Source organism: Sphingobium sp. WCS2017Hpa-17, assembly GCF_031843765.1.
In the GTDB taxonomy this organism is placed as follows: Bacteria; Pseudomonadota; Alphaproteobacteria; order Sphingomonadales; family Sphingomonadaceae; genus Sphingobium.
On the sequence record NZ_JAVTIV010000007.1, the window covers coordinates 1 to 57,098 of the forward strand.

Annotated in this window: 56 protein-coding genes and 1 other RNA gene (1 of these 57 running past the window's edge); 29 read left to right on the plus strand and 28 right to left on the minus strand. The window is 61.6% G+C overall.

All coding sequences use genetic code 11. The features are described 5' to 3' along the window. Together RQH62_RS12000 and RQH62_RS12005 are read right to left on the minus strand one after the other, a co-directional pair. Window positions 1–251, minus strand: a 251-nt coding sequence (locus tag RQH62_RS12000) for a 3-hydroxyacyl-CoA dehydrogenase NAD-binding domain-containing protein (protein ID WP_311268994.1), incomplete at its 3' end; no start/stop codon positions are given. Then, window positions 248–484, minus strand: a complete 237-nt coding sequence (locus tag RQH62_RS12005) for a hypothetical protein (RefSeq protein WP_311268995.1) — start codon at window positions 482–484, stop codon at window positions 248–250. The genes RQH62_RS12005 and RQH62_RS12000, both read right to left, overlap by 4 nt. On the opposite strand from RQH62_RS12005, the gene RQH62_RS12010 reads away from it, so the two are divergent. The 4 genes from RQH62_RS12010 to RQH62_RS12025 are packed head-to-tail and all read left to right on the plus strand — an operon-like array spanning window position 468 to window position 4,226. Beyond that, window positions 468–1,541, plus strand: coding sequence for a hypothetical protein (locus tag RQH62_RS12010; RefSeq protein WP_311268996.1), 1,074 nt, complete (start codon window positions 468–470; stop codon window positions 1,539–1,541). The genes RQH62_RS12005 and RQH62_RS12010 overlap by 17 nt on opposite strands. Then, window positions 1,541–2,350, plus strand: coding sequence for an ABC transporter permease (locus tag RQH62_RS12015; protein ID WP_311268997.1), 810 nt, complete (start codon window positions 1,541–1,543; stop codon window positions 2,348–2,350). The genes RQH62_RS12010 and RQH62_RS12015 overlap by 1 nt, the downstream gene beginning before the upstream one ends. Beyond that, window positions 2,347–3,003 carry an ATP-binding cassette domain-containing protein gene (locus tag RQH62_RS12020; protein ID WP_311268998.1) on the plus strand — a complete coding sequence of 219 codons (657 nt, stop codon included), beginning with the start codon at window positions 2,347–2,349 and terminating at the stop codon, window positions 3,001–3,003. Before RQH62_RS12015 ends, RQH62_RS12020 begins: the two co-directional genes overlap by 4 nt. Before the next feature lie 14 nt (window positions 3,004–3,017). After that, window positions 3,018–4,226: a glycosyltransferase family 1 protein gene (locus tag RQH62_RS12025; RefSeq protein WP_311268999.1), complete on the plus strand. Its 1,209-nt coding sequence runs from the start codon at window positions 3,018–3,020 to the stop codon at window positions 4,224–4,226. 14 nt (window positions 4,227–4,240) lie between these two features. Here the strand turns inward: RQH62_RS12025 and rfbD are convergent, their stop codons facing one another. From rfbD to rfbA, 3 genes are read right to left on the minus strand one after another with little or no spacing between them, the layout of a single operon-like run. Then, the gene (gene rfbD, locus RQH62_RS12030; RefSeq protein WP_311269000.1) at window positions 4,241–5,098 is read right to left on the minus strand and encodes a dTDP-4-dehydrorhamnose reductase; all 858 of its coding nucleotides are present in this window, start codon (window positions 5,096–5,098) and stop codon (window positions 4,241–4,243) included. After that, window positions 5,095–5,640, minus strand: a complete 546-nt coding sequence (rfbC, locus tag RQH62_RS12035) for a dTDP-4-dehydrorhamnose 3,5-epimerase (RefSeq protein WP_311269001.1) — start codon at window positions 5,638–5,640, stop codon at window positions 5,095–5,097. Before rfbC ends, rfbD begins: the two co-directional genes overlap by 4 nt. Next, window positions 5,637–6,521, minus strand: a complete 885-nt coding sequence (gene rfbA / locus RQH62_RS12040) for a glucose-1-phosphate thymidylyltransferase RfbA (RefSeq protein WP_311269002.1) — start codon at window positions 6,519–6,521, stop codon at window positions 5,637–5,639. The genes rfbC and rfbA overlap by 4 nt, the downstream gene beginning before the upstream one ends. Before the next feature lie 245 nt (window positions 6,522–6,766). Here rfbA and RQH62_RS12045 point away from each other — a divergent pair, with 245 nt between their 5' ends. Further along, window positions 6,767–7,987, plus strand: coding sequence for a hypothetical protein (locus RQH62_RS12045; RefSeq protein WP_311269003.1), 1,221 nt, complete (start codon window positions 6,767–6,769; stop codon window positions 7,985–7,987). Between the two features lie 51 nt (window positions 7,988–8,038). On the opposite strand, the gene RQH62_RS12050 is transcribed toward RQH62_RS12045, so the two are convergent. The 4 genes from RQH62_RS12050 to RQH62_RS12065 form a co-directional block, all read right to left on the minus strand. Further along, window positions 8,039–9,412 (minus strand): glycosyltransferase, encoded by a 1,374-nt coding sequence (locus tag RQH62_RS12050; RefSeq protein WP_311269004.1) that lies wholly within the window; start codon window positions 9,410–9,412, stop codon window positions 8,039–8,041. Window positions 9,413–9,416: 4 nt separating this feature from the next. After that, window positions 9,417–12,278: a glycosyltransferase gene (locus RQH62_RS12055; RefSeq protein WP_311269005.1), complete on the minus strand. Its 2,862-nt coding sequence runs from the start codon at window positions 12,276–12,278 to the stop codon at window positions 9,417–9,419. 235 nt (window positions 12,279–12,513) lie between these two features. Then, window positions 12,514–13,977 (minus strand): BNR repeat-containing protein, encoded by a 1,464-nt coding sequence (locus RQH62_RS12060; RefSeq protein WP_311269006.1) that lies wholly within the window; start codon window positions 13,975–13,977, stop codon window positions 12,514–12,516. Window positions 13,978–14,145: 168 nt separating this feature from the next. Continuing rightward, complete coding sequence (locus RQH62_RS12065; RefSeq protein WP_311269159.1) at window positions 14,146–14,325, minus strand: hypothetical protein; 180 nt, start codon at window positions 14,323–14,325, stop codon at window positions 14,146–14,148. On the opposite strand from RQH62_RS12065, the gene RQH62_RS12070 reads away from it, so the two are divergent. From RQH62_RS12070 to RQH62_RS12090, 5 genes are all read left to right on the plus strand, one after another. Beyond that, a complete protein-coding gene (locus tag RQH62_RS12070; RefSeq protein ID WP_311269152.1) occupies window positions 14,314–14,853 on the plus strand; it encodes a hypothetical protein in 540 nt (179 codons plus the stop codon). The genes RQH62_RS12065 and RQH62_RS12070 overlap by 12 nt on opposite strands. A gap of 105 nt (window positions 14,854–14,958) precedes the next feature. Beyond that, the gene (locus RQH62_RS12075; RefSeq protein WP_311269007.1) at window positions 14,959–15,927 is read left to right on the plus strand and encodes a hypothetical protein; all 969 of its coding nucleotides are present in this window, start codon (window positions 14,959–14,961) and stop codon (window positions 15,925–15,927) included. An 87-nt stretch (window positions 15,928–16,014) separates the two neighbouring features. Continuing rightward, window positions 16,015–16,734 (plus strand): inositol monophosphatase family protein, encoded by a 720-nt coding sequence (locus RQH62_RS12080; RefSeq protein WP_311269008.1) that lies wholly within the window; start codon window positions 16,015–16,017, stop codon window positions 16,732–16,734. Further along, window positions 16,646–18,172 (plus strand): N-acetylneuraminate synthase family protein, encoded by a 1,527-nt coding sequence (locus tag RQH62_RS12085; protein ID WP_311269009.1) that lies wholly within the window; start codon window positions 16,646–16,648, stop codon window positions 18,170–18,172. Before RQH62_RS12080 ends, RQH62_RS12085 begins: the two co-directional genes overlap by 89 nt. Before the next feature lie 100 nt (window positions 18,173–18,272). Beyond that, window positions 18,273–19,010: a cytidylyltransferase domain-containing protein gene (locus RQH62_RS12090; RefSeq protein WP_311269010.1), complete on the plus strand. Its 738-nt coding sequence runs from the start codon at window positions 18,273–18,275 to the stop codon at window positions 19,008–19,010. Between the two features lie 152 nt (window positions 19,011–19,162). Here the strand turns inward: RQH62_RS12090 and RQH62_RS12095 are convergent, their stop codons facing one another. Next, entirely contained in the window at window positions 19,163–19,345 is a 183-nt protein-coding gene (locus RQH62_RS12095; RefSeq protein WP_311269011.1) for a hypothetical protein, read from the minus strand. Between RQH62_RS12095 and RQH62_RS12100 the strand changes: the two genes are divergently transcribed. Next, a complete protein-coding gene (locus RQH62_RS12100; RefSeq protein WP_311269012.1) occupies window positions 19,338–22,499 on the plus strand; it encodes a hypothetical protein in 3,162 nt (1,053 codons plus the stop codon). The genes RQH62_RS12095 and RQH62_RS12100 overlap by 8 nt on opposite strands. An 89-nt stretch (window positions 22,500–22,588) precedes the next feature. Continuing rightward, a complete protein-coding gene (locus RQH62_RS12105; protein ID WP_311269013.1) occupies window positions 22,589–26,878 on the plus strand; it encodes a glycoside hydrolase family 99-like domain-containing protein in 4,290 nt (1,429 codons plus the stop codon). Between the two features lie 57 nt (window positions 26,879–26,935). Here the strand turns inward: RQH62_RS12105 and RQH62_RS12110 are convergent, their stop codons facing one another. The 6 genes from RQH62_RS12110 to modB all read right to left on the minus strand — a co-directional run bounded on the left by RQH62_RS12110 (window position 26,936) and on the right by modB (window position 34,982). After that, window positions 26,936–28,255 carry a BNR repeat-containing protein gene (locus RQH62_RS12110; RefSeq protein WP_311269014.1) on the minus strand — a complete coding sequence of 440 codons (1,320 nt, stop codon included), beginning with the start codon at window positions 28,253–28,255 and terminating at the stop codon, window positions 26,936–26,938. A gap of 263 nt (window positions 28,256–28,518) precedes the next feature. Continuing rightward, window positions 28,519–31,536, minus strand: coding sequence for a DUF4214 domain-containing protein (locus tag RQH62_RS12115; protein WP_311269015.1), 3,018 nt, complete (start codon window positions 31,534–31,536; stop codon window positions 28,519–28,521). Window positions 31,537–31,591: 55 nt separating this feature from the next. Continuing rightward, on the minus strand, window positions 31,592–32,662 hold the full coding sequence (gene rfbB / locus RQH62_RS12120; RefSeq protein WP_311269016.1) for a dTDP-glucose 4,6-dehydratase: 1,071 nt from the start codon (window positions 32,660–32,662) through the stop codon (window positions 31,592–31,594). A 273-nt stretch (window positions 32,663–32,935) separates the two neighbouring features. Then, window positions 32,936–33,499, minus strand: coding sequence for a hypothetical protein (locus RQH62_RS12125; RefSeq protein WP_311269017.1), 564 nt, complete (start codon window positions 33,497–33,499; stop codon window positions 32,936–32,938). A gap of 171 nt (window positions 33,500–33,670) precedes the next feature. Beyond that, complete coding sequence (locus RQH62_RS12130; RefSeq protein WP_311269018.1) at window positions 33,671–34,291, minus strand: ATP-binding cassette domain-containing protein; 621 nt, start codon at window positions 34,289–34,291, stop codon at window positions 33,671–33,673. Further along, the gene (modB, locus tag RQH62_RS12135; protein ID WP_311269153.1) at window positions 34,275–34,982 is read right to left on the minus strand and encodes a molybdate ABC transporter permease subunit; all 708 of its coding nucleotides are present in this window, start codon (window positions 34,980–34,982) and stop codon (window positions 34,275–34,277) included. Before modB ends, RQH62_RS12130 begins: the two co-directional genes overlap by 17 nt. Before the next feature lie 225 nt (window positions 34,983–35,207). Between modB and RQH62_RS12140 the strand changes: the two genes are divergently transcribed. Next, window positions 35,208–35,954: an HAD-IIB family hydrolase gene (locus RQH62_RS12140; RefSeq protein ID WP_311269019.1), complete on the plus strand. Its 747-nt coding sequence runs from the start codon at window positions 35,208–35,210 to the stop codon at window positions 35,952–35,954. A 4-nt stretch (window positions 35,955–35,958) separates the two neighbouring features. Here RQH62_RS12140 and modA read toward each other — a convergent pair whose 3' ends face one another. After that, window positions 35,959–36,729: a molybdate ABC transporter substrate-binding protein gene (gene modA / locus RQH62_RS12145; protein WP_311269154.1), complete on the minus strand. Its 771-nt coding sequence runs from the start codon at window positions 36,727–36,729 to the stop codon at window positions 35,959–35,961. Between the two features lie 135 nt (window positions 36,730–36,864). Here modA and RQH62_RS12150 point away from each other — a divergent pair, with 135 nt between their 5' ends. Beyond that, complete coding sequence (locus RQH62_RS12150; protein ID WP_311269020.1) at window positions 36,865–38,508, plus strand: molybdopterin-dependent oxidoreductase; 1,644 nt, start codon at window positions 36,865–36,867, stop codon at window positions 38,506–38,508. Here RQH62_RS12150 and RQH62_RS12155 read toward each other — a convergent pair. Beyond that, window positions 38,484–39,656, minus strand: a complete 1,173-nt coding sequence (locus RQH62_RS12155) for a glycosyltransferase (RefSeq protein WP_311269021.1) — start codon at window positions 39,654–39,656, stop codon at window positions 38,484–38,486. The two genes, RQH62_RS12150 and RQH62_RS12155, sit on opposite strands and share 25 nt — an antisense overlap. A 60-nt stretch (window positions 39,657–39,716) precedes the next feature. Next, a complete protein-coding gene (locus RQH62_RS12160; RefSeq protein ID WP_311269022.1) occupies window positions 39,717–40,280 on the minus strand; it encodes a helix-turn-helix transcriptional regulator in 564 nt (187 codons plus the stop codon). Between the two features lie 98 nt (window positions 40,281–40,378). Between RQH62_RS12160 and RQH62_RS12165 the strand changes: the two genes are divergently transcribed. Further along, on the plus strand, window positions 40,379–40,831 hold the full coding sequence (locus tag RQH62_RS12165) for a DUF6456 domain-containing protein (RefSeq protein WP_311269023.1): 453 nt from the start codon (window positions 40,379–40,381) through the stop codon (window positions 40,829–40,831). On the opposite strand, the gene RQH62_RS12170 is transcribed toward RQH62_RS12165, so the two are convergent. The 5 genes from RQH62_RS12170 to RQH62_RS12190 are packed head-to-tail and all read right to left on the minus strand — an operon-like array spanning window position 40,832 to window position 43,986. After that, window positions 40,832–41,374, minus strand: coding sequence for an NUDIX hydrolase (locus RQH62_RS12170; RefSeq protein WP_311269024.1), 543 nt, complete (start codon window positions 41,372–41,374; stop codon window positions 40,832–40,834). It lies immediately after the preceding gene. Further along, on the minus strand, window positions 41,371–42,048 hold the full coding sequence (locus tag RQH62_RS12175) for a hypothetical protein (protein WP_311269025.1): 678 nt from the start codon (window positions 42,046–42,048) through the stop codon (window positions 41,371–41,373). The genes RQH62_RS12170 and RQH62_RS12175 overlap by 4 nt, the downstream gene beginning before the upstream one ends. Further along, the gene (locus tag RQH62_RS12180) at window positions 42,048–42,857 is read right to left on the minus strand and encodes a TPM domain-containing protein (RefSeq protein WP_405053546.1); all 810 of its coding nucleotides are present in this window, start codon (window positions 42,855–42,857) and stop codon (window positions 42,048–42,050) included. Before RQH62_RS12180 ends, RQH62_RS12175 begins: the two co-directional genes overlap by 1 nt. 2 nt (window positions 42,858–42,859) lie before the next feature. Continuing rightward, window positions 42,860–43,348 carry a TPM domain-containing protein gene (locus tag RQH62_RS12185; protein WP_311269027.1) on the minus strand — a complete coding sequence of 163 codons (489 nt, stop codon included), beginning with the start codon at window positions 43,346–43,348 and terminating at the stop codon, window positions 42,860–42,862. A gap of 35 nt (window positions 43,349–43,383) precedes the next feature. Beyond that, window positions 43,384–43,986, minus strand: coding sequence for a LemA family protein (locus tag RQH62_RS12190; protein ID WP_311269028.1), 603 nt, complete (start codon window positions 43,984–43,986; stop codon window positions 43,384–43,386). Between the two features lie 106 nt (window positions 43,987–44,092). Here RQH62_RS12190 and mscL point away from each other — a divergent pair, with 106 nt between their 5' ends. The 13 genes from mscL (at window position 44,093) to RQH62_RS12255 (ending at window position 54,465) form a co-directional block, all read left to right on the plus strand. Then, window positions 44,093–44,530, plus strand: a complete 438-nt coding sequence (gene mscL / locus RQH62_RS12195; protein WP_184270139.1) for a large conductance mechanosensitive channel protein MscL — start codon at window positions 44,093–44,095, stop codon at window positions 44,528–44,530. A 147-nt stretch (window positions 44,531–44,677) separates the two neighbouring features. Continuing rightward, complete coding sequence (locus RQH62_RS12200; protein WP_311269029.1) at window positions 44,678–44,947, plus strand: hypothetical protein; 270 nt, start codon at window positions 44,678–44,680, stop codon at window positions 44,945–44,947. A 150-nt stretch (window positions 44,948–45,097) separates the two neighbouring features. Continuing rightward, a complete protein-coding gene (locus RQH62_RS12205) occupies window positions 45,098–47,464 on the plus strand; it encodes a chemotaxis protein CheW (protein WP_311269030.1) in 2,367 nt (788 codons plus the stop codon). Window positions 47,465–47,475: 11 nt separating this feature from the next. Further along, window positions 47,476–47,913 (plus strand): chemotaxis protein CheW, encoded by a 438-nt coding sequence (locus RQH62_RS12210; protein WP_311269031.1) that lies wholly within the window; start codon window positions 47,476–47,478, stop codon window positions 47,911–47,913. 82 nt (window positions 47,914–47,995) lie between these two features. Continuing rightward, window positions 47,996–48,361, plus strand: coding sequence for a response regulator (locus tag RQH62_RS12215; protein ID WP_056683968.1), 366 nt, complete (start codon window positions 47,996–47,998; stop codon window positions 48,359–48,361). A gap of 71 nt (window positions 48,362–48,432) precedes the next feature. After that, window positions 48,433–49,515 (plus strand): chemotaxis protein CheB, encoded by a 1,083-nt coding sequence (locus RQH62_RS12220; protein ID WP_311269032.1) that lies wholly within the window; start codon window positions 48,433–48,435, stop codon window positions 49,513–49,515. Then, entirely contained in the window at window positions 49,515–50,393 is an 879-nt protein-coding gene (locus RQH62_RS12225; RefSeq protein ID WP_311269033.1) for a protein-glutamate O-methyltransferase CheR, read from the plus strand. Before RQH62_RS12220 ends, RQH62_RS12225 begins: the two co-directional genes overlap by 1 nt. A gap of 129 nt (window positions 50,394–50,522) precedes the next feature. Next, window positions 50,523–51,221, plus strand: a complete 699-nt coding sequence (locus RQH62_RS12230; protein WP_311269034.1) for an N-acetylmuramoyl-L-alanine amidase — start codon at window positions 50,523–50,525, stop codon at window positions 51,219–51,221. Window positions 51,222–51,263: 42 nt separating this feature from the next. Continuing rightward, window positions 51,264–51,666, plus strand: an RNA gene (gene rnpB / locus RQH62_RS12235) — RNase P RNA component class A. Between the two features lie 61 nt (window positions 51,667–51,727). Next, a complete protein-coding gene (locus RQH62_RS12240; protein WP_311269035.1) occupies window positions 51,728–52,276 on the plus strand; it encodes a J domain-containing protein in 549 nt (182 codons plus the stop codon). Then, window positions 52,249–52,587, plus strand: coding sequence for a (2Fe-2S) ferredoxin domain-containing protein (locus RQH62_RS12245; protein ID WP_311269155.1), 339 nt, complete (start codon window positions 52,249–52,251; stop codon window positions 52,585–52,587). Before RQH62_RS12240 ends, RQH62_RS12245 begins: the two co-directional genes overlap by 28 nt. A gap of 88 nt (window positions 52,588–52,675) precedes the next feature. Then, window positions 52,676–52,933 carry a hypothetical protein gene (locus RQH62_RS12250; RefSeq protein WP_311269036.1) on the plus strand — a complete coding sequence of 86 codons (258 nt, stop codon included), beginning with the start codon at window positions 52,676–52,678 and terminating at the stop codon, window positions 52,931–52,933. Beyond that, window positions 52,933–54,465, plus strand: coding sequence for a methyl-accepting chemotaxis protein (locus RQH62_RS12255; RefSeq protein WP_311269037.1), 1,533 nt, complete (start codon window positions 52,933–52,935; stop codon window positions 54,463–54,465). The genes RQH62_RS12250 and RQH62_RS12255 overlap by 1 nt, the downstream gene beginning before the upstream one ends. A gap of 63 nt (window positions 54,466–54,528) precedes the next feature. Here RQH62_RS12255 and RQH62_RS12260 read toward each other — a convergent pair whose 3' ends face one another. Then, entirely contained in the window at window positions 54,529–55,143 is a 615-nt protein-coding gene (locus RQH62_RS12260; RefSeq protein WP_311269038.1) for a superoxide dismutase, read from the minus strand. A 139-nt stretch (window positions 55,144–55,282) separates the two neighbouring features. Next, a complete protein-coding gene (locus RQH62_RS12265) occupies window positions 55,283–55,492 on the minus strand; it encodes a hypothetical protein (protein ID WP_311269039.1) in 210 nt (69 codons plus the stop codon). A 59-nt stretch (window positions 55,493–55,551) separates the two neighbouring features. On the opposite strand from RQH62_RS12265, the gene rnk reads away from it, so the two are divergent. Next, complete coding sequence (gene rnk, locus RQH62_RS12270; RefSeq protein ID WP_311269040.1) at window positions 55,552–55,965, plus strand: nucleoside diphosphate kinase regulator; 414 nt, start codon at window positions 55,552–55,554, stop codon at window positions 55,963–55,965. Window positions 55,966–56,269: 304 nt separating this feature from the next. On the opposite strand, the gene ispZ is transcribed toward rnk, so the two are convergent. Then, entirely contained in the window at window positions 56,270–56,932 is a 663-nt protein-coding gene (gene ispZ / locus RQH62_RS12275; RefSeq protein ID WP_311269041.1) for a septation protein IspZ, read from the minus strand. Next, window positions 56,922–57,098, minus strand: partial view of a signal recognition particle-docking protein FtsY gene (gene ftsY / locus RQH62_RS12280; protein WP_311269042.1) — the end only. It continues 762 nt past the right edge of the window; 177 of the gene's 939 nt are visible here — the last part of the coding sequence; the start codon falls outside the window, past its right edge — the gene reads right to left on this strand; the stop codon is at window positions 56,922–56,924. Before ftsY ends, ispZ begins: the two co-directional genes overlap by 11 nt.

Below are 57,098 nucleotides of genomic sequence, written 5' to 3' on the forward strand. Positions count from 1 at the left end.
ACCGCGATGAAGATGGCGTCAGCGCCCTTGACCCCGGCGGCCAGATCGGTGGTGAAGGTCAGCCGGCCGGCCGCGGCATTGTCGCCCACCAGCTTGTCCAGGCCCGGCTCGAAAATCGGCATCCGACGGGCCTCGATCGCCGCGATCTTCCCCGCGTCCTTGTCAACGCACACCACGTCATGACCAAAATCCGCAAAACAGGCCCCTGACACAAGGCCTACATAACCCGTGCCGATCATCGTGATTTTCATGGAATGCGTCCGCCTCCGCGCTGGTCTTTCATCCCGCATGTGCGTGATACTTTGCAGATACAAAGGCGGTGGCCGATATGGCAAGCCTTCACCAGTCCTTTTTTGTCGGCAGGGCGAGAAGCAATGCGCTGGACATTGATTTGTGCAGCGCGTAACAAACTCGCGAACCGAGAGACTTGCTTTTCAATGACAAAAATTCCCGAAAAAATCGGTGGATTGCCTTCGCTTTTCATCGCTACGGTGCTTGTCCCTACCGCTATCGCGACCGTCTATTTCGTGCTGAGTTCCAATGTCTTCACATCGGAATCGCGCTTTGTCGTGAAGAGTTCTGAGAAGCGGTCGAGTGGGGGGCTGGGGGCTCTGCTGAAAAGCGGGGGGTTCACCAACGCCTCTGAAGATGCCTTCGTTGCCAACGACTATATGATCTCACGGGATGCGCTAAACGCGCTCAATCGCGACGGGCTGGTCAGCCGTGCCTATGGCAACAAGAACGTGTCTTTCCTCAACAGGTTCAACGGCCTGGGCACGAACGGCAGCAATGAAAAGCTCTATGCCTTCTACCAGGACCAGGTTGAGGTCAAATATGACGCCGCGTCGGGCATCGCGACCTTGAAGGTCAAGGCGTTCGATCCCGTGGAAGCCCAGACGATCAATCGGCGATTGCTCGATCAGGCAGAGGCGCTCGTCAATCGCCTGAACCGGCGCGGGCGTGAGGATCTGGTCAATTATAGCGGCGCGGAAGTCGCCGATGCCAAGGAAAAGGCGCGGGCCGCAGCGCTCGCCCTGTCGGACTATCGTAATCGCGAAGGCGTGGTCGATCCCGAAAAGCAGGCGACCGTCCAGTTGCAGATGATCTCGAAGCTGCAAGACGACATGATCTCCACCAAGACCCAGTTGGTGCAGTTGCAGATGCTGACGCCGCAAAACCCGCAGGTGCCGGTGTTGCGCGCGCGTATCGCCGAACTGAACCGGGAGATCGCAGCGCAGACGGGGCTTGTTGCCGGTAACCAGAAATCGCTTGCCGCCAGTGCTGCGCAGTTCCAGCGGCTGCAACTGGAAAGCCAGCTGGCCGACCGTGACCTGGCCGCCTCCATGACGTCCTTGCAGGAAGCCCGCAACGAGGCGCGGCGCAAGCAGACCTATGTCGAGCGGATCGTGCAGCCCAGTCTGCCTGACAATGCGGCAGCACCCAAGCGCCTGCGCGGCATCATCAGCACCTTCATCGTCGGCCTTGTCATGTGGGCGATCTCCTCGATGCTGCTGGCTGGTGTGCGCGAGCATACCGACTGATGTCGGACATCGAAAATCCGGGGCGGATACCCAGCCTGCGCCATAGCTGGGCGATCCAGCGAAGGGTGATCGGTGCGCTCATCCTGCGCGAGGTCATCACTCGCTACGGGCGGCACAATATAGGCTTTCTGTGGTTGTTTGTCGAACCGGCGATCTTTACGACTGGTGTCACCCTGTTATGGACGGCGCTCAGGGCCGTGCATGGGGCGGACCTGCCGATCGCGGCCTTCGCATTGACTGGTTATTCCAGCGTCTTGGTCTGGCGCAACATGCCCAACCGGTTGGTTGGCTCCATTGAACCCAATCTGTCGCTCATGTATCACCGCAATGTGAAGGTGATCGACATTTTTATCGCGCGCGTGTTGCTGGAATGTGTTGGCGTCGGCACGTCTTTCTTCGTACTGACGCTGTTCTTCTCGTCGATCGGCTGGATGGAACTGCCGGAAGACCCGGCCAAGGCCATTCTCGGCTGGCTCATGCTGGCCTGGTTTGGCATATCGCTGGCCATGTTTGTGGGCGCCTTGTCCAACCGGACAGAATTGGTCGACAAATTCTGGCATCCCTGCACCTATCTGATGTTCCCGCTTTCCGGGGCGGCCTGGCTGGTGGAAGCCGCACCGCCGAAAGTGCGTGAGATCGTCATGTATGTGCCGATGGTGAATGGTGTTGAATGGGTACGTGATGGATTTTTCGGATCACATTTCACGCCGCATTATGATCCCGCCTATCTGATTTCGTGGAATGTTATCCTGATGTTCTTGGCACTGATCGAAATCCGTTATGCCAGCCGGAATCTCGTGCCCGAATGATCCGCCTCATCGACATCAACAAATCCTACCCGACCCGTCGCGGCCGGAACCATGTTTTGCGCAATATCAATCTGACGCTCGAAAAGGGTCAGAAGATCGGTATATTGGGGCGTAATGGTGCGGGCAAGACGACCCTGATCCGAATCCTGGGCGGCGTGGAAAAGCCGTCGAGCGGTCGGGTGGAGCGGGATATGACCATATCCTGGCCGCTTGCCTTCTCCGGCGCGTTCCAGCAATCCCTGACCGGCTATGACAATCTGAAGTTCATCTGCCGTATCTATGGCAAGGATCCTGAAGCGGCACTGCCGGCGGTCGAGGATTTTGCCGAACTGGGCCGCTATATGAAGGAGCCGCTGAAAACCTACTCGGCCGGCATGCGGGCGCGACTGGGTTTTGCGATATCGCTGGTGGTCGAGTTTGACTGCTTCCTGATAGATGAAGTGGTTGCGGTCGGTGACCAGCGTTTCCAGGATCGTTGCCGCGAGGAACTGCTGGTGAAGCGGGCCGACCGCTCCATGTTCTTCGTGTCGCACAATCCCAATTTCATCCGAGAAAATTGTGACCGGGCCGCGGTTCTGGCCAATGGCTCGCTCGTCTGTTTCGACAATGTCGATGAAGCCTATCATCATTATCAGACGCATAGTCAGGAATGACGGCGTGGAGCTGGTTGTCTCGCGCCTTGGGGTGGGAGATCGGTGCGCGGTCGGAAGTCAGGTCACCGGATAGTCCGCGTCGGCTGGTGGTCGATCTGTCGACCATAGCCCAGCATGATGCCGGCACCGGCATCCAGCGGGTCGTGCGCGCTCTTTGGGAGCAACTGCGCCGGGCGTCGCTCACTGATATCGAACTTATAGCCGTCGCTGCCACGGTGGATGGTGGCTATCGTCGGGCCGACCTGCCGGACGGGCGGATCGTCTTGCCGGGCAAGAATGTGCCGCTGGTGCGATTGCAGCGTGGCGATATCTTCCTGGGTCTGGATCTGGCGGCGCATCGGCTGTGGCGTCATCGGCGGCAGGTGGCGTGGTGGAAGCGGTGCGGCGCGACGATCGCGCTGGTGGTCTATGATGTGCTGCCTTTGCGCCAGCCGGACTGGTTCCCACCCAGTACGGCGCGTCATTTCAGCCGCTGGATACGGGTATTGGAGCGATATGGCGATGTGGCGCTGTGCATATCGGAGTTCGTGTCGGAGGATCTGGACGGACTGTTGCGCACGCGCGGACGGATGAAGGGGCATCCGCTTCGGTATGCATTGCTGCCCCTGAGCGGCGATATCGGTGCCAGCCGCCCCAGCCGCGGCGTCGACGATGCGGGGCACGCCGTGCTGGCGCGGATGCGGGAGCATGCGACGGTGCTGATGGTGGCGACGGTGGAACCACGCAAGGGCCATGCGTTGCTGCTCGATGCCTTCGAACGGCTGCGTGGTACGCTGGGTGGGCGTGCGCCCGATCTGGTGATGGTAGGGCGACCGGGTTGGCGGACGGAGGTTGTCCAGCAACGGATGACCGATCTGGCGCAATCCTGTTCCGCCTTTCATTGGTTGAGCGATGTGTCGGATGAATTGCTCACGGCGCTTTATAATAATGCTGCGCTGGTGGCGGTGCCATCGTTAGGCGAGGGCTATGGCCTGCCGATCGTGGAGGCATTACGCCATGGTCGTCCGGTGCTGGCGCGCGACCTGCCGGTCTTTCGCGAATTGCAGCAACCCGGCCTCTATTATTTCCAGTCCGATACGCCCGACGCCTTGGCCAGCAGCATCATGGCGACGATAGCTGCTGATGGGCCTGTTGCCATAGGCGATGGGGTGGGCTGGGATGTCAGTCTGATGCGTTTGCTGGAGGCATTGGATGTTGATCAGGCGCCAGCCCCAACCGGCTGACGCCTGCATCTTTTTCAGCCCTGGGCTTTGATCGCCGCGATCATGGTGCGCAGATGGACGCGCCAGTGCGGCGCAGGGCCACCGATCGCCGCGAACGTCGCACTTTTGTCCAGCACCGAATAGCTGGGGCGGCGTGCCGGCGTGGGGTAGTCGCTGGTTGCGATGGGTATGATCGTGGCTTCCTGCGTCAACAAGCCAGCGGCCAGAGCTTCCTCCTGGATCGCGACCGCAAAGTCGTACCAGCTGGCCGCGCCACTGTCGGTATAATGGTGCATGCCGCTGGCATAAGCCGCCAGCAGGCGCCAGATGGCGTCGGCCAGGGCGGGGGCGTAGGTAGGTGTGCCGATCTGATCGGCAACCACCCGAACCTCGGGGCGCTCGCCCATAAGGCGCAACATGGTCCGAACGAAATTGCCGCCTTCAGGCGCATAGACCCAGGCGGTGCGGACGATCAGTGCATCCTGGCCAGCCGCCTTCTCTCCCGCCAGCTTCGATCGCCCATAGACACCCATGGGATTGGTGGGGGCATCGGGGCGATAGGGCGTGCCGGCCGCGCCATCGAACACGAAGTCGGTAGAGACGTGCACGAAACGAGCGCCTTGCCGACGCGCTGCCTTGGCCAGGAAACCCGTACCCGCGCCGTTGATGGCCTGTGCCCGTTCCTCGTCCTGCTCGGCGCGGTCGACGGCGGTGTAGGCGGCCGCGTTGATGACAACATCGGGCGCATGCTGGGCGACCAACCGATCGACCGCATTGCCCTGGCTGATGTCGAGATCGGCGGAGCCCAGGCAGACCAACGTCGCCTTTGCCGGAGCGGTGGCCTGAAGGCTGTGGCCCAATTGGCCGTTGCAACCGGTGATGAGGACTTTCACGCGAATGCCTCGATCTCGGCCAGTGTCTTGGCCTGCCGGTCTTTGCCGGAAAGCTGGGGCTCCAGTCCTTCCAAGGGCCACTCGATGCCGATGGCGGGATCGTTCCACAACAGGCTATGATCCGATGCGGGTTCATAGAGCGCCGTGCATTTGTAGAGGAAGTCGGTGCCATCCTCCAGGCTGACGAAGCCATGGGCAAAGCCTTCGGGCACCCAGAACATCCGCTTGTTGGCGGCCGACAGTTCGACGCCGACCCATTGGCCGAAATGCGGGCTGGACCGACGGATATCGACCGCGACATCCCAGACGCGACCGGCGGCTACGCGCACCAGCTTGCCCTGCGGATTGGGATTCTGGAAATGCAGGCCGCGCAGCACGCCGCGCGCTGAGCGGCTATGATTGTCCTGCACGAAATTCAGGTCGAGGCCAGCCTCGCGAAAGGCGGCGGCGTTCCAGCTTTCCATGAAGAAGCCGCGATCGTCGCCAAAGACCCGCGGCTCGATGATCAGCGGGCCGGGAATGGCGGTTTCGATGATCTTCATGCGATGGCTCCCTTGCCCGTCAGCAGGCCCATCAGATAATTACCATAGCCGCTCTTGCGCAGTGGGGTGGCGACCTTTTCGAGCTGTGCGTCATCGATGAAGCCCTGCCGCCAGGCGATTTCTTCCGGGCAGCATATTTTAAGGCCCTGCCGATCCTCGGTCACGCGCACATAGAGCGCAGCGTCGAGCAGCGACCCGTGCGTTCCGGTGTCGAGCCAGGCATAGCCGCGCCCCATGATTTCGACCGAAAGCGATCCTTCCTCCAGATAGAGGCGGTTCAAATCGGTGATCTCCAGTTCGCCGCGCGGGGAAGGGGCGAGGTCGCGGGCGAAGTCCACCGCCCGGCCGTCATAGAAATAGAGGCCGGTGACGGCATAGTTGGACTTGGGTGCGACCGGCTTTTCCTCGATCGTTTCCGCACGGCCGTCCGGACCGAAGGACACGACGCCATAGGCCGTCGGATCGCTGACATAATAGCCGAACACAGTGGCGCCATGATCGCGCGCGCTGGCATTGGACAGCAGTTCGACCAGGCCATGACCATAGAAGATATTGTCGCCCAGAACCAGGGTCGAGGGGTTGGAGCCCACAAAGTCCGCGCCGATATGATAGGCTTGGGCGAGGCCGCCCGGCTCCGGCTGCACCGCATAGGAAAGCGACAGGCCCAGTTCTTCGCCGCTGCCCAGCAATGCCTGAAAAGCTGCCGCGTCGTGCGGGGTCGTGATGATAAGTATTTCACGAATACCGGAAAGCATCAAAGCCGAAAGCGGATAATAAATCATCGGCTTATCATAAACCGGCATCAATTGTTTTGAGACGCCCTTCGTCAGCGGATACAGACGGGTACCAGAACCGCCGGCCAATATTATGCCTTTGCGCACAAGTGTCTCCGATAGATGTTGCGCCAGAGGTCTAATAGAGGGTCGTCGATAAAGCAAGTCGAGTCGAGCGGTTCGCGCTAGGCAAATCCTTCAAAAATGCGCCATTACTGTATCTCGACGTTGGTTTAGGGCAGGTTATCGAAATCACATCGCGATGATGATGGTTGGGTGGATCGGACTTTGAAAAAGCCTGTAGCTGGAACAAGCGCTTTGGACCGTCCGTATGTTCATGCCATGTGCGACATGTGGCGCAGGGAGCCAGACCGGCAGGATATGTGGAGGGTTATGTTTTGACGACAAGACGTCAGGCAGTGGCGGCGCCAATTCTGGGTATTCATCGTTCAGGCACATCGGCGCTTGCCGCCATCGTGCAGTCTTTCGGTATTCCCATCGGGGACATCAGCGACCGGGCATCGGAAGAGAATCCCAGGGGTTTTTTTGAAAGCCAGATGCTGCGTCAGGTCAACGACGACCTTTTCACCTTTCTTGAAGCCAGTTGGGACAATTGGGCGTTCGATGCTGGTCGTTATGATTTTCGGGAAGAGCGTTTCGCACCCTTTCGGGAGCGTGCGCTGGCGGCGATCGACCAATTGTTCGGCAAGGTGGCATTATGGTCGGTCAAGGATCCCCGCATGGCGCAGCTATGGCCGTTCTGGCAGTTGGTGCTGGCGGACTTTATCGTTCGTCCCATCGTCATCATTCGTCCGCCGCACGAGGTGGCCATGTCGCAGATCGCGCGTGCGTCGCGCAATCTGCGGGTGCATCGGGAACTGACCGATGAAGAGGATGTCGCGGCGCTTTGGGCCCTGACCATGCTCAACATTCTGGAACATGTCGGGGCGGAAGGCGCCCTTGTGATTGTGCATGGAGACCTGATCTATCGAACCACAGACACGCTCGACCGGATCAGGGCCTATCTTCGCGTGCGCAAGATCAAGGCGGCCAAGGATTTCGCCGCCGGATTTATCGAACCGGACTATCATCGTGCCAAGGGCGAGGTGTCCGGCGGTCCGTGGATGGCAATGGCCGGGCAATTATTCGCGGATATCCAGGGAGCGGCAGTAGATGGGATCGTGACCCAGGCCGCCGCCGCCAACCTTATAGCGAAGCAGGATGATTTGCATATCATCCGCCCTACGATGGATGGTGCGCGACGGGCCTTGTGGCGCGCGCGCGAGAATAGCGAGGACGCGTGGCGATATCAGCAGATATTGCCGACAACAGAAAAGCTGGCTGACGACGCATTCAAAATGAAGACCGATCAGGGCTATGCCATGGCCAGAAGCGCCTACACGCAGATGTTGCGGGTAGAGGGGCCGCAACTGCTGACGCTGTGGCGTAGCTATCGCCTGGCGAAAGCGGCGGGTAATCGGGAAGAGGCAAGAAAATTGTTGCGGCAGGTGGGAGATCTATATCCCGAATTTCAGCCTGCGCAGGCGGTTCTGGCACGTTACAGGGCGAAGTAGCGCTGATCAATATTGCGGCGGGAAGGTGTGGTGGCACCCTCCCGTCCCGATTCAGGCTTTGGCGCCCTTTGGCTGTAAAAGCGCGAAAGGCGTCTCCTTATCGGTCTTGATGCCTTCCCATCCGGCAAACAATGCCTTCGCATGCTCGGATGGGGCGACCACGACACCATCCTTGTTCAGCTTCGATGCCAGCCGCTTGGCGAAACCAACCTGATCCTGGCCCACCAGATCGGCCAGATTGTCTGTGGGTTCGATCACGATCATGTCGAAATGCTTGTTGGCAAGGCCGCCCATCTCGCAATCCATCAGCACATGCCATGGCCCTCGCCCGAAGCCGCCGGACAAATAGCTGATCTCCTTGTTGGCGAAGAGGGAGGAGGTGCCCCAGGGTGACGGGCAGAGGTGCAGCGTCTGGACTTCGCGGGTCACGCCCGCCTTGCGTAGTAGGTCAACGGCCTGGCCGATCACCGACGTCAGAGGTTCGGCCGACGCGGCACGGGCACCATCGGCATCGTAGCAGAGCGAATTGCGCAGCGAATGGGTGGTGGTCGCCCAGTCCCAGATTTGCGCGGCGCGCGCATCGAAGCTGTAATTGGCACCGATCCGCTGCCACAATTGCTGCGCTCGGCCGAGAACCGAGGGATAATCGAGCAGATATTCCTCAATCGCCGCACCGAAACTATTCATATCGGACGCATAGAGGATCCCGTCGCCGCACACCGTCCTCAATTCCGAAAATTCGTCGGTCAGGATCGGCGTACCGCAGGCCAGACAATCGAAGATGCGATTGTTGATATAGCCGAAATGGGCCATGTCGCTCCAATGGTCGTTGAGCGTCAGGCGGGTGCGGCGATAGAAGTCGGGCAGGGCATCATTGTCGATATATTGCGACTTGACGAGATGGCCGAGCCCCAGATTGCCCCAATGACGGCCGACCACATGGACCGGCGTGCCGGCACCTACGGCCCAGCTAAGGACTTCGCGGCGCACGCCCCTGCTATTAGCGACGAAGGACACATCGCGCCGCAATTTGTCCTGTCCGTCGGCGAAGAAGACGCTGGTGTCGGTACATTGCCGCGCAACATCGACGGTCAGGCCCGATAGTGACCGGATCGCCTTATAATGGGTTTCCGATGCGACATAGACCATGTCGAACTTGGAAATTTCGTCATATTTGATCGTGCCAGGATGGCTGATAATCCATATGAGCGACAATTTGGACGGCGGCGGGGTGTAACTGCGCTTGCCGCGCAGCAGGATGACCATGTCTTCCCCGTCGTCATTGTCCCAGTTCGGCCAGAAATGCTGGACGACGGTCGCACCCAGCTTTTCCAGTGACTTGGCGAGCGCCAGGCCGAAATGATAGTCGCCCCATTTTTCCAGGTTCGGGCCAATAGGGGCCGGATTCTTGATCGCGATCTTCATGGCCTTATTTCTCCGCAAGCGTACGGCGGCGATATTCGGCGAAGAATTCGGCAAAACGTTCCGACACTGGATAGACCTTGTTCTTCTCCAGCTTGGATACGCCCAGCGCAAAAGCCGGGAAGACCGCCGGATAGGAAAATTCGCGTTCGAAGAATTTGCGCGCGCGTTGCTGCCGCTTCGCCGTTTCCTCCGGCTGGTCGAAGACGCGGCGGATGGTCGTCACCAGCTTCTTCTGGTTGCCGAAGGGCACGTTGAGCATCAGCCCGCGCGTTGCCAGATCGGCCAGATCGCTGGTGGGCGACGCGATGATGGTCGGTCCCATCGCCAGCGCATCGGACATCTTGTACGGGCTCTGATACTGGCCAGCCGGGACGTTGGGGTCCAGCCACAGCACGATCAGGTCCGATGCCAGGTTGATCGCGGCCATCTGCTCGGGTGGCTGGGGCGGCAACACGGTGATGTTGTCGCGATGCTCCTTGCTCAGCTTCATGAGGTCGGGCGTGTCGCGGCTACCGACCACCAGCAGCTTGTAGCGCGGATCGCCCAGCGCGTTGAGCAGGTCGACCAGTTCGAAGATGCCCTTGTGCTTGCGCACCAGGCCGCCGAACAGGATGATGCGGTCGTCCGGCTTGAACCCCAGTTCCTTGCGGATCGCGTCGCGATCCATATCCTGCGGGCGATACAGCGAATCATCCTTGATGTTGCGCATGTACAGGCAGCGCCGGTCATAGTGCAGGTTCAGGTTGATATTGTGCGTGAAGACGGTCGGGATCTCCGCGACCAGCGGATCGAGGATTTCCGACCAGATGAGTTCATACGGAACCTTGGCCTTGTCGGCAGCGGCGAACAGGTCGGTCAGTTGCTTTTCGGCATGGGTGTCAGTGGACTTGGCGTTGTTGACCACCGTTTCCAGATCGTTGCATTCCAGCATGACCGGCTTACCGGTGTGGTAATTGGCCATCAGACCCAGACCGAAGGATGTCAGGCGCGGCTTGACCGCATAGATGACATCGCCGGTGATCGCTTCCATGCCTTTGGCGAAATTGCCGAAGAAGTCCGGGAAAGTACCGCCCTCGAAATATTTGCATTCGAATGGCGGCTTCTTGTCTGCCAGCGGCTGGAAGATTTCCTCGTCGAAGAAGCGATAGGAGATCATCTCGACCTCCACATGCTTGCTCAGCGCCTCTGCCACGCAATAAGCCTTGGCGAAATGGTTGCGGCTCATGTCCCACGACACGACCGACACTTTCTTCACCCAGGACGGAAGCTGGGCCGGCAGGCCGTCCTTATAATAGCCTTCGATCTTGTCTGCGATGATCTGAGGAGACTTAGTGTCTTCCTTCTGCACTTTGGTGATCTGTTGCGCGTTGGCGATGCGCTGGTACAGGTTCAGCACATGCGGCACGACACGCGGTTCACGCAGCCAGCAATAGCGCGCGATCATGTCATAATCCTGTCGGCGTGCCAGCCGTTCGTCGAAGCCGCCCAGAACGTCATAGAGTTGCCGGCGATGGATGAAGCTGTTGAGGTCGACGAAGGGCACGGCAAGTTGGTCTTCCAGATGGAAGCCTTTGATTTCCGCCTTCTTGATGCGGATCGTGTCTTCGCCGATGTCGATGTCGAAATAGCCGGCATAGGCGGACATGTTGCCCGGCCAGTTGGCCAGTTCTTCCAGCATGATCTCCAGATAGCGGGGATGCCAGACATTGTCGGAATCGAGATAGGCGATGATGTCGCCTCGCGCGAGCTTCAGGCTGCTGTTGCGCGCGGCAGCGGCGCCCCTCTGCTCGGCATGTTTGGTCAGGACGATCCGCGGATCCTTGAACGACTTGATCGCAGCGACTGTATTGTCCTTGCTGAAATCGTCGCAGATGATGAGTTCGAACCGCTTGTAGCTTTGCGCCAGGACCGAACGGATGGCGTCGTCGATCAGATCCTCGCGATTATGCGCCGGCATGATGATCGACACCAGCGGCCCGACCTTGGGCAATTGCCCTTCGCGCGCCTGGTCGACGCGGCTGAGCGTATTGCTGATCTGGACGAAGCAATCGAGCCGGGTTGTGCCGCGCGCGGCCAGCCGCAGCCGCTCATAATAGGGATTGTCCGCGTAGAGATTGCAGAATTTGTTCAGCGTACCGATCGCGCCGTTGAAGATCGAGCTTTCCGAAACCGATCGCTGGATCGTGTTGAACGCGGCCGATTTGGCGTCGATCTTCGGAATGAGCGCGGCCTTGCCCTTGCCGGGGACGAAGGGCTTGACTTCCTTGGTCGCGGCGGGGGCCTTGCTCTCTTTGGCGGGGGTCTTGGCTGGCTCGGCTGGCGTGCCGCTCACCGGCTTTGCGGTCTTGGCCGGCGTTGCCGTTGCCGGCTTGCTCTCCGTTACTGGCTGGGCTTTGGGGGGCGATTGAACGTCGGCGGCAGGCTTGCTTTCCGGAGACGGCTTAGCTTCCGGCGGCGCCTTGGCCGCTACCTTGTCATCGCTTGCCTTTGTCAGGGCGCTGGCAGGTATAGCCTGGGGCTCGGGAGCAGCGGTCTTGGCCGCTGCGGGCGGCACTGGGGCAGCGTCCGGCGACTGGAAGGTGAGGGCCGGGCCGAGGCGGCGCTGGCCGCCTTCAAGCCATAATTCCACTTTATGCGTGCCGCCTTCCAGAAATTGTTCCGGGATGGCGATGCGAAAACCGCACAGGCCGTTGTTAAAGCCGGCGCGCTCCAGGTCGGGGCGATAGTTATTGGCTTCTGCGAAGGCGACAAATTCGCCATCGATCATCGCCATCACTTCGGCAGGATGATTGTCGGGGTCAAATACCCATCCGATCAGGTTATTTTCCTTAACACCGTCGAAATTGCCGCGAATACTAGTGCTCATTCTTCCCCGCCCTTATGCGCAACGACCTGTTGCCCACGCTTCATGTCATGCCGATGTCACGCACGCCTATTGGCGCGCGCTGTTTTGCGATCTGAATGCCCTCACCCAAATTTGGTTGTCTTTTCTTGCTGATGTTGCAGCGCGGCGCAATAGCGGATGGCGTCGGTCCGACGCTTCACATCCTCGTTTCGGCACCGGATTGAAACAGATGTTGCCGGCAAGGACGGCGAAAGGCTCAGTTCGGCAGGACGAGATAGACAGGCGATGCCGGCGGTTTGCATGCCAACGGCGCCTTGGCATCGCATGCAGGGGCGACGTCACGATTCGAATCTTGTGCGAAATATTGAACTACGCCTGTCGTTGGCTTGCCGCTGTCCGCATCGATGACCGCCACTTTGCGCAGGGTCGGACGCAGTAGGCCGCGCGGCGGGGTCAATATGCCTGCCACCCTGACGGGCGGTTCGGCAGCGCCCTGAGCCTGTCGCATCGCGCCTGAAGGCGCAGCAAAGCGCACGGTTTGCGCTTTGGACCTGGGGAAGGTGACACGCATCGTGCCGGTCGCTGGGTCGAGGCTGGCGATGCTCGTCACGTCGGCCCGCTGTCGGGTGCCGCGTCCCTGGACGGCAACGCGCGTCTTGCCGCTGGCCACTCGCTCGATGCGCCAGCCCTGTGCGGTCGGGCGCGCGACATAGGCCGCGTTCGCACCTGTCTCGTCATATTTGGTATAGGCGATCACCGGTGCGCCACGGCCATCCAGCGACAGTGATGCGCTTGTGCCCAGACCGTTGTCGACGCCGACATCGTCCACCAGATCCGCATTGTCGGCGGTGATCGGGCCGCGCACCGCTTTGCCCGATGCCAGGCGCCAAGTCTGGAAATCGGTGGTGGAAATATAGCTGACGCGGAAATTGGTCGCGGTGTCGGGGGAGCGGCGCCAGACGATCGCCATGTGGAAGCGCCCGTCGACATCCTGTACGGGATTGGTGGGATAGGCGCTTACTGGCCCCTGCCGGTCCCGTGCGGCGAACAGGCCGCCGTCGTTCAACCTTTTCCAGCGGCCGTTGTCGAGCCGATTGGCGATCCATGTGCCATTGCCGCTGCCACCGCTGCGATAAATGAACATGAGCTGGCCGTTGTCGTCGGTCTGGAAGCGTGGGTAGGTTACGCGGGCTTCGTCACTGCCCACCATCGGTGCCAGCGCGATGCCCTGGGCAGAATCGGGGCGTGGTCCGCGGGCATAGACCATGGGTGAGGCGTGCATGTTGGCGGCCACGTGCAGATAGCCTTGCGGGTCGAAGGCCATGAAGATGCTGTTATGGCTGTCCCATCCGCCAAAGCGGGAAGCGATGCGATTGAGGCAGAGCTTGTTCTGGGCAGCGGCATATTCAGCGATCGTGAGTTGCCGGTTGGCATCATAATAGCCGAAATAATATTTGCCGTTGCGTTCCAGGGCGGGGTAGCGGACGCGGACACCGGACCAGGCATCGCCCATGCGAACGGTACGCACTCCCGGATGGTCGCGCGCCTGCTGTGCCACGCTGCATGACTGGGCGCCGGTCCCGGTTGCGCCGGCAGCGGCGATGCTGGCGGGGGGTGCGGCGCTTGCGACGGCAAGATTTGGGGCGGGCGTGTCCACAAGGACGGCGAGGGCCAGAGGGAGCGAAAGCAGCATACCCGCCATAACTGTCAGAGCCTCCATCTTGTTTCCTGGATCATGTCGCAAATCCTGAAGGAAGTCCGAAGTTTTTCAGCCCGGTGGCGGACTTTTGCTTTGTGCTTGCAGCGTCTCTCTCTTCCTGATCCCGAGCCATGTCGATGATTCTTCGCTGGAAAGCAGGTTGTGACCGTGCCACATGGGACGTCAGGTTCAAGGATTGGCTGCATCGCGGCCCAGGAAAAATGGAAGATGAAGATGCCGGATCAGGAGGCGGGTAATTTCTTTTTTGACGCCGTCATGCGGAGGAATTCCAAGCCCGCGTCGATCGCCGTCATCGGCAATTCGCCGCGTCTGGGTCAGGAGCGCAATGGTGAGCGAATTGATGCGCATGACGTGGTTATTCGTATCAATGACGGGCGTACCACGGGATTCGAGGCCTTTGGCGGGGTGAAGACGGATATCCGCTTCGTGGGTGTGCCGATCAAGGAACGCTATTGGACCTTCTTTCGGGAACTGGATGAACCCTCGACCATTGTGACCAGGGTCGAAAATGAGCCCATTCTCAAGGATTTGGGCTATCAGGGCGATCCGATCTATTATCATGGGAAGGATGTGCATACCCATGCTGCGCTGCCGATTCTGTCGCGCTTCGTCGAAACGGGGGAATATCCGCGAAAGCCACCGCGGTCGGGCATTGTCATCCTGTCCTGGCTTTCGCCGTTTTTCGAACGGAATGTGCCGATTTCCCTGTTCGGTTTCGAAATTGAGCCGCGGAAGGCGGGCGAAGAACATTATTACAAGGATGGTCGGGATTTCGGCCGGGCGTTGCAGCATTGGGACGACGCGCATTGTCCGATGGAAGTAGAGTTTGCAGTTCTTGGCCGGCTCAGGGACAAGGGGTGCATCCATTTCTACTAAGTGCGGTTCGATCGACCGTTCTTAAATGTTGATTTACGCTGTTTACCGATCATGGATGACAACATCTGATCGGACGTGATTTCAGTGACTGATAAAGGGTGACAGGTGGGCGATATAGAGATCAAGAACGGGGTAATTATTGGTAAGAAGGGTGAGCTTTTTCTGGCGGACGGCCAGCATCGCCCCTTGGACTTCATCACCGGCAAGGTCGATGTTTCCGAAGCCTCGATCATGAATTTTCAGGCGAATCTGGTTGCGCGCGCGGAGCATGCCGCGGGCTGCGGCGCGCGCCACGTTCATCTCGTCGCCCCGGACAAGCATACCGTCCTCAAAGATTCTTTTCCGATCGACGATCCGATCATTCTGGGCGACATTTATCGGCAGCGCGTCCGCGCGCCCTTCCTTTTTCCTACGGAAAAGCTGCGTGAACTGGAGCATGGTGGCTATGGTTTTGCCGATACGCACTGGAACTGGCGCGGCCGTCTGGCGGCTGTCGAGGACGTGGTGCTCGGGCTTGGTCTCGACGAAACCATGGTGCGCGAGCAGGTGGAGGCGCTGACTAAGCTGATCCGGCCGCGCGCCGAAGATGTCGCGGGTGATCTGGGCAAGCGGTTCAAGCCGCCGATCACGCAGGCCAATGAAACCCTCGCCGTAAACTGGAAGGTGCACAAGTTCGACAATCAGGTGACCAGCGGCAATGATGGTCGCATGAACCTGCTGATCAGCGAGCACCCCAATGCGCAGGGCCGCATCGTGATCTTCGGCGATTCCTTCATCGCCCAGGCACTGTCGCTGTTCACGGCCTTCTTCAGGGACATATTGTTCTGCCGGACGCAATATTATCATAAGGAAATCATGGTGGGCGCCCGGCCCAACTATGTGCTTACGGAAAATGTCGAGCGCTATCTGAGTAATGTCCGTCCGGACGAGGAGGCGCCGCCACTATTGTTGATGGCGATGCTGCGCGGCAATCCGGTCAATTATGAGAAGAAAGACCTGGAAGCTTTTTCTGCGGTGCTGTCCGGCCACGGATCGCGCTACAAAGGACTGGTGGAAAAGCTCAAAGCCGAATAATGGAGTGGGCGCTGCCGTTGCGGTGGCAGAAACGGGCGCGTCGACCGCGCCCGGCCAAGATCATGCGAATCAAGGATCGGGGGCTAAGTGTCGATTTCACCTTTATTGGAAGATAGTTGGGCGCTAGTTCGCGCCAATCTCGACCATACCTTGTCATTGCGTCGCGATATCACCTGGAAGCCGGATGGCAGTCCGGTTACCCAGGCCGACCTGTTTCAGGAAAAGTTGATCGCAGATTTCCTGCGGGCAAATCTGCCCGACGTCACGTTGGTGGCGGAGGAGAGCTATGAGGCGGGACAGGATATACGGTCCGGTTGGGTCGCCGTGCTCGACCCGATCGATGGCACCGAGAATTTCTGTTCCGGCCTCAAGGAATGGGGTGTCGCCCTGTCGATCTGGCGCGACGGTGTTCATCAGGGCAGTGCGCTGATGCTGCCGGAAATGGGCGATATCCTGATGTCGGGCATGACTATCCCGACCTACCAGTCGCGGATCGTGGGTCTGTCCTCTTCCTATAATGCAGAGATCGGCGCCATTCTGGCCGGCAATCCTGAAGGCCGGGTGATGGGCTGCGCCGTTTACAACATGTATAATGTCATACGCGGGGCCTATGCGCGGTTCGTCAATCCCAAGGGAGCCTATTCCTGGGATCTTCTGGCGGGTGTAGCGCTGGCACATGAAGCCGGTTGCGCGGTATTTCTTGAAGGGGAATCTTATCATGGACAATTTCTCGACCCCGATAAGCGCCATCGCGTCGACATATGGCACCGACACGATCTTCATCCTGGGCAAGGGCCCGTCGGCTGACAGCGTTCCGGCGGAAGTTTATGCCGGATCACTGGTGATCGGCATCAACGACGCCGAGCGCATCTACCCGGCCGATATTTCGATTTTCCATGCGGATTGGGTCAAGCAGTCGCTGGCCGAAAGCGGTGCGCGGGCACGGTTGTACCTGACCTCTACGGATTTCCAGACGGCCGGCGCCGAAGTGGTTCGGGCGGAGCATGTTCCGCTCAGCCAGGAAAGTGGCGACCTGATGATGCAGCGCCTGCTCGGCGGTGATTTCGTCATCGAGGATGTGCTGCTGATCTCGGCATTGCAGGTCGCCCGCAAGGTGGCCGAGGCGCGCGGGCGGCCGCAGACCGTCTATCTGGTCGGCTTCGATTTTCGCGCCGACATGGGCAGTGCCCATGCGCTGGGACGGTCTTACGAAAATGATACCGCGGACCAGCGGCGCCTGCGCATCGACATGCAGGAAAATTTCCTGCTGAACGCGCTTTACATGTTGCGCGGGACCGATCTCGACGTCGTCCATGTCGGCGATCGTTCCTATTCGCGGATGACCACCACGGACTTGCGCCACCATTTCCTGCCTGGCGGCGGGGAAGCGGAGCGGCCCTGGGCGGTATCCGTGATCGCGGAACTGACTACCAACCATTTCGGCGATCGCGGTCGGCTGGAGCGGATGGTCCGGGCCGCCAAGGCGGCAGGCGCGAATTTCGTCAAGATCCAGAAGCGCGATGTGGAAAGCTTCTACAGCCGTGAGCAACTGGCGGCGCCCTACAAGTCGCCGTTCGGGACGACCTTCGCCGATTATCGCCATCAACTGGAATTGAGCGACGATGATTTCGGCTATCTGGACGGGCTGTGCAAGCAACTGGGTATCCAGTGGTTCGCATCGGCGCTTGACGTTAAATCCTATCGCGAGCTGATGGATCTGGGGTCGGCGATGATCAAGCTGCCTTCGACCATTTCGGAGCATACCGATTATCTGTCGATGGTAGCACGGACCTGCGATCGCCCGATCGTGCTGTCGACCGGCATGACCGACAAGGCGTTCGAGAATTGGGTGCTCGAAACTTTCAAGGCCAGCCCGCAGCTTTATCTGTTGCAGTGCAATTCGGCCTATCCGACCCCGGCGGAGGACTGCAATGTCGGCGTCGTGCGCCACTATGACAGGCTGTCGCGCGAGCAGCCGCAGATCGTGGCCGGCTATTCCAGCCATGATGCGGGTTGGTTCGGATCGGCGCTGGCCGTGGCCGCCGGTGCGCGCATGGTCGAAAAGCATGTGAAGCTGGGCAATACCGAATGGGCGCATTTCGACGCCGTCGCGCTCGACCTGACCAAGTCTGAATTCAAGGACTATGTCGCCAAGGTCCGCGAGGCGGAGATCGTGGTGGGGTCCGAAGAAAAGGACATTCGTCCAAGCGAGCATCATAAATATCGGGTCGCCGCCGCCGAATAAGGGCCTGAGACAGCCGCTGCATGGGCAGCGGCTGTCCTGCCGTTGACCCACCACAGGCGCCGCCGTTCGGGCTGCGCGACAGAATGAAGGCATAGTCTGCATGTCGAAGTCCAGCCGGATAGTGGCGCTGATGATCGGGCGGGGTGGCAGTTCGCTCAAGGGCAAGAATGTCCTGCCTATCCATGGCGTCCCGTTGATGGTGTGGGCGGCCTCCGCCGCTTTGCGCAGCGCCCATATCGGCCGCTATTATGTCAGCAGCGACGATGATGAGATTTTGGAGACGGGGCGCAAGACGGGGTACACGCCCATCCGCCGTCCCGACGAACTGGCGAGCGCCACCGCGCAAAGCTCCGACGCGGTACGGCATGCGATGGCGCTGATCGAGGCCGAAGGGGATGTCGACATCGTGGTGGTTCAGCATGCCAATGTCGGCACTATCACTGAACGGATGGTGGACGATTGCATTGAGGGCCTGCTTCAGGATCCGACACTGTCTTCCGTCGTGCCGTGTCATGATATGTCCGAATATCATCCCTATCGTGGCAAGACAGTGTTGGCAGATGGTACGCTGGCGCCGTTCGTGCCGGGATCAGGCAATGCATCCGCCAATCGCCAGGAATTGCCGACCTGCTTGTTCTTCGATCATTCCATCTGGGCGCTGCGTGCATCCGCGGTGTGGGACAAGGAAGGGCAGGGGCCGTGGCCGGTGATGGGCCAGCGCATCAAACCCTATCTGACCGAGGGCTGTTTTGACATCCATACGCTGGAAGATGTCGCCAAGACCGAAGAGTGGATCACCGCCAATGGCGTGGTGAAGCCAGTCTATCCGCTGGCCTGACAGCCGGTTGTTCACATCCGCACGTCGGGGTCGGTGTTGCCGCTCCGTTCGGGTGATTTTCGATGCGGCTGGGCGCGGCGCGACTGGCCGGACATTCCGGGTTTTGCAATTGACACGGCCTGACGGGCCGGTGCAAGTTTCGGCAACCTAAGCTAAAATGGGGCAAGATTAGTGTCGAGTGGTCCTAAGTCGATAACCACATCCGGGCCGCAGAACGCGAAAAGCGTCAAAACAGACAGTAAATCACCGGGAAAGCCAACAACTGCGCCGGTGAAGACACCCACCATCCTGATTTCCGGCGCCCCGATGTCGGGTGGCGGGGTGTTGGTGCGCATGTTGTCGTTGCTGGGCTGCGCTGCGCCGGCAACCCGTGCGCCAGCGAAGGCCGAACAGGGTGCCGAACCCTGGGAGTCCCAGCCGCTGGGTGAAATCAATGCACGGCTGCTGGTCGCGGCGAAGGTGGAATGGTCGGACTGGCGCGGTGCCAATCTGGCCGCCATCCCGCCGGCCGACATTGCCCACTTGCAAGAGGCTGCGCGCAAGGCGTGGACGGCCGAATTCGTCGATGACCAGCCGCGCCTGTTCAAGGATCCGCGCAACAGTCTGCTACAATCCTTCTGGATTGACCTGCTCGGCGATGCATCCGCGCAACGGGCGATCGTCATGACGCGCAACCCGATTGAAGTGTCTGCATCGCTGTCGCAGCAGTTCGGTCTCGATCCGTTACAGGCGACCTTACTCTGGCTGCGCTACACGCTGGATGCTGAACATGGCAGCCGGTCGCTGCGGCGGATGTTCGTGCGATATGACGACCTGCTGCAATCGCACCGGGTCCAGATCGAACGCCTGGAATCCGGCCTGGACCTGACCTTGCCCAACCAGTCGGAAGGGGCTTTCGTCGACGTTGCCAATTATCTGTCCGGTTCGCTCCGCCATCATCGCGATACCAATGATATCTTCCGGCCGCTGCCCCATGCCGCGGAATGGGTGGCAGAAGTGCATCGCGTTATGCGATCCTGGGTGCTGCATGGCGAAAATGCTGCGGACCAAGGCGTACTGGACGAAATCCGCGCCGACCTCGATCGCGCAAGCGCTACCTTTGCACCGGTCGTGAAGGATCACGCCGCTCTGACTCGCAAGCTGGGCAGCGTCACCGGCAAGCTGGCGAAGGAAGAGGCTGGCCGCGCGAGCGAGCGCAAGAAGCTCGACCAGACCATCGCCGATCTACAGCAGAAGCTGGCGGTTGGCGGCGACAAGGACAAGGCGGCCGAATGGGACAAGCAGCTGGCCGAGAAGGCCAAGGCCATCAAGACCTTGCAGGAGGCGGTCGCCAGCAGTGACGCGAGCATAGCGGAGCTGAAGGCGACGCTGGAGGAGCGGCAGGCAAAAATTTCGTCTTTCCGCCGCGAATTGCAGAAACGCGAAACCAGTCTGGCCGAAACGCAAGCCGCCCGCGACGCTCTTAAGGCGAAATTGTCGAAATCGCTGTCCGAACAGGAAGTCGCTGCCAGCCAGCGCGCTGACCTGGAGAAAAAGGTAGGCGCCGTGCAGGCGCAAGCCACTGCGCTAGAGGGGCAACTGACCGAAGCCAGCAGCAAGACGGCACAGCAGAATTTGGAATTGGCGGGCCTGCGCGCGGCGGCTGACCTGCATGACAAGGCGCTGGCGGAACGTGACAGCCTGATGAAGGGGGCCATGGACGCACGCGAAGGGGCGGATGTGCGGCTGGCCCAGTTGACCGAGAAATTTACCGAGCAACTGTCGTCCTATCAGACGCTGATGCTGGAAAAGTCAGCGGTGGAGGTCGAACTGGTTCGGTCCGCTGCCGCGCTGGATAAGGCCGGGCATGACCTGGCATGGGTTGAAGGCGAAAAGCAGGGTTTACGCCGGGATGTTGCCGACCGGGACGTGCAGCTGGGCCGCTTGCAGGCGGAACTGGAGACTGCGAAGCAACAGAAGGTTACGGGCGATCAACGGGTCGCGACGCTTACCAGCGAACTGGCGCAGCGTGGCGAGGAACTGAGCGTCGCGAAAAATGCCGGGGCTGCGTTACAGAAGCTATCCGACGAACAGGCGGCAGCGCTGGCCCGATCGCAAGAAGGGCTGGAGAAGGCGCGGGCCGAACTCGATATCGGTGAGCGTCACGCGGCTGAGAGCAAGGATGCCATTGCGGCGCTGGAAGCATCGCTGGTCGAACGCGACGCGCGTATCGAAGAAGCAGAAGGCCGGGCCAGCACACTGGGCGCCGATATCGTGCAGTTGCAAGGCGAGCATGAAGCCTTGTTGCAGCAACGGGATGTCGATGCGGAAGAGCGCAAGTCTCTCGAAGCGGCTCTTGCCGAAACGCAGGCGACGGCTTCGGAGCGTGAAACGCTGTTGGCTAGGCTCCAGAGCGCCCATGAAGGGCTTCAGCGCGATAATGAGAACAAGGCTGAAAAACTGTCGATGCAGACGGCTCAACTGGTCGCTTCGCGTGCCAAGCAAGCGCAGTCGCAGCAGGAGCGGCTGGCGATCGGCGATCAGCTCAAGCAGGCGCATGAGGAACTGGAGCAGGTACGTAGCGATCTGACCATCCGGGACAATGAGGCTGAAAGCCTCAATGGCGACCTCGACATGGCGCGCGAACAGATGGTCAAGGATCAGGAGGCTCTGCAAAAGGCGCGGGTGGATGTGCAGGGACTGAGTCAGCATCTTCAACATGCCCGTGCCGATGCGCAGGGCCTGAAGGACGCCAAGGCCGAACTGGAGAAGGTCGTCAAGCTTCGCCTGGATGAGGTCACGGCATTGAAGCGTGATGTCGAAACGCGGGACAAGGCGTTGACGGACCGCGATACCCGTTTGGCAGATGTCGAGAGCAAGCTGGCGCAAACCCAGAGCGCCTTGCTGCAACGCCAGTTGGAAACCGAGGAATCGGCGGAAGAACTCCGCTTCCTGCGCAGCCAGTTGAAGGATGAGCAGGACGTCCGGTCGGCCAAGGAAGAGCAGTTGCGGCTGACGGACGAAAAGCTGGAAAAGGCGCAGGCGGAATTGCTGGCTGAAAAGGACCATGCTGCCAAGGCCGAACTGGACCATGAAAAGGCCATTCAAGCGCGTTTCCAGGAAATTGCCCTGCTAATGACGGCGCTCAAGGACGCGCAGGAGAAGGAAACGGACCTCGCCCATTTGCGCGTCGTGCGGCATGAATTGTCGCGTCGGACCGACTCACTCTATCTGCTGTTTGTTCGGGTAATGGACGCACTGATTGCACAGGTTGCATCGCCGCTGCTGCCTAAGAAGGTGAATCTGCGCCGCCAACAGGCGGTGCTGGAACGCTATGGTCTGTTCGACGCGGGATGGTATCTGGAAAATAATCCCGATGTTTATGAGGCTGGCATGGATGCCACCGCGCATTTTGTGGCCTTTGGATTGCAGGAGGGTCGGACCCCCAACCGGGCTGTGGACGAACTGCGACGGAGTGCCGCAGCTATGGCGGATAACAAGGGGCGATAGGGGCCGATCGCCCGCCTCGACAGGATGGCTGGCCGACCTCGACGATAGAGAGAGGGCGCCGTGGCGCCTGATCGCAACAAGGGCTGACGATGTTGAATTTTAAAGAGCTGGCCAAGGAAATCGATCAGTCAGGCCTGTTCGATCAGAAATGGTATGTAGAGAATTTCCCCGACGCCGGCCTGCTGGATATCGAGCCACTGGAGCATTTCGTCCGCTTCGGCCTTTTGCTGAAGCGCGATCCGGGGCCGGGATTCGATACGCGCCATTATATGGATACCTATCCCGACGTTCCGGCGGCGGGCATGCACGCGCTTGTCCATTATGTACGCTTCGGCAAGAGTGAAGGGCGCCAGCCCCTACCGCCCATGGCGAAGCTGGCGGCCGTTGCGCCGACGGCCACTGCTCCGGAAGGCGTGACGTGGGTGTTGCGTCACGCGACCGACGCCTTTGGCCTGCGTGGTCTTGAACCTCATGCGCCGCTGGCAGTGATCGTCAATATCGTCACGTCCCAGGATGGGGCGGCTATGTCTGCCCTGCTGGGCCGGATTCCGGCGGAATTCGATCTGTTCCTGCTGGGCGGGACGCACAATCTGAACGTCGATGACCTGCCATCCTCCGTCCGTTCTCTGACCCTGTTGGGGGATGCGGATGAAGCGGGCAATGCACGGGGTTTCACCCGGCTGGCCGGGTCGGGCGCGCTGGACGGCTATGTCGGTGCGCTATGGCTTTCACCGCAGGATGCGGCCGGACCGCTGACGGATGACGATATTGCCAGGCTGATCGGCCTGCATGGGGCCTTTTGTGCCGATCCCCAATGGGGCGTCGCCGGCGATCGTTTCATAAGGCTGGATCGAGCCGATCCTGCGCACGCGCCGCTGGTGGCCGCGCTCAACACCGTCTTGCCGCGGCTTGGCCTCCTGCTAGGTCAGGCGCCGCTCGATGTTCCGGCGGGATGGGGCCTATGGTTCAAGCCGTTTCTGTCGCGCGTGCTGGGTGTGACGATGCGGCTGCATGAGATGACTGCGAATGGGGCGGGTGGCAAGTTCCCCGGTCGCGCCAGCGTGTTGGCGATGCTTTCTGCCGGTGCGCGGGAAGCGGCCCTGGACGTTCGCCCCGCAGCCCGGACATTGCCCGCCGCGCCGGCAGACCGCGTGGTCAAGGCGGTGGCCTTCTACTTGCCGCAATTCCATCCGATCCCGGAAAACAACACCTGGTGGGGCAAGGGTTTCACCGAATGGTCAAATGTGGCGCGGGGGCGCCCGCTGTTCCGCCACCATTATCAGCCGCGCCTGCCTGCGGATCTGGGCTATTATGACCTGCGCTTGGAAGATACTCAGGTCGCGCAAGCCGATCTGGCCCGCCAGTTCGGTATTCACGGCTTCTGCTTCTATTATTACTGGTTCAACGGCAAAAAACTGTTGAACCATCCAATCGAGCAGATGGCGAAATCCTCCCGGATCGACACGGGTTTCTGCGTCTGCTGGGCCAATGAGAACTGGTCGCGCAACTGGGACGGACAGAACCGCCATGTGTTGATGGAGCAGCAATATTCGCTGGAAAGCAATATTGCCTTCATCCACGAAATGATCCCGATGATGAAGGATCCACGCTGGATCCGCTATTGTGGCAAGCCCGTGCTGGTCGTCTATCGTATTTCGATCATTCCCAACTGGATGGAAACGGCCCGCATCTGGCGCGAGGAATGTCGCAAGGCGGGGCTGGGTGAAATCCATCTGTGCGCGGTGCGCTTCGGGCTGGAAACGCTGGGCGGACAGCCGCAGGACCATGGCATCGACAGCTATGTCCTGTTCCCGCCGCATGAAGGCGTGCGCGTCGATTTGCGCGATAAGGTCCATGATCGCCACAAGGATTTCGGTGGCGAGATTTTCGATTACAACGCCGTGGCGGATGGCGATGTCGAAAAATATGTCGACGGTTATGAATGGCCGGTCCATCGCGGCGCGATGCTGGGCTGGGACAATACTGCCCGTCGCCTGACCGATGCGCGCATTTTTACCGGCGCGACGCCCTATGGCTTCCGCCGATGGATGAAGGGCATATTGGACCAGGACAATCGCCATAACCCGGCGCCTGAAACGATGATGTTCATTAACGCCTGGAACGAGTGGGCCGAAGGCACCTATCTCGAACCGGACCAGCGCTGGGGGCTGACGAACCTCGCGGCCTTCCAGTCTGCGGCAGAAGCCGTGCCCGGTCTGCGCCCCGTCACCCTGCCGCAAGGCGTGGCGGCGCAGCCCAAGGCGGAGAACCGGCTAGCCTATCTCGGCAGCCCGCTGAACGATGCGGCCGACATGCCGCGCGGTCCGGTCTGGTATCGCGGCTTCAAAGAAGCGGACCCGTCCAGGCCCACTATCCTGCTCTGCGCGCATATTTCCGGTCATCAACTGTTTGGCGGAGAGCGCAGCCTGCTCGACGTGCTGGAGGCCTTGGCCAAGATGCCGGTCAATGTCGTCATGACCCTGCCCAGCGACAATAATCGTGACTATATCAAGCGCATTCAGAAGCTGTGCATGGGCGCATACGCCTTCCGCTATCCGCAATGGATGGACAAGCGGGCGGTCTATGCCTGGCTCGCGCTGGATTTTGCCGACATCATCGCGCGCCATGCGGTCGACATTGTTCACGCCAATACCATCGTCCTGCTGGAACCGATCGTTGCCGCGCGACGCATGGGCCGCATCGCGCTGACCCATGTGCGGGAGCTTATCTCCCTGGACGAAGGGTTGCAGGAGCGGATGAACCAGACCACCGGTGAGATCGTCAGCGCCGTGTTCGGCAATACCGACTGGCTGATCGGCAACAGCCGCGCCACCTGCGAACTGTTCGCGCGTGGCGACCGGACGCTCTATGTGCCCAATGCCATCAGCGCTGAAGATTTCGAGATGCGCAATGTCTTCGGCAATGGCATCAAATTCGGTATCGTCAGTTCCAACATCCCCAAGAAGGGGATCGCCGATTTCGTCGAGGTGGCACGACTTGCCGCCGCGCGAACCGACCGGGCCAAATTCGTCATCATCGGCCCGCGCACGCCGCAGATCGATATCTGGATGGAGGAGGTTGCGCGCGGCGAACGGCCGGACAATCTGGTCTTTGCCGGTTACAAGGACAGCGCGCGGGCGGCGATGATCGAAGTGAACGTGCTGCTCAATCTGTCCACCTTCGCCGAATCCTTCGGCCGTACCGTGGCCGAGGCGATGGCCGCAAGGCGGCCTGTGATCGCCTATCGCTGGGGGGCGCTGCCGGAACTGGTCCAGCATGGCGAGACGGGCTATATGGTGCCGTTCCGCGATATCGATGGGGTCGTCGATGCCGTGGTCGATCTTTGCGCGCATGACGACAAGATCGGCGTCATGGGCGAAAAGGGTCATGCCTTCATTACCAGCAATTTCTCGCAAGCACGGCTGGGCGAGCAGGTGATGCTCGCCTATGAACGCATCTGCGGCCGACCGATGCGGGCCGATGCGGCAGCCGCTGCCACCGCCAAGGCGCCGCTGGCGATTTCGGCCCAGACGATCGGTGCAGCCCTGCCGACGACGATCATCATTCCGGTCTATAATGCACCGGAGGAAGTGCGCGCCTGTATTACCTCCGTGCTCAAACATACCGATCTGCGCGAAACGCAGGTGCTGGTGATCGACGATGGCAGCCCCGATCCCGCGATCGCTCCGTTGCTCGACAGCTTCGTCGGCATACCGGGCCTGACCATCCAGCGGTCGCCGCAAAATCAGGGCTATACCCGCACGATCAACATGGGCATCGCGCAGGCGGCTGGACGCGATGTCGTGCTTCTCAACAGCGATACGATCGTGACGCCCAAATGGCTGGAGGGACTGCGCGCCACCGCCTATAGCCGTCCGCAGGTCGGCACGGTGACGGCGATGGGCGACAATGCCGGCGCCTTTTCCTTCCCGGTGTTCAACCAGAAGTGCGAGAAACCTGCGCATCTGGGACATGAGGAATATGCGTTGGCGATGGTGCAGGGCGCCTTTGGCTGCACGCCGCCCGAAGTCCCGACCGGATCAGGCTTCTGTCTGTTCATCCGTCGCGCGATGATGGACCTGTGCGGTACCTTCGACGAAGAGGGTTTCCCGCGCGGCTATGGCGAGGAGAATGATTTCTGCCTGCGCGGTATGAAGGCGGGCTGGGCCAATCTGGTTTCCCCTTGGGCTTTCGTCTTCCATGTCCGTACCGCGAGTTTCAAGGGCGAGAAGGATGAGCTCATCAAGGCTGGCGTGGATGTCGTGACGAAACGCTATCCCGACTATGCGCCGATGGTGAAGGCGGCTTTTGCCGCGCCCGACATGATGGCGCTGCGTGAGGCGACCGGCGCCGTCGTCAATGGGCTGACAGCGGCTTGAGGTATGAGGCGGGCTTTTTTAGGCCCGCCTCTTCGCCACCCTGTTATCGGCGGGTCGTTACAAGGGCTGTTCGGTCAAACGCAACTCGGTCGGTGCAGGCACCTTGGCGCGCGGTAGGTCGCGGTTGTTGGGTAATGTCGGCCAGGTCAGGCGAAAGCGCTTGCCACTGCCTTGCGTCGTCAGAACGTTCATCTTCATGCCTGGGGGCGCACTGACTGCGGTCCAGCCAGATGTCGTACTGGCCTTGGACTGAGGCAGGGGAGCGTTGGTGGGCTCCAGCGTATCTGCCGCAAGGCGCAATTGCATGCCCTTGCCCTGCCGGGCGATTTGCAGGACGATGATATTGCCGCGCTGATAGGGTTCCGACAATTTTATCTCGCCGGCCATGGTACCGCCGCCCTTGAAGTCCCAGCGATATCCGGCCCAGCGCGTGGCCTGCGCAATATGCCATCTGCCGCGTTCGAGCCGGGCCAGATAAATCTGCGTGTCACCATGCTCGTCAAACTTATGATAGGCGATCATGATCCGCTTTTGCGCATCGAACGCAAAGGTGACATTGGCGTTGATCGCGCCCCCATGGACCGGGATGGGATCGACGATTTCCGAATTGGCGAGACGGATCGGAAGGGACAGAGGCTGACCCGATGAGCGCGTCCAGTGCACAAGGTCGGGGCTGCGTGCGTAGCTGAGGTCATGGCTGGTTTCTGCTGCTGGGCTGTCGCGCCAGAGCCAGACCATATGGAACAGGCCGTCCGGTCCCATGGTCGGGCCGATGGGATAGGCGTTGCGCTTGCCCTCGCCATCCAGCACGGGCATCCGGGTCAGACGGCGCCAGCGAAGGGTCGATGCGTCGAAGACATTATAGATGTCATTGCCTGCGCCGCTCATGCCATCGCGGTAGCGAAAGATGAACCGGCCCTGCTGGTCCTTGAGGAACGTGGGGTAGGTGATCCGCTGCTCCTGAGCGGGGTCGATCAGGGCGGATATGCGGCGCAGGGACGATACCGATCCTGATGTGTCGGACATATAATATGTCATGGGCGAGACGTGCATGTTCGCCGCGACATGCAGTCGCCCCCGGCTGTCGGTAGCCATGGTGATTGCATTATGGCTGTCCCAGCCGACAGCCGTATCGAGCGTCTGCCGTTCCCAGGCCCCGCCGCTCGTGGCTCGACTGGCGATCACCAGTCGCCGGTCGGCTCCGTAATAGCCGACATAGAGGCGCTGCCCGCGAACGATCATGGCAAAATCGACCGGCTGCCCGGCCCATATCTTTGCGACGATCTCGCTCCGCTCACCCTGCTGCTGTCGCTGCTGGGGAGGGGTTGCGGCACTGACCAGCAGTCCCGCCAGAACGATGGATGCAATCGGCTTCATATGATCTCCCGGCGTTGGGGGGCGAACCCGCGCAATAGCAGGAAGAAGATGAAGCTTGGCTGGCCGGTTTCGTTCCGGTCGCCCTTTATTCGGTCGACCCGGCGATCGCGGCAAGCGCATAGCTCAAGCCCGCCTTCTACTCAGGTCAGAGCGGCATTATCGACGCTGATCGCTCTTTGGCCGGTTTGACAAGAGATCGGCTTGAGCGTGTCGTAGCAACACATGGATGATGAAACGGAGGCTGGTGGGCGGCACCAGCCGGATCAATGCTTCATGACCTTGTTCAACCGGCTTTGCCAGCCTGGCTTGCGTGGCGAGTCCAGATGCTCGCGACCAGTCACGATGATGCTGCTCGCACGATCGCGATATTCACCGGATTTCAGGATTGCGCGCAACATGCCGACCTTGGTTTCGCCGCCTTGCAGCAAGGCGACATGATGATTGAGACCGGCAGGGTCGGCGGGACGGCCGAGCAATTTCTCGTAGAAAGAGCGAACGAAGGCCTCATTGTCCAGTGCCAGCATGTCGCCGATCTGAACAATGGGCTTGCCGGATGCGATGGGTTGAGGCGGCGGTGCGGCGCTGGTAGCTGCACCGGCTGGTGCTGGTGCTGGCGCAGCAGCCTTTTTCCGCTTGGCCGGCCTGGCGGGCGCATCCAGCAGCGTCAGGCCTTCCACTTGGACTGTGGTGCTATAGCGCGCAAATTCGTCCGTTTTCACAATGGCGCGCAGGATATCGACCTTGGATACGCCGCGGCCAAGCAGGGCGACATGATGGGCGAGGCCAGCATCATCCGCTTCGCGGCCAAGCAGGCGCCGATAGAAGGCATCAACGAAGTCAGCGCCATCCAAAGCCAACAGGTCGGCGATCTGGACAAGCGGCTTGTTCGATGACGGGCGCGGCGCAGGCGGCGGACAAGGCGCAACAATGGGCTTGGGCGGGGGCGGCGGCGGCGGGGGAGGAGGAGGAGGAGGCGAAGCTACCGGATTGTCCAAGGCCGGAGCCTCCTCCTCCGGTTCCTCGTGTCGACGCTGCGGTAGCCGGATCGCCTTGGGCCAGCGGGACTTGTTGCGCAGCAATTCGCGTCCGATGACGCTGACGGGGGTACGGCGTTCGATAAATTCGTCGGTACCCAGGAATGCTTCGATGATCTGGGCCTTTGTCGTGCCACGGGCGAGCAGCGCGACATGATGTTCCAAGCCGGCTGGATCGGCCGGGCGGCCCAGCAACTGGCGATAGGCGGCTTGGACGAAGGCGTCGCCGCGCAGTTGCAGCAGGTCGGCGATCCGCACGATACTGCCCGCGCTGCCCAGGTTTGGCGAACTGCCCGGAATATGATCGGCACCGGTGCTCGCCAGCGGGCTGGGCATGCCGTGCAGCGCATCGGCGGCCTCGATCCTGTCCACCAGTCGATCGTGCAGGTCCGGGCTTTTGGCTAGCCCCAGCGCAAATTCGAACAGGCCTTTGGACCATTGATCCCAGTCGGCGCTCCCCTTTTCCTCGACAGTGGATCGTTCGGCGCTGATTGCCTTGCCGATCAGCGCGGGTACGTCGCGATTGTCGGTGAACAGGAAGATGCCGTTGGTCTTGCCGAAGGTGGCGAGGATTTCGCGGGTCGGTGGGATGTCGCGCGCGATCACGGGCTTGCCCAGCGCGAGGGCGTTCATGATCGACAGGCCAAAGCCTTCATAATAGGATGGCAACACGACCGCACTGCTGCGCGCGAACAGGTCGTTCATCAGTTCGTCGGGCAGAGTGCCGGCCTGCAAGGTGCGGGCATTGCCCTCTTCCTTGCTTTCACCACCCAGGATCGTCAGCGACAGGTTGGGATGGGCCTGCGCGATCAGGGCGCCGACCTCATGCGATGCCTTGTGTGGGAAATGATTGCCCATCACCAGCACATGGTCGCGGCCCCGTTCGGCCTTCTGGTAGCGGCCGGCATAGGCAGCCAGTTTGGTCGGCAGCAGGCGGGTATAGGCGGGGGCCTTGAACTGACGGGGGAACCGGTTGCGGAACGTGGTTTCGGAAAAGCGGCTGTTGAAGAACAGGCCGTTGGCATGGCCCGCAATATAGGCCCACAGCGTTTCCAGCCCATTGTCTGCGCGCAAATGGCTGCAATCGAGTGCGATGACATCAAGCATGCCATAGACGGTAACCGGCGCCAGATGCTCCATCGTGCGCACCGTTTGCAGGTCGAACGGCTGTCCGGGCATGATCGCGATGGCATAGATGGGATCACATTCGCGGCGTTGCTTGATCCGCTCCATCTTGTCGATGCCATGGAAACGAGCGACCGACGGCTCGCAAATGACGGTGATGTCCAAATTGCCCGGCGCCGACCGCTCGCACCAGCGGATGAAGTGCATCATATGATCGGTGGTGCCATTGTGATGGCGGCCGAAAGTCAGCAGGTTGATGGCGATCTTCAACCGGCCATCGGTGGTCGGCACCATCTGCCGGATCTTCAACTCGGCCCGATAACCGGCCGAGGCCTCATAGGCCTGGACCAGCGGCAGGAAGCCGGGATGGCGCTTGGTAATCTTCTGGAGATTGCCCTCACGCTGCCCCTTGAGATCGATGTCGCGGAGCAGGAAGGAGGCCGAGCCAGCATGATAGGCATAGGCATGGTTGGCGAGCACGGCACGGAAGCCGACCTGACCGGCGCGCATCACCAGATCATTTTCTTCTTCATAGCCGATGCCGAAGGCTTCATCGAGCGGCGCGAAGTTGAGGACGACCGATGGCGCGATCAGCATGTAGAAACCGACCGCCGTCGGTGCCCAGCTGTAACGCGGCAGATAGGCCTGCACCGATTGCCAGGCCGCATAGCAGGCGTCGGGCATGACGAATATGCCCGACATGGCGTGCGGCGATTGGGGGAAGGTGGAGATGGACGCGTTGTTGGAGCGCGGGCAGACGAAACCGATCTGCGGATCGGCCTCCAGAACCGCCAGCATTTCCGCCAGCGTGTTCCGATAGGTCAGCGTGTCGCTGTTGACCAGCAGGGCGGCTGCCTCCCTGGCCTTGGCGAGGGCCAGGCCCTTGTTCACGCTGGTGACGAAACCGGCATTCTGCCCGTTGGTCACCAGTTCCTGGATCGTTCCGCGCTGCGCATATCTGGCGAGCAGCGCATTGACCGCTTCGTCATCGGGTGAATCATTGATGACGATGATGCGGGGCGCGTGATCCGCCACCTCACCGATATGGGCATTCAGCGAATCCAGACATGCCTCGACAAGGTCGGCGTTGCGATAGACCGGGATGATGATGTCGAGCTTCATGAACGATCCTTGGCGGGCTTCTCTTGGCGAATCAGGCGCAGTGTCGCGTTGCTTTTTAGCGAGCGATCTTGGCGCGTTCGACCAGGGGCCGCCACCAATTCTCGTTGCTCAGATACCAGCGCAGCGTTTCGGCGAAGCCCTGCGGGAAATCGCGCGCGGGTTCATAGCCCAGTTCGCCGCGAATCTTGCTTTCGTCGATCGCATAGCGCCGGTCATGGCCCTTGCGATCCTCCACATAGGTCATGAGATCCGTCGACGAACCGCCGCGTGCAGCCGGCGCGTCGGGGAAGGCCTTCGCCAGTTCGGGATTTTCCGCGAACGCGGCGTCGACGCCACGGCAGATTTCACGCACCACCTCGATATTCGGCAGTTCCTGGCCGCCACCGACATTGTAGGTCTCACCGATCCGGCCCTTACGCAGGATCAATTCGATGCCGACGCAATGATCCTCGACATGCAGCCAGTCGCGCACGTTGAGCCCGTCGCCATAGATGGGCAGGTTGCGCCCGGATAGCGCGTTCAGCGTGAACAACGGGATCAGCTTTTCAGGAAACTGATAGGGGCCATAATTGTTCGAGCAATTGCTGGTCGTCGTTTCCAGCCCATAGGTGTGATGATAGGCACGCACCAGATGATCCGACCCTGCCTTGGACGCGGAATAGGGCGAATTGGGCGAATAGGGGGTGTTTTCGTTGAACGCGGGATCATCCATTTCCAGCGACCCATAGACTTCGTCCGTGGACACATGGTGGAAGCGATGCGGACGGCCGCTGCCTTTGTCCAGCCATGCGATCTTGGCGGCCTTGAGCAGGCTGTGGGTGCCCACGACATTGGTGGTGACGAAGGCGTCGGGACCGGTGATCGAGCGGTCGACATGGCTTTCGGCCGCGAAATGGACGATCGTGTCGATCGCATGGTCGTCCATCAAGCGGGACACCAGGGCCGTATCGCAAATATCGCCTTCGACCAGTTCCACGCCATCCAATCCAGAGATGTTGGCGGGGTTGCCAGCATAGGTCAGGGCATCAAGAACGACGATCGTGTCCTGCGGCGAAACCTTGCGCCAATGATGGACGAAATTCGCGCCGATAAAACCCGCGCCGCCCGTTACAATCAGATTTGCCATCGTTCTATTCATGCTCCCTGTAGAAGTCTTAGCCGAATCGCTTGGGCAGGTTCCAGTCGGTTACTCTTGTTTTCCTCCCCTGGTCGAGGGGCAGGGGCCGCTTTTGGGAGCGGTTTAGTTACGGTTGATCGCGTCCGTCCCCTCGCGCATCGCATCGCTTGGGTTGCAGCATTGAATTGATGGACGCGAAAAAGAAAGATGGTGATACGGAAATAGCCGTTTGGCCTGCCGACAGGCATGGCCGAACCGACTCCTTCGCGTCAAGGTGATCCGTCAAGAAAGGCCGATTGCAACCAGTCCCGCGCCCAGCAGGCGCTGATCAAGACTGTCGCTGAAGGTGGCGGGCGATTTGGGTTCCGGGCTTTGCAGATACAGGATCACGTCGCCATGGCCGATCGCGGCGGGCGGCAGTCGCAACCGGATCGGTCGTGGCGCTGCGCGCACTGCATGGCGGCCAAGAAACAGGCCATTTGCGGTGACATGTACCTCCATCGGGTCGTGATTGGGTAGCACGAAGGCCTGAAGCGTGAGCGTCATGTCGACATATCCGCCGCGATAGTCCGGAATATGAAAGCGGATGGCGTGTTGCTGATCGCGGCCCCATGCGCCCCAGGCTTCCACGCCCCACCAGCCGGATGCCAGAAAGCGAGCGAAGATGTCGGTGGTTTCGGCGGTGACGGTGGTTCCCCTGGCTAGTACCGGAAAGCCACTCGCGGTCCATGACGCGTCATATGTTGCCCATCCTGCGGCATCGGCGCGCGCCAGTTGCCCGACTTTCGCTTCCAACCGGGCGATCCGCGCCTCCATCGCCGTCAGGCGATCTTCGGTTCCGGGCATGTCCTTATCGGAAAGTGTTTCGTTCAATCTGGTCGGGCCCCATTCTTGTCGTGTCATGCCTGCTACTGGCGTGGAATGCCTGCATTCCTGTCACTCCGGTCATTCGTCGCTGGCCTTCGATCATAGGTCGTGGCGCTACAGCAAGTCATGGCCGGGTACAACCGAGGGGCGTCAGGCGGGATGGCCCATATTGATTCGCGTGGCGCCCAAGGCATCCAGTTCCGCCGCGTCATGGGTGACATAAAGGATCGGAATCTGCATGCGCGCATGAATGTCGCGGATCAGAGCGAGCAGGCGGGATTTCCGTTGTTGATCGAGCGATGAGAAGGGCTCGTCCATCAACAGAATCTGTGGGCCGGACAGCAGAGCGCGGCCGATGGCGACGCGCTGGGCTTCTCCGCCTGACAGGGTTGCCGGCCAACGGTCCAGTAAACCGCCGATGCCGAGCAGGTCGATGACGTCCGCCACTTCGATCGGTCCGGCGCCGCGGCGGCCGTAGAGCAGGTTGGCCCTCACCCGCAGATGGGGAAAGAGACGAGTATCTTGGAAGACATAGCCGCAGCCACGCTGTCGCGGGGGCAGGTCGATATTGGCGGCACGATCGAACAAGGATGTGCCGTCAATGCGGACATGTCCGCGATCGGGTCGGGTGAGGCCGGCGATCATGTGCAGGACACTTGTTTTGCCGGCACCAGACGGGCCGAACAGAGCGCTGATCCCGCTGTCGGTGCGTATCGTGACGCCGATGTCGCGGTCCCCGATCGTACGGCGGACATCAATGTCGATCAGCATGGCCGCGCCCTCCCGTTGGAATGCGCCGTGCGAGCAATTCCGCCGCCACCAGCGCAGATAGGGACAGCGCCAGCGATATGAGCGCCAGTCGAGTGACCAGGGCTTCGCTGCCCGGCACCTGCATCGCGGCATAGATGGCAATGGGCAAGGTCTGGGTTTCACCCGGAATATTGGAGACAAAGGTGATGGTCGCGCCAAATTCGCCCATGCAGCGGGCAAAGGCCAATATGGCGCCCGCCAGCAGGCCAGGCCGGGCCAGCGGTAGGGAGATCGTCAGGAATGTGCGCATGTCACTGGCGCCCAAAGTCCGGGCCGCCTGCTCCAGCCTTGTATCTATTGCTTCGATAGACAGGCGCATGGCCCGCACCATCAGCGGCAGCGCCATGATAGCGGCGGCAAGCGCCGCGCCGGTCCAGCGAAATAGCAGGGTGATGCCGAACCAGCTTTCCAGCCATCGCCCTATAGGCCCTTGTGCACCGAACAGCAGCAGCAGCAGCCAGCCCGTCACCACCGGTGGTACGACCAGTGGCAGGTGGATCAGTGCATCAAGCAGCAATTTGCCGGGAAAGCGCCACCGTGCCAACATCCAGGCCAGTGCAAAGGCGAAGGGCAGCATGGCGAAAACGGCGACCAGGCTGATGCGCAGCGAAAGGCCGATGATGGTCCATTCTTCCGGCGTAAAAAATGACATCATGGATGGCTGGCTACAGTCGGGCGAAACGGAAAGGCGAAACTCATGTGGGCCATGCTGCTTTTGTCTTAGGGCTGAACGGCGCCGCGGCAAGTCGTTTTCATGCCGCCCCCGGCCCACCGCTTCAGCATATGCTAACTGGAATCCGGCATGGCCGCCATTGCTCGGCGCCGGAACAGGCGTTAGCGCAGGCGCAACACTTAGCATCACCGGAAATGGGCTGACATGAAGCAACTGATCGCATTCGACCTGGATGGCACGCTGGCCGAGAGCAAGCAGCCGCTGGGCGATGCCATGGGCGAGGCGCTGGCAGCGTTGCTGACTGTCGCCCATGTCGCGGTGATCTCCGGCGGGGACTGGCCACAGTTCGAGAAACAGGTGGCGAGCCGTTTGCCGGCGCAGGCGGACCGGTCGCGCCTGTGGCTGATGCCGACGACGGGGACTAAGCTTTACACATATGGGGACGGCGGCTGGTCGCCCGTCTATGCCGAATTGTTCGATGATGCACAGAAGGCGGCGATCCTGAACGCCTTCGACGCATCGCTGGAGGCGACCGGCTTCGTGCCCGATCAGACATGGGGCGACCGGATCGAGGATCGGGGCAGCCAGATCACCTTTTCCGCGTTGGGCCAGCAAGCGCCGATCCACGCCAAGGAAGACTGGGATCCCGATTTTGCCAAGCGCAAGATCATTCAGGCTGACCTGCGTCAGCGTCTGCCGGGCCTGTCGATCAATATGGGCGGCGCGACGTCGATCGACATCACGCGGGAGGGCGTGGACAAGGCCTATGGCCTCAAGAAATTAAGGGATGCCAGCGGCATTGCGCTGGATTCGATGATGTTCATCGGCGATGCCATCTTCCCCGGCGGCAACGACTATCCGGCCAAGCAACTCGGCCTGGATACGGTGCGCGTACGCGATCCGCAGGAGACGCTGGCGGTAATAGTCACGATCGTTGCCTGCCAGAAATAAGGCGTCAGGGAGCGGTAAAGCCGTAGCGGGCGAGGATCGTCTTGCCCGTTCCCGACAGCAGATAGCGGCGGAAGGCTTCGGCATCGCGATGACGGCTGGCCTTCAGCCGGGCGAGAGGATAGCGGATGGGCGCATGACTGCCGACCGGGAAGGTGCCGACGATCCGCACGGCTCTGGAGGCCTGTGCGTCGGTGGCATAGACGATCCCCAACGGTGCTTCACCCCGTTCCACCAGCGCCAGCGCCGCGCGCACATTGTCGGCGCGTGCGACTTTGGGGGCGACCGATGGCCAGACTCCGAGAGCAGTCAGTGCCGCCTTGCCATATTTGCCCGCCGGTACGCTGTCCGGATCGGCCATGGCAAGGCGCCCGTTGCCCAGGGCGCGAGCGATCGGCATGCCCCGACCGATCCGCAGTGCCACTGGTTTTGCCGCTGGAGCAATCAGCACCAGCCGGTTGCCCGCCATATTGGCGCGTGTGCCCCGCACGATGAAGCCAGCGCGTTCCACGTCGGTCATCCATTCCTCATCAGCGGACAGAAACAGGTCGGCCGGTGCGCCAGCCTTGATCTGGCGTGCGAGCGCGGAGGAACCGGCAAAGGACAGGACAGGGCGGGGATGGCCGCGTCCAGCCCAACTGTCCGCCGCTGCCGTCATCGCTTCCTGCATGCTGGCCGCGGCCAGGATCAGGGGGCCGCGATCATCGGGAGTCGCGTGCGCCACAGGCGCGGCGAGCAGGGACAGGATGGCGACAAGGCGCAGGATGAGCGATGGCATGGCCTGTATCTGCATCCTGCGGCTGCCGGGCGCAACCAGCGGATATCGACAGTCTTGCGCTTTTGTTCGATGCGGCGATCGGCTAGGCGATGTTCATGATGGCGCCTTCCGCCCTTTCCAGCTTCTGCCGTTGAGATGACGATCATTCGCAGTCAGTGCGGCCAGTGCAGCGTGGGCTGTGGGGTCCGGGCCGTGGTGCGTGATGGCCGTGACCTCGTGATCGAAGGTGATCGGGTCCATCCCGTCAATGGCGGGCGACTATGCGCGCGCGGCCGGGGGTTGAACGAGACGGCACTGGACGGGCGTCTACTGCATCCCATGCTGGGCAGCCGGCAGGTTGGCTGGGACCGGGCGATCGCCCACGCCGCGCGCAAACTGACGGCGATCATGACGCGGCACGGACCGGGCAGCATCGCGCTGCATGTGTCGGGCGGGCTGCTGACCGAGGATTATTATGTCGCCAACAAGCTGATGAAAGGCTTTTTCGGGTCGGCCCATATTCATGTGTCGGGCGGTGGCCCGACGGATCTGGCGGCGATTCAGCAGGCGGCCTTTGGCGAGGATGTCATGCCGGCGGCCATCGAGGATATCGAGCGGGCGCAGACGGTGTTGCTGGTCGGAGGACGGATCGGGCAGGATCATCCCGTGCTGCTGGAGCGCGTGCAGGCGGCGCGGGAGGAACAGCGGCTTCGCCTTGTCTTGCTGACGGACGGAGAGGATGGCGGGGATGTCGATGCCGATCTGCGTCTGTCCGTCACGCCGGGCAGTGTCGATCTTCTGCTGACCGGAGCCTTGCTGCATTGCCGGAACATGGGCGGATGCGATGGTCAGGCTGTGGCGTCCGATGTCACCTGGGCAGCGATCGCGGAAGGGCATGACCTGTGGTCGATTGCGCGCCTTTCCGGCTTGTCGCCCGCAACGATTCGGGCCTTTTATGAAGAGGTCATGGCGACGGACCGGCTGGTGACGCTGGTCGGCAGTCATGCTGGCCAGCGAGCAGCGGCAGCCGCCTGCAATCTGCATGTGGCGACGGGACGCATTGCGCGCCCTGGTTCGACGCCATTTCTGCTGACCGGCAGCGCCAACGGCATGGGCGCGCGGGAAGTGGGGTGTGCGGCGGGGCATCTGGCGGCCCATCGCTTCTTCACGCCGGATGCGCTGGACGATGTCGGTCGTTTCTGGGGCGCGCGACGGTTGGCTGACGGGCCAGGGCATGAAGGCGATGCGTTGCTAGAGGCGATACGGGATGGGCGCATCAAGGCATTGTGGAGTATCGGCCCGGATGCAGCAGCAGATTCCTGGTTGCGGGAGGCGCGGGCCGCTGTTCCCTTTGCGCTTTGCAGCACGGTATGGGCGCGGGGCGTGGAGGATTTCGACATTCTGTTCCCCGCACCTGTCTGGGTTGAGAAGGACGGGACGGTAACGGCGAGCGATCGGCTGATCAGCCGCCAGCGCAGGCTGTTGCCGCTACCGGGAGACGCCCGGCCGGACTGGTGGATTTTCACGAAACTTGCCCAAACTATGGGGTGGGGAGACGCCTTCCATTATGAGCGGCCAGCCGACATCTATCGAGAACATGTGCGACTGACTGCCTATCGCAATCAGGGCGATCGGCTGCTCAACCTCAAGCGGCACGCGCCCATTTCCAATCCGGCCTATGACGAATTGACGCCATGGCGCTGGGGCGATGTGCCGTTCGATGGCGGCCATTTTCCGACGACCGATGGGCGCGCGCGGCTGCTTTGGCCGCTGGATCAGGATTTTTCCGCGATTTCCTGAAGATGGGCGAGCAGGGTGTCGCCATTGGCAGCCCAGGTGAAGCGTAGTGCGGTTTCCCGCACGGTCGATCGGGCGGGCGGGTTATCCAGTATCGCGCGCACAGCTTGCGCAATCGCATCGGGTTCGCGTTCGACGATCCGGCCAGCTTCGGGCCGATCCAGCAGTTCGCGCGCGCCACCGACATCGGTGATGACGATCGGGGTGCCGCAGGCAAGCGATTCCACCCAGGCATTGGCCAGCCCTTCCGATTCGGACGGCAGCACCATGATATCAGCAGCGGTGTAGATGCGGGGCAGCTTGTGATGCGGCACAGAGCCGAGAAAGCCGATGCGGCGTTCGACTCCCAGTTCCTGCGCCAGATTTTCCAGCGTGCGGCGGAAGGCGCCTTGCCCTGCCAGCAGCAATGTCACGTCGGGCAATTGCGGCAGCGCTTTGACCAGAAGGTCCTGGCCCTTGCGCGGGATGAGCGCGCCGACGCACAATAGCACCGGGCCGCTGAAGTCGAGTGCTGCCTTGGCCGCGTCGCGGTCGCCCGCCTCGAACGTATCGAGATCGACACCGGTATAATGGACGCGCACCTTGTCCATGTCGATGCCCATCCTCCCCATCGAGCGGCGCATGGCTTCCGATACGGCGAGCAGGCCGGAGGCACCCTCCGCAGCCTGCAACACCATCTTACGGGTGCTACGCTGCGTGCCCCAATAATGGATATCAGCGCCACGCGCCTTGACCGAATAGGGGATGCCAAGGGCTTTCGACAGCCGTTGGGCGACCGGGCCGTCGGGGAAGAAGAAGCTGGCGTCGATCACGTCAAACGGCTTTTCTGCATGCAGCCGTCGGACCAGTGGCAGGATGGCACGGGTCATGGCGCCGACATTGGTCGGCCCGCCGAATTTGGGGATGATTGGAAAGGTCGGCCGATAGACGGTCAGTTCGCGCCAGCGTTCCTTGCGTGGCAGCGCGCGCAGCGGGGCGTAGCGGCTGGCAAGCGACAGCGGCCATGGCGGCAGGCCCACCGGCGCAAGTACGGTGACGTCGGCTTCTTCGCGGCTGGCCAGTTCGCGGGCCTGCCGTTCCACGAACACGCCGAAATTGGGTCGGCTGATGTCGGGAAAGAGGGTCGATAGCATGAGGACGTTGAGCGCCATGGCCTCTCTTTTCGCTGTATAGTCTTTAGCGGATGGTTAAGCAGCCCCGCGCGGGCTTGGCTAGAGGCGTCGGACGAGTTGCACCGCCACAGCGGCCCATGGCGGATCGGTCAGCACCAATTGGCGTGCACCGGACCCCAGCGGCAGCAATTGCAGCCGATCGCCTTCGCGGCCGATCAAGCGGCCAAACAGGAAACGGCCAGCGGGGCGAGGCACGAGCAGGTCGCGGTTGAGCGCGCCGCCAAATTCGTCCGGCGCGATGCGCCTGCACCAGATAGCGTCGCCGTTGCGATAGTCGCCGATGCTGGCGTTGACATGGACACCGACCATGCCGTCCGATGCGACCGGCGGAGGAAAGGCAAGTGGGCGGGCGGGCGCGCGGGCACCATCCGGGCCGAGCAGGGCGGCGACCGGCACCGCAGACTGCCCCGGAAGGGCGACCAGTTCGGCGGTCGTCACGCCCAGTGCCAAGGCGATGCGATTGAGCCATTTGACGGACACGGTACGGGTGCCGGTTTCCAGTCGCCCGATCGTCTGCGCCGTGGTAGGCGGATCACAGAGCAGGCCGACCTGCTCCAGCGTCAGCCCCTTTGCCTTGCGAACCTCGCGGATGCGCGTGATCATCCCATATCCTGCATAAGAACCTATTTGGTTTTCTCTTTCCTACAGATTATCCCACATGGCAAGCCCCTGCATATGTTCCTGCAAGCAAGGAGATATCTGTGGCCGCTACTCTTATCGAGCAGATGATCGAGGATCCGGACGGACGCATCCAGTCTGTGATGGTACATATTGGTGAATCGCCGATCGCATGGCTGCATGCGCGTGGTCATCTGAGCGAGCAGCATTATGTGGCTGGCGATCTGCTGCGCCGGGATTGGGAGAAGGCTGGGCTGGGCGCGCGGGTCACGATGTGTTGGGACGGCGCTCCTCGGGGCGAGCGCATGGCGGCGCGTCAGGGTGATCCGACATTGGCTCAACTCGCAGCGCGTGACCGTTTCGATGGGGCGATCAAGGCGGCCGGACCGGGGTTGGCCGATATATTGTGGCGGGTTGCTTGCGCTGGAGAGGGGCTGATTGCAGCGGAAAGGGCGCTGGGCTGGCCCAGCCGCGCCGGCAAGCTGGTGCTGACGCTTGCGCTGGATCGGGTGGCGGCCTGGTATCGGGTGCCCTGATCAGGCCACCATGCCGGCGCCCAGTAGCAAGAGAAGTTTGACGTCCATAGCGTAGCCCTGCGCGCGCCAGTCGGCGATATGGTCATCCAATGTTGCGAGGGGAACGCGATGGACCACTATATCCTCGCCCTCTACCCCGCCGCCTTCGCCGGTCTTCACCAGATCATGGGCGCGGAACAGGGTGAAGCTTTCCGACACCATACCGGGCGAGCTATAATATTCACCCAGCGATTCGAGGCGGCCGGGTAAGAAGCCAGTCTCTTCCTCCAACTCGCGCGCGGCGGCAAAGCTGGAATCTTCGCCCTGGTCGTGATCGCCGACCAGACCGGCGGGCAGTTCGATGCAGCGCCGGCCGAGCGGCACGCGATATTGATCGACCAGCAGGACATGGCGGCCATCCTCCGCCTCGTCGATCGCCAGTATGACGGCGGCATGGATGCCGCGCGCTCGCCCGACATATTCCCATTTTCCGCGTTTCTTGGCGGTGATGAAGCGGCCCGTCCACATCACTTCTTCAGGAGCGGTCCGGTCTGGGTCGGTCATAATTCGATCAGCCTGTCGGGAAGTTCGTTGATATCATCGTCCGCGCGGGGGAAATGGGCGGCCAGCACCAGCCCGACCTGCCGCACGGCCGCCGCCAGCCCTTCGCCCGCACGATCGTCGTGGATGGCGTCGATCAGTGCAGCCATCGCATCGCCCCATGCCTCCGGTGCTACCTTTGCATTGATGGCGCGGTCGGCGACGATTTCGGCGCGATGTTCGTCGAGCGAGAGATAGATGAGAACGCCGGTGCGGCCACGGGTGCGCGCTTCGGCAGCGGTACGAAATAGCAATATGGCGCGGCGCCTGACCCGGCGCGCCTTGGTCGCGCGCGGCGTTACCAGCATGCGCAGCGGCATGATCGCCAGCAGATAGCGCACGATCAGGAATTTGAGGATGAGGAGGCCGAGCAGCCCCATCAGCAGCTTCCAGTCAGCCAGTTCATGGTCCCAGTCGAGCAGCAGCATCGAGAGGAAGACGCGCAGATGCGCCGGGAAGGCGGCCATTAGGGCAAGGGCTATGAACACGACCGCCGCCGCCCAGCTGAGGCCGACATCATGGTAATTGTCGGACCGCCCCGCGACGATGGTGACGATCTCGCCAGAGGTATGCGCCTCCGCTTCCCCAACGGCGCTGGAGACGAGGTCATGGTCGGCTTTCGACAGATGAAGCTGCATCACCAATCCCCCGATGCGCCGCCGCCGCCGAAGCTGCCGCCGCCCGAAAAGCCGCCGCCGCTATCGCCGCCGCCCCAGCTGGAACCGCCGCCGCCAGAACCCCAACCGGAGGAACCTCCCCAGTCCGAACCAGCGCCCGGTCCCCAAATGATGATCGGCCCGCTGCCGCCGCCACGCCGATAGCGTTTGCCGCCCTTGGCGCGTGACAGAAGGGGAAGAGCGACGAAGAAGACGATGAACAGGATGATCCAGAAGGCTATGATGCCGCCGCCGCCATCATCCTGTTTGCGGGCGGCCGCCTCTGCCGCCGCCACGCGTGCCTTTGCCTCATCGGGGGGAAGTACGAGCAGGGCAGTGATTTCGTCTACGCCCGCATTGATGCCCCCTGCCATGTCGCCCGCCTTGAAGCGCGGGCTGATGGCGTTGCGGATAATCTGGGACGTGACGGCGTCGGTCAGCACGCCTTCCAGTCCGTAGCCGACCTCTATGCGGATCTTGCGTTCGGCAGGGGCGATGATCAGCAGCGCGCCATTGCTGTCCTTGTCGCCGATCTTCCAATCGCGACCCAGCCGATAACCATAGTCGGAAATATCATAACCCTGAAGATCGGGGATGGTCGCCACGACCAGCGAACGCCCGCTCGCCTGCTTCTTCGCGATCAGCTTGGCGCTGAGCGCCTGCTCCTGCGCGGGATCGAGCAGGTTCGCGGCATCGACCACGCCCTTGTCGTCGAATTTGGGGAAGCTCTGCGCCCAGGCTGACGGTACGAGCGCCATCAGGGCGAGCATCAGGAGCAGAGCGCGCATCAATTTCATGCGGCTTTCCGTTGTGCTGGGTGTTGTTTGGCTATCGCCGAAATGATGGTTTGGGTTCCTGTCAGGATTCCGCCCGGCATGTCGCCCGTGCGAAAATGTGGCATCATAAAGCGCTGAATAATCTGATCGCAAAGCGTATTGGTCATTACGGCTTCCAGTCCGTAGCCGACCTCAATTCGCACTTTGCGTTCGACCGGCGCCACCAGCAGCACAAGGCCGTAGTTGCGTTTCTTGCTGCCGACACCCCAAGCATCGGCCAGATCCAGACTATAGGCTTCGATCGTCCGTCCTCCCAGAGAAGGCGTGGTTGCAATGACCATCTGCACACCCGTTTCTCTTTCCAACCGGAGAAGGCGGGCAGTCAGTTGGCTCTCCAGTCCAGCGTCGATCAGATTGGCCTGATCGACTACCCGTCCCGTCAGTTCCATCGCAGCCTTCGGCGCCTGCGCATCCGCGCCGAAGCCGCCAAGCAGCATCAGGCCCATCAGAATCGCAGAACGGACCGTCACCGGCTTGTCGTTCAGTTGCCGAAGTCGACCTTCGGCGCTTCTTCCGCGCCGGGCGTCGTGGCCTGGAACGGGGTCATGGGCTTGGCACCATGGATGATCTTCGCGCCGATCGCGTCGGGGAAGGTACGGATGCGGGTATTATAGGCCTGTACCGCGCCATTATAGTCGCGGATCGCGACGGCGATGCGGTTTTCCGTGCCTTCCAGTTGCGACTGGAGTTGCAGGTAATTCTCGTTGGTCTTGAGATCCGGATAGGCTTCGACCGAGGCGAGCAGACGGCCAAGTCCTTGGCTCAACTGGGCTTGCGCGGCCTGAAACTGCGCAACCTTGGCGGGATCGGACAGGTCTTCTGCATTGACCTGCACTGAGGTAGCCTTGGCACGAGCTTCGGTCACCTTGACCAGTGTATCCTGTTCTAGCTTGCCCGCTGCCTTCACCGTCGCGACGAGGTTGTCGACCAGATTGGCGCGGCGCTGATATTGTGCCTGAACGTCGGCCCATTTGGCCTTCGCTTCTTCCTCTGCAGCCGGCACGCTGTTGATGCCGCAGGCGGACAGGGTGAGTGCGCCGACGATCGGCAGAAGCACGGTGGCAAAACGACGCATCAGCGACATGGAACATCCTCGGCTTTGTTTCGCTGTTGAAATAGGACGTTGCCCCCGGCGGCGCAACGGGCCATGCAGTCATTCATCATCGCAAATGGTATAAGGGGCTTACACCATGGGGCTGGTTTCCGAATTCAAGACGTTCATCAATCGCGGCAATGTGATGGATCTGGCGGTTGGTGTCATCATCGGCGGCGCCTTTGCCACCATCACCAAGTCGCTGACCGATGACCTGATCATGCCAGTGGTCGGCTATATCTTCGGCGGTGCGGACTTCTCCGGCTATTTCCTGCGGCTGGGCGACCTGCCTGCCGACTTCAAGGGCAATCCGACCAGCTATGCCGACCTGAAGGCGGCGGGCGTCGCCATGTTCGGCTGGGGCCAGTTTCTGACCGTGCTGGTCAACTTCATCATTCTGGCATTCATCATCTTCCTGCTGGTCAAGGTGATGAACAAGCTGACCGCTAAGCCGGAACCCGCACCGGCCGCGCCTGCGCCCACGCCGGAGGACATCGTGCTGCTGCGCGAAATCCGGGATTCGCTCAAAAAATAACCGTTTATGCGACGAAGCGAGCCTGCGACGGGAACCATCAGGCGTACGGCCGGTTGATCGGCGTCAGGGTTTGAGGCGGCGGCATGCCGCCACGACCCGGTGCCAAATGATGTATGCCCTAGAGGGGGCGCAACAGGAGATAACGCCGTGAAAACTTTCGTCGCAGTTCTGGGCCTTGCCAGCCTTGTCGCACTGTCCGCATGCGATTCCGCCAAGGAAAACAAGGTCGAGAATGCATACGAGAATCAGGCGGATGCGCTCGACAATCAGGCCGACAATATGGAAGCCATGGCCGACAACCTGTCCGGCAATGCTGAAAATGCGGCTGAGAACGCTGCCGATGCGCTGGAAAACAAGGCTGATGCTACCCGCGAAGCAGGCGAAAAGGCCGGCGACGCAGTCGAGAAGCATCAGTAAGCACCGGCGCAAAAGCCAGGCTTTCAGGGGCGTCGCGGTTTTCCGCGGCGCCCTTTTCTTTACTCCGTTCCACCGTTCGCCGCAGCTTTAACGGCCCCTTAACTACGTCGTCGCAATGGTGCCGAAGCGCGCACCTTGGGGCCTTGAGGCATGGACGAACTATTACAGGAATTCATATCCGAGACCCAGGAGACGCTGGAGGCTCTGGCTGGTGAAGTCGTCGCCTGGGAGGCCGATCCATCGGACCGGGACCGGCTGGATGCCATCTTTCGCTTCTTCCATACAGTGAAGGGTAGTTGCGGCTTTCTCAACCTGCCGCGATTCGAGCGGCTGAGCCATGCGGCGGAGGATGTGCTGTCGGAAATCCGCGCCGGCAATCGCCGCCCTGATCCCGCGACCGTCAGCGCCGTGCTGGGCATCATGGACAGGATCGGCGAGTTGACCGAGGCGGTGGCGATCGGCGCTGCGCTGCCGAGCGAGAATGACGATTTCCTGATTGGCGCGCTGAGCGCGCGGGGTGAGGAGCCGGAGCAGGTGGTGGTCGAGGCTGCGCCCGTCGCCGTGGCGCGATGCGGCGGAGCGCAGTCCGGACCGCGCACCATTCGCCTGCCGCTCAGCCTGATCGACCAGTTGATGAACGGCGTGTCGGATATGGTGCTGGCGCGCAACGAATTGTCGCGCAAACTGCGCGAGCGGTCGGCTGATCCCGAATTGGACAATGTGTTCGAACGTTTGTCGACCTGCGTTGCCGACATGCGCGACGTGATTTCCAAGACCCGGATGCAGCGGGTAGATCGTCTGTTCGCGGCAATTCCGCGCATGGTGCGCGATCTGGGTCGGGAACTGGGCAAGCGAATCGACCTCAGCCTTGAAGGCGGCGATGTCGAGATGGATCGCGAAATGGTGGAGATGGTCGTCGACCCACTCACCCATATCGTGCGCAACAGCATCGACCATGGCATCGAAACGCCGGACAAGCGCCGCGCCGCCGGCAAACCGGAAACGGGCCGGCTGCGGCTGGAGGCGCGCCAGTCGGGCAACCAGATCGTCATCGCCATCGCCGACGATGGCGCGGGTATCGATACGGCCCGGCTGGTGGACAAGGCGATCGCAGCCGGGCGGCTGACGCCCGATGCGGCTGCGCGCATGTCCGAGCAGGACAGGCTGGATCTGATCTTCCACGCTGGTCTGTCGACCGCTGCCAAGGTGACGGCTATTTCCGGCCGGGGCGTCGGCATGGACGTGGTTCGCGCCAATGTGGAGCGGATCGGCGGCGTCATCGCGCTGGACAACCAGCCGGGGCAGGGGCTGTGCATCACGCTGCGTGTGCCGTTGACCCTGACCATCATCCCCGGCCTGATCGTGCGTGCTGGCGGCCAGCATTTCGCCATTCCGCGCGCGGCAGTGGTCGAGATCCTACACGACAATAACGAGACGTTGCAGGTCAGCGAAGTGGGCGGCGCGAAGATCGCGACGATCCGCGCCGTGCGTCATTCGATGGTCGATCTGGAGGATGTGCTGGGCATGGAAAAGCCGGCGCAGCAGGGGCCACGTGCGATCATGGTGGTACGGTCGGCGACCGGCGTGCCCTTCGCCATGGGCGTGTCGGCGGTCGACAATCATGAGGAACTGGTGATTCGTCCTGCTTCGCCGCTGGTGATGGCGACGGGCGTCTATGCCGGCATGACGCTGCCCGACAATGGCAAGCCGATGCTGCTGCTGGACGCGGCGGGCCTGGCCAATGCGGCGCGTCTGCCCAACATCATCGACGACCGGGCGGCGCGGCAGCAGGAGGAGCAGGCCGACGCGCAAACGGGCGTCGAAATGGTCGCTGCGTTGCGGTTCGAGGAATTGTCGGGCGAGCGGCGCCTGCTGAAACTGTCGCTGATCGAGCGGGTAGAGGATATTGACGCAGGCCTGTTCGGCCGGTCGGGTGGACGCGCTTTCGTGCGGCTGGACGGACGTCTGGTGCCGGTGGCCAACGGCCTGTCGCAGTTTGACCGGGACAAGGTATCGGCGTTGCGCTTGCGCGATGATCGGCGCGAAGCCTGCTATCCGGTCGCGGCCGTGCTGGATATCGTCCAGATGCCCGCTGTACCCGACATGGTGGCGATGCACGGCATGCTGAGCGGCGTCGCCGTGATCGAGGGCGAGCATCTGGAAGTCATCAACCCCTTCGCTCTGTTCGCAGCCCTGCCCGAAGAGGCGATGGTCGAACGGGTGCGGGGCCGCTGTCTGCTGGCCGACAGCAATGACGGCTGGACACGCGAGATATTGGCGCCGCTGCTGCGGCAGGCGGGGCATGAGGTACTGCTGGGCCTGCCTGGTGATGCTCTGGTCGATCCCGAGGATGTCGTGCTCTGCACGGAGGCCGATGCGGCGCAGGCCGCGGAAATCATGGGATGCCGCGTCGTTCATCTGCGCGCGTCGCCCCGTCCCACAGGGCCGCAGGATGGCAGCATATACCGCTATGATCAGGATGCGTTGATGGCGGCGATCGCCGGTCGGCGGGGATAAGGACAAAGCCCATGGATCAGCTTTATCTTCTCGCAACGCTGGCAGGCACGCGGATCGCCGTTGAAACCGGAGAGGTGGAGGCAGTCGTCCGCCTGACCGACATATCACCGGTGCCCGGCATGGGTGCACATATCGCAGGTTTGTCCGCCCTGCGCAGCCGCGTGCTCACTATCATCGACGTTGCAGCGTTGATTCGCGGGCAAGCAACGCCGGTCGAGCAACGCGGTCTGGCGATCATCGCGAACATAAGCGGTCACAGCTATGGCCTGATGGTCGATGGCGTGTCGGATATCTGCCGCGTACCGGAAGGCGCCCTGCCACTGCGAGGGCAGCTTGATCCGGCCTGGGCGCCTTATGCCCGCGCGCTGGTGGAGCATGAGGGGCATCCCTGGCTGCTCGTGTCGCTCGCTGCCTTCATCGAGGGGGGGGCGCTTGCGCAAGCCGCCTGATCCATTCGATCTTGTTTACCAAATCCTCGCCTTTGCTGGTTAAGCCCGACGCAACGGGACGCATAAATCTAAGGGACGCTTCATGAAGAATTGCCTGGTCGTCGACGACTCGAAGGTCATCCGCAAGGTGGCACGCCATATCCTCGAATCGCTGGACCTGACGGTGAGCGAAGCGGTAGACGGGCAGGATGCACTGACCCAGTGTGAGGCTTCGCCGCCTGATGTCGTACTGCTCGACTGGAACATGCCGGTGATGAGCGGCATGGAATTTCTCCAGGCGCTGTCGAGCGCCAAGATGGCGGCGCGGCCCAAGATCATCTTCTGCACCACCGAAAATGGCATCAGCCATATCAAGGCCGCAGTCGAGGCAGGGGCCGACGAATATGTGATGAAGCCGTTCGACCGGGAAACGCTGGAGAGCAAGTTGGCGATCGTCGGTGTGATCTAGCGGCCATATTGTCCGCTGATCCAGGAGTGCCGCTGATTTTCCGTTGATCCTTCCGCGCAGAAAGCCCCGTGATGACCGCGATGATGCCGATAATGACCAGCCATGGCGATGCACGCCCCGTCGTGCGGACGCTGGTCGTCGACGATTCGGTCGTGGTGCGCACGGTAATCGAACGCATCCTCAATGCCGATCCAGGCTACAGTGTCGTTCAAAAGACGAACAGTGCAGAACATGCGCTGGGCTATCTGGCGGACCATGTTGTTGATCTGGTGCTGCTCGACATCGAATTGCCGGGACAGAGCGGTCTGGCTGCGTTGCCGCAAATCCTGCGCGCCAATCCTTCCGTCAAGGTCGCGATCCTCTCCGGTAAGTGCGAGGAGGGGAGTGCCGCCGCGATCGAAGCACTGGCGCTGGGTGCCAGTGATATCGTGTCCAAGCCGGGGAGTGGCAGTTTCGGCGAACAATTCCCCCAAGCCCTGATTGATCGGTTGAACCGTCTGTTCGGCGATCGGCCTGCGGCGGCGCCGTTGCCGCGCGTGATGCCGCCGGTCGCGGTCGATGCAGCCGGCGCGCCACTCGCCTGTATCGGGATCGGTGCCTCTACCGGTGGTATTCACGCACTGGGCCAGTTGTTTCAGGGGCTGGCGGCGCCATTAGGCGTACCGGTACTGCTGACTCAGCATTTGCCCGCCAGCTTCACCGTCTATTTTGCGCAGCAGTTGTCGCGCATGACCAGCCTGAAGGTGAAGGTGGCGGAAACCGGCGATGTGCTGGCGCCCGATACTGTCTATGTCGCGCCGGGCGATGCCAATATCCAGCTGCGCCGTAGCCTGCATGGCCGGGTGGTGATCCTGCTCAATCCCGAGCGGACGCCGGCGGGCAACCTGCCGGGTGTCGACCCGATGTTTGCCAGCATGGCGGAGATTTATGGCGCCGGCGCGGCCGGCATCGTCCTGACCGGTATGGGCCGCGACGGTACGCTGGGCGCGCGCGAGATCGTGGCCGCTGGCGGTTGGGTCGTCGCACAGGATGAAGCGAGTAGCGTCGTATGGGGCATGCCGGGATCGGTGGCCGGCGCAGGGCTGACTTGTGGGGTGATGGAACCGCTGGCGATCATGAATTTCGTTGCCCGGCGTGGCAAGGTAGCTGCCTGATGCCCTTGCCACCCGCAGGCGCTGCTGCCTTTCAGGGGGCTGCCCGTATCTTGTCCGGATTGCTGGAAGCGCGCACCGGTCAAGTGCTGTCGGAAGGCCGCGCCTGGCGGATGGAAACCGCGTTGCGTCCGGTGTTGCGCGCGCACGGATTCCAGACGATCGACGATCTGGCTGCGACATTGTTGCGCAAGCGCGATCCCCGACTGGACGAGGATGTCGTCAACGCATTGCTCAACAATGAGAGCAGCTTCTTCCGCGATCTTCAGATTTTCGACATGATCCATCGCCAGATTCTGCCGCGCATACATGAGGAACGGCAAGACCAGACGCTGCGTATATGGAGCGCGGGCTGTTCGACCGGGCAGGAGGCTTATTCGCTGGCCATTCGGCTGCGCAACGATGCCGAACGCTGGCAGGGGTGGCGAATCGAGATATTGGCGACCGATATTTCCACGGCTGCGATCGAACAGGCGCGTTCGGGCGTATTTTCGCAAATGGATGTGCAGCGCGGTCTGGGCGTGGGCGACCTCATCAAATGGTTCGAACCACATGGAGAGGATTGGCGCGCCAATTCCGAACTGCGCCGCATGATTGATTTCCGCCGCGACAATCTATTCGATCCGCGTGCGCCGTCCGGCGAATATGATCTGCTGTTGTGTCGCAACGTGCTGCTCTACTTCACGCCCGAGCGGCGCGGTGCCGTATTGCGCCTGCTCGGCCGGCACAGCCATGCCGGATCGGTACTGCTTCTGGGGGCAGGTGAGACGGTGATAGGCCAGGGTGACGATTTCCTGCCCCATCCCGATTTTCGTGGCGGCTATGCGCCCAAGGCGCTGATGGCCCCTTGCGTCGGTGGATCGGTGCGGCGGGCCGGATGAAGCCGGTTCATCCGCATTAACCCTGCTTGATTGCTGCGCCCGTCTCGGCCATGGTCCTGTGCAGGCCGCCAGAGGGGCGGGCCGGAAGGGTGCGATGACCGAGCCGCTGCAAGTGACTGGCCTTTTCCGATGACCGACATGCCCATGATCGATACGCCGTCGCCCAATTTCGACGATCGCAGCCTGCCGATCACGATGCTGGTGCTGCACTATACCGGCATGCCCGACGCAGCGAGCGCCATAAACTGGCTCGCCAATCCGGAATCGAAAGTATCCGCTCATTATGTCGTGACGGAAGACGGTCAGGTCATCCGCATGGTCGATGAGGCCAAGCGCGCCTGGCATGCGGGCCGGTCGCACTGGCGCGGCGTGGACGATATCAATTCAGCCAGTATCGGCATAGAGATCGTCAATCCCGGCCATGAATGGGGCTATCGTCCGTTCCCGGAAACCCAGATGGGCTCGCTGATCCCGCTGGTCCACGCCATCGTCCAGCGGCACAAGATCACGCGCGGCAATATCGTGGGCCACAGCGACATCGCGCCGGCGCGCAAGCAGGATCCGGGCGAACTCTTCCCCTGGGGGCAACTGGCGCGACTGCGGCTGGCACTGCCGCGCCCGACCAAGAATCTGATGGACCCGCAATGGACCGACAGCGGCTTCATGCTGGCGCTCGAACGGTTCGGCTATGACATTGCCGATCCCAAGGCGGCGGTGGTCGCATTCCAGCGCCGTTTCCGGCCGGAACTGATCGACGGGGTCATTTGCGGCGAATGTCGCGCCATCCTTTTGGCGCTGTTGCTGCCAAAGCCCCGCGGGGACGAATAAGCGGGATGACGGGACGGGAAAATCGGTCTAAGGCCCATGCCGCCAGAGGGCCGGGCGGCCGCGGCGTGGCGGGTAACTTCCACGGCGAGGAAAGTCCGGGCTCCACGAAATAACGGTGCCGGTTAACGACCGGCTGGAGTGATCCAAGGGACAGTGCAACAGAAAGCAGGTCGCCCAGGGCTTCGGCCCTAAGACTTCGGTCGGGTGAAATTGAAAGGGTGCGGTAAGAGCGCACCGCGTCTGCGGCAACGCAAGGCGGCACGGTAAACCCCACCGGGAGCAAGACCGAATAGGGGCGGCGCGCAGTTTCGACTGCTAGGTCTGTTTCGACCGAGATCGCCCGGGTTGGTCGCTTGAGGAACGGAGCAATCCGGTCCCTAGAGGAATGGTCGCCTATCCCCTTAATCGGGGTGGACAGAACCCGGCTTACAGGCCCTCTGGCATTTTCCGCCGCAAAATCGGCGGCTGGGCTGGCTTTCCGGCCGCACCTTCCCTAATTCGGGGCAATGGCAAGAAATAGCCGATCCAATGACTGGGGCTTTCCCCGCTGGCGTGCCTATGGGGCCGCGCGTGAGGCGCAGCGCGTGCGCATGTGCGACCGCTATGGTTGTGACCAGCCGGGCGACTGCCCCGCGCCCAAATCCCCCAACAGCCCGGAACGCTGGTATTTCTGCCCCGAACATGCGGGTGAATATAACCGCAACTGGGATTATTTTCAGGGCCTGGACAACGAAGAACGTGCGTCGCGGGAAAAGGCCGAGCGGCGCGACGCTGGTGGCTATCAGTCCAGTGCCTATCATAGCTGGGGAGGCCCCGGCGACGGCAGCCGGTCGCGCGACGAACTGCATGCGCTCAAGGCATTGGAACTGGAAGATGATGCCGGGTTCGACGCGGTCAAGAAGAGCTGGCGGCGGCTGGCAAAGGAATATCATCCCGATGTGAAGCCGGGCGACAGCGACGCTGCGGTGCGTTTCCAGGCGATTCAGGCGGCCTATGAGGTGCTGCGCGCAGCGGAAGAACGACGCACCTGGAAGCCGCGGGGGGCGGTGGATTGAAGGATCTGGTCCGGTCCAACTGGTCCAATGTGGTGCTGGTTTGCCGCAAATGTTCCAAGAAACTGGACGGCGGTTTCGGACCGGGCGGTGACGAGCGGCTGGCCAAGGCATTGCGCAAGCATCTGTCGTTGAAGAAGGGCCGCAAAGCGGCAGCCGGCATAGTGGAAGTCAATTGCCTGGGTGTTTGCCCAAGGGGCGCGGTGACGGTGGTGGATGGCGCTGCCAGCCGCGACTGGCTGCTCGTTCGGCCCGGCGCCGATCTGGATGAACTGACCGAAGCGCTGGGGCTGGGCAACGCAACCCATCCTTAATATAATTCTTACCTATCCCGCCTAAATGGAGGCAATGCCTCTTTTCGCATCCTTTCGGCGGTGTCTGCCTCTGGCCGCGCAATGTGCCTTGATCCTTTTTGGTCTGCTTGGCCTTTATGCCGTTCCGCCTGCCAGCGGCCGGATGTTATTGCTGCCGCTGACCCATGAGGCGGAAGCGGCTTTGGCGCAGGTCGCGGTCGCGCAGGGCGCGCGGCTGGTAGCCAAGGGACCATGGCCGGGATCATTACTGGTGGAAGGTGAGCGCGATCTGCTGGCGCCCGTACTGCTGCGTCGCGGCGTGATCGCCCTGTCGGCGCAAATGGGCGGTTGCGGAGCGATCGCCTGATGAGCGCCATGACCAGCCTTGACCGGTTGCGATTGCAGGGCCTGCGCATCCTGTTGTTCGCTAGCTGGTGGTGGACCGTAGCGATCGGGCTGGGCGGGCTGTTTCTAGGCGTGCAACATGGTGGACGCGCGCTCCTTCTGTCCGCGCTTGTGAACATATTGCCGACCATCCGGATCCTGCGCCAGCGCGAGGATCTGGAAGCGCGACTGGCAATGGGGACGCTGGCGGCGGTGCAGCCGGCGATCGGCCTTTACCTCTTGTCCGGTCATGGCTGGCAGATGGATGGCCACATGTTCTTCTTCGTGGCGCTGGCGGGCTTGACGCTGCTCTATGACTGGCGGCCGATCCTGCTGGCTGCATCGTTGACGGCGGTGCATCACCTCATTCTCAATTTCGTGCTGCCGGCATGGGTTTTTCCCGATCAGGCCAATGTCGGACGGGTGGCGATCCATGCCGTTGCAGTAGTGTTGCAGGCAGCGGTGCTCTGTTATCTGACGGTTCGACTGCGGTCGATGCTGCTGGCGCTTGATGGCCATGTGGTGCATGCTGGCGCACTGGCGCAGGAGGCGGAAAAGGGGCGCGATGCCGCCGAAGCCGCGATGACCTCCAGTCGGGATATGGATGCACGCGCCGCGCAGTTGCGTGCGCAGCAGGAGGCCGACAAGGCCCGCATGGCAGCGGAACGACGGTCGGCGACCTTGGCCCTGGTACAGGACTTCAGGCAATCGGTGTCGGAAATCGTCGGGTCGGTCGGTGCGGCAGCGCAGGAACTGGATGAATCCGCGCGGCAGCTCAACAAGCTTGCCCAGCGCGCGAGCGCCGGTACGGAGGAAACGGTGGCGATCGCCGAGCAGTCTTCCGCCAATGCCGCCGTGCTGGCACGGCGGATCGAGCAATTGTCGGAATCCATTGCGGCGATCGCGTCGGCTTCGCACCAGCAGGCTGTGCTGGGCGGCGAGGCGCAGCGTGTGTCGACCACGGGGCATCAGGCCGTCCATGAACTGGAAGGGCGGACCACTTCGATTACAAGCTTCGCCGATTCGATCAACGAAATTGCCGCCCGGACGAACCTGCTGGCGCTCAATGCCACGATTGAGGCGGCGCGGGCCGGGGAGGTTGGCCGGGGTTTCGCGGTAGTGGCAGGCGAGGTCAAGCAGCTGGCGAGTCAGACCGCTAATGCCACCGGCGAGATTCATGCCCTGGCATGGTCGGCGCGGCAGGGCGCCGGTGTGGCACGGGAGGCGCTGTCTGAAGTGGCGGGCACAGTGGAGCAATTGGCGGGGGCAGCGGATGCCATCCAGCGCGCAGTTGCCGATCAGCGGGATGCGACCAGTGCGATCGGAGAATCGGCGCGTGACACGGCCCAGGATGCTGTCAGCATGACGCGGCAAATGGGCGATGTGGCGGATGTGGCACGCGATACCGAGAGCCTGTCCGGTCGAGTATCCAGCGCGGCGTCAAGCCTGTCGCAGACGGCTCAGATATTGCAACGGGCCGCAGACCAGTTCGTCACCCAATTGGAAGCGGCCTGATCGCACTTCTTTTGCAGATGTGGAAAGGGCCGGCCATCAACGATGGCCGGCCCCTTTCCGATATCAGGCCGGCTGGTCGGCGCGGCTGGCGCCTTCACCGTCGAGGTTCTGGGCCGCGAAGTCCCAGTTGATCGCTTCCTTCAGCAGCTTTTCGGCATAGGCCGGGCGCAGGTTGCGATAGTCGATATAGTAAGCATGTTCCCACACATCGAGGATCAGCAGCGGGGCATGACCTTCATGCGCGACCGGGGTGTCGGCGTCATGATAGCTGGTCACTTCCAGCTTGCCGTCCTTCAGGATCAGCGCGGCCCAGCCGCTGGCGAAATGGCCGACGGCCTCTGCCTTCAGCTTTTCGATCAGCGCGTCAACCGAACCGAAGGCTTCTTCGATCTTGGCGAGCAGTTCGCCGGTCGGCGCGGTCTTCACCGGCGACAGCGACTTCCAGTAGAAGGTGTGATTCCAGATCTGGCCGACCTGATTGAACAGGCCGCCCTTGGCGGTCTTGATCAGTTCGACGAGCGACTTGCCCTGAAGTGCGGCGTCGGCGGCGACCAGTTCATTGGCCTTCACGACATAGGCATTGTGATGCTTGCCATGATGGAAGTCGAAGGTTTCGACCGACAGGATATCGCCGAAGGCGTCCTTGGCGTAGGGAAGATCAGGCAGAACAAAGGCCATGGCGGAACTCCTCGGGTTCGTTATGGGGCGGCCACGCAAGACGAGGGCGCGGCCGGTTGATCATATGGTCCATGCGGGGCGTGGACGCCTCCGTCGCTTCCCATATGCGCACCCAACGCCCAAGAAAACAGATATGTGCCTATTGCGAAACGATCGCAGAAAATCGTGTCGAAAGCTGACCGTAAAGGGCAGGGCGAAGTGGTTTCTTGACAGTATCGGCTGGGTCGAACAGGATCAGGCAATGCAGAGCGGCATAGCCTTTCCACGCTTCCGTCATCACGGGGGCCAGCTTCTCGCGGGCGATCCGCCCCGGACCTGACAGGCGTTCCGTCGGCAGGGTCCGGGGCACCTTCTTGTCGACCCTTGATGCCCGCATTGCGGGCCATGCCTCTATCAGGATACCTTTTCATGACTCTGCACATGCAACGGACGGCTTTGCCGACGATCCAACTTGTCGAACACGAAGCCGACATCATTTCCGATCTCGCCTGGGCCGCGCGGGACCGCTTCCCCGACGTGTGCGAACAACTGCTGGAGGAAGTCGACCGTGCCCGTCTTTGTGCGCAGGTCGACCTGCCGGAGGATGTCGTCGCCATGGGATCGGACGTAACCTATCGTGACGCGCGGAGCGGCGCAGTGCGGCAGGTGCGACTGGTTTATCCCCTTCAGGCCGATGTGGCGCAGGGCCATATCTCCATCCTGACACCGATCGGCGCGGCGTTGATAGGGATGCGGGTGGGGGCTGCGATTCTCTGGCCCGACCGCGACGGCGAATTGCGCGACATCATCATTGATGCCGTTGCACAGGCGAGAGAGGTCTGAGCCTCTTCATATTTATTTGGTGTGATTTTGAGTGAAATATTCCATTTCGCTCAAAATCACTCATGCGGCGTGGTCCAATTCCAATCGCCCAGAATCTTGCGATAAAGCGACAAAAGAACCACAAAAAGCATGCGGAATTGCCACTTTATGTCGCTTTTGCAGTGCCGGCGCAGAGACGTCTACGGTACGCTTTTGCCGACAATCGAAAGAGCCGATCGCAGGATAGAGGAGATCGATCCTGTAGGACAGGACATTACGCTACCAAACAGGCAATGTGGCACGGAAAGATTTAGTTCCCCCCCGCCTAGCCCTGCGGCGGGGTGGTTTCGCCCACCTCGTCGCTGTCCAGGCCATCGCCCAGCGTCAGGCCGTGGCGCATCAGCATCGGGATGTTGGCCGCGGCGAACACGACCGACACGATCGTCACGCCCCAGACCTTGACCGCCAGCCAGGTGTCGAAGGTCATCGTCCGGCGCATCGCTTCGTTCGCGACCGCCATGGCGACGAAGAACAGCGCCCAGTTGCGGGACAATTTCAGCCAGCCTTCATGCGTCAGCCCGTCATACGCGGCCTGCAACAGATATTTGAGCAGAGGCTGGCCGCGCAGCAATCCGGCGAACAGCATCAGCGCAAAGAAGGCGTAGATGATGGTCGGCTTCAACTGGATGAAGCTCTGGTCGTGGAAATAGATGGTGAGGCCGCCGAAAAAGAGGATCAGCAGCGCCGACAGCCAGAGCATCGGCGACACGCGGCCCAGCTTCACTTTCGAGACGATGACCGCAATCACGATCGAGACCATGAAGGCGGCCGTGCCAAAGGTCATCGCCGTGATCGGATTGCCGGCGCCCCAGATCCAGCCTGCGCCCTTATAGGTCAGGAAGAAGACCAGCAGCGGTCCGAAATCGAGCGCGAGGCTGAGGGTGCCGTTATGCGCTGGCTTGGCGGCGGGCTTGCTGTCAGCGGGCATAAGCCGTCCCTGCAATGGCGCGGGCCATGTCGCCCGGATCGAAGGGGCGCAGATCCTCGATCTTTTCACCCACGCCGATGGCGTGGATCGGCAGGCGGAATTTCTCCGCCGCCGCGACTAGCACGCCGCCGCGCGCAGTGCCGTCGAGCTTGGTCATGACCAGCCC

Excerpts from the sequence above, each read along its gene's own strand:
- RQH62_RS12005 (WP_311268995.1), bottom strand. The coding sequence starts at position 484 with ATGAAAAGCGAAGGCAATCCACCGATTTTTTCGGGAATTTTTGTCATT.
- RQH62_RS12015 (WP_311268997.1), top strand. The coding sequence starts at position 1,541 with ATGTCGGACATCGAAAATCCGGGGCGGATACCCAGCCTGCGCCATAGC.
- RQH62_RS12020 (WP_311268998.1), top strand. The coding sequence starts at position 2,347 with ATGATCCGCCTCATCGACATCAACAAATCCTACCCGACCCGTCGCGGC.
- rfbC (WP_311269001.1), bottom strand. The coding sequence starts at position 5,640 with ATGAAGATCATCGAAACCGCCATTCCCGGCCCGCTGATCATCGAGCCG.
- RQH62_RS12050 (WP_311269004.1), bottom strand. The coding sequence starts at position 9,412 with ATGAAGATCGCGATCAAGAATCCGGCCCCTATTGGCCCGAACCTGGAA.
- RQH62_RS12055 (WP_311269005.1), bottom strand. The coding sequence starts at position 12,278 with ATGAGCACTAGTATTCGCGGCAATTTCGACGGTGTTAAGGAAAATAAC.
- RQH62_RS12060 (WP_311269006.1), bottom strand. The coding sequence starts at position 13,977 with ATGGAGGCTCTGACAGTTATGGCGGGTATGCTGCTTTCGCTCCCTCTG.
- RQH62_RS12065 (WP_311269159.1), bottom strand. The coding sequence starts at position 14,325 with ATGCGCATCAATTCGCTCACCATTGCGCTCCTGACCCAGACGCGGCGA.
- RQH62_RS12085 (WP_311269009.1), top strand. The coding sequence starts at position 16,646 with ATGGACAATTTCTCGACCCCGATAAGCGCCATCGCGTCGACATATGGC.
- RQH62_RS12090 (WP_311269010.1), top strand. The coding sequence starts at position 18,273 with ATGTCGAAGTCCAGCCGGATAGTGGCGCTGATGATCGGGCGGGGTGGC.
- RQH62_RS12095 (WP_311269011.1), bottom strand. The coding sequence starts at position 19,345 with ATGCGCACCAACACCCCGCCACCCGACATCGGGGCGCCGGAAATCAGG.
- RQH62_RS12105 (WP_311269013.1), top strand. The coding sequence starts at position 22,589 with ATGTTGAATTTTAAAGAGCTGGCCAAGGAAATCGATCAGTCAGGCCTG.
- RQH62_RS12110 (WP_311269014.1), bottom strand. The coding sequence starts at position 28,255 with ATGAAGCCGATTGCATCCATCGTTCTGGCGGGACTGCTGGTCAGTGCC.
- RQH62_RS12115 (WP_311269015.1), bottom strand. The coding sequence starts at position 31,536 with ATGAAGCTCGACATCATCATCCCGGTCTATCGCAACGCCGACCTTGTC.
- rfbB (WP_311269016.1), bottom strand. The coding sequence starts at position 32,662 with ATGGCAAATCTGATTGTAACGGGCGGCGCGGGTTTTATCGGCGCGAAT.
- RQH62_RS12125 (WP_311269017.1), bottom strand. The coding sequence starts at position 33,499 with ATGCCCGGAACCGAAGATCGCCTGACGGCGATGGAGGCGCGGATCGCC.
- RQH62_RS12130 (WP_311269018.1), bottom strand. The coding sequence starts at position 34,291 with ATGCTGATCGACATTGATGTCCGCCGTACGATCGGGGACCGCGACATC.
- modB (WP_311269153.1), bottom strand. The coding sequence starts at position 34,982 with ATGTCATTTTTTACGCCGGAAGAATGGACCATCATCGGCCTTTCGCTG.
- RQH62_RS12140 (WP_311269019.1), top strand. The coding sequence starts at position 35,208 with ATGAAGCAACTGATCGCATTCGACCTGGATGGCACGCTGGCCGAGAGC.
- modA (WP_311269154.1), bottom strand. The coding sequence starts at position 36,729 with ATGCCATCGCTCATCCTGCGCCTTGTCGCCATCCTGTCCCTGCTCGCC.
- RQH62_RS12150 (WP_311269020.1), top strand. The coding sequence starts at position 36,865 with ATGACGATCATTCGCAGTCAGTGCGGCCAGTGCAGCGTGGGCTGTGGG.
- RQH62_RS12155 (WP_311269021.1), bottom strand. The coding sequence starts at position 39,656 with ATGGCGCTCAACGTCCTCATGCTATCGACCCTCTTTCCCGACATCAGC.
- RQH62_RS12160 (WP_311269022.1), bottom strand. The coding sequence starts at position 40,280 with ATGATCACGCGCATCCGCGAGGTTCGCAAGGCAAAGGGGCTGACGCTG.
- RQH62_RS12170 (WP_311269024.1), bottom strand. The coding sequence starts at position 41,374 with ATGACCGACCCAGACCGGACCGCTCCTGAAGAAGTGATGTGGACGGGC.
- RQH62_RS12175 (WP_311269025.1), bottom strand. The coding sequence starts at position 42,048 with ATGCAGCTTCATCTGTCGAAAGCCGACCATGACCTCGTCTCCAGCGCC.
- RQH62_RS12185 (WP_311269027.1), bottom strand. The coding sequence starts at position 43,348 with ATGGGCCTGATGCTGCTTGGCGGCTTCGGCGCGGATGCGCAGGCGCCG.
- RQH62_RS12190 (WP_311269028.1), bottom strand. The coding sequence starts at position 43,986 with ATGTCGCTGATGCGTCGTTTTGCCACCGTGCTTCTGCCGATCGTCGGC.
- mscL (WP_184270139.1), top strand. The coding sequence starts at position 44,093 with ATGGGGCTGGTTTCCGAATTCAAGACGTTCATCAATCGCGGCAATGTG.
- RQH62_RS12205 (WP_311269030.1), top strand. The coding sequence starts at position 45,098 with ATGGACGAACTATTACAGGAATTCATATCCGAGACCCAGGAGACGCTG.
- RQH62_RS12210 (WP_311269031.1), top strand. The coding sequence starts at position 47,476 with ATGGATCAGCTTTATCTTCTCGCAACGCTGGCAGGCACGCGGATCGCC.
- RQH62_RS12215 (WP_056683968.1), top strand. The coding sequence starts at position 47,996 with ATGAAGAATTGCCTGGTCGTCGACGACTCGAAGGTCATCCGCAAGGTG.
- RQH62_RS12220 (WP_311269032.1), top strand. The coding sequence starts at position 48,433 with ATGACCGCGATGATGCCGATAATGACCAGCCATGGCGATGCACGCCCC.
- RQH62_RS12225 (WP_311269033.1), top strand. The coding sequence starts at position 49,515 with ATGCCCTTGCCACCCGCAGGCGCTGCTGCCTTTCAGGGGGCTGCCCGT.
- RQH62_RS12230 (WP_311269034.1), top strand. The coding sequence starts at position 50,523 with ATGACCGACATGCCCATGATCGATACGCCGTCGCCCAATTTCGACGAT.
- RQH62_RS12240 (WP_311269035.1), top strand. The coding sequence starts at position 51,728 with ATGGCAAGAAATAGCCGATCCAATGACTGGGGCTTTCCCCGCTGGCGT.
- RQH62_RS12255 (WP_311269037.1), top strand. The coding sequence starts at position 52,933 with ATGAGCGCCATGACCAGCCTTGACCGGTTGCGATTGCAGGGCCTGCGC.
- RQH62_RS12260 (WP_311269038.1), bottom strand. The coding sequence starts at position 55,143 with ATGGCCTTTGTTCTGCCTGATCTTCCCTACGCCAAGGACGCCTTCGGC.
- rnk (WP_311269040.1), top strand. The coding sequence starts at position 55,552 with ATGACTCTGCACATGCAACGGACGGCTTTGCCGACGATCCAACTTGTC.
- ispZ (WP_311269041.1), bottom strand. The coding sequence starts at position 56,932 with ATGCCCGCTGACAGCAAGCCCGCCGCCAAGCCAGCGCATAACGGCACC.